The 40,927-nt window shown below is 37.7% G+C and carries 34 protein-coding genes and 2 riboswitches; of the genes, 3 read left to right on the top strand and 31 right to left on the bottom strand.

The genetic code is table 11. The features are described from left to right. Window positions 1–406: 406 nt before the first annotated feature. From GGQ92_RS14415 to GGQ92_RS14390, 6 genes are all read right to left on the bottom strand, one after another. Window positions 407–829 carry a hypothetical protein gene (locus tag GGQ92_RS14415; protein WP_184250498.1) on the bottom strand — a complete coding sequence of 141 codons (423 nt, stop codon included), beginning with the start codon at window positions 827–829 and terminating at the stop codon, window positions 407–409. After that, entirely contained in the window at window positions 829–1,035 is a 207-nt protein-coding gene (locus tag GGQ92_RS14410; RefSeq protein WP_184250495.1) for a helix-turn-helix transcriptional regulator, read from the bottom strand. Before GGQ92_RS14410 ends, GGQ92_RS14415 begins: the two co-directional genes overlap by 1 nt. Before the next feature lie 578 nt (window positions 1,036–1,613). Beyond that, entirely contained in the window at window positions 1,614–1,841 is a 228-nt protein-coding gene (locus tag GGQ92_RS14405; protein WP_184250492.1) for a hypothetical protein, read from the bottom strand. Next, window positions 1,828–2,307 carry a PIN domain-containing protein gene (locus GGQ92_RS14400; protein ID WP_221437338.1) on the bottom strand — a complete coding sequence of 160 codons (480 nt, stop codon included), beginning with the start codon at window positions 2,305–2,307 and terminating at the stop codon, window positions 1,828–1,830. Before GGQ92_RS14400 ends, GGQ92_RS14405 begins: the two co-directional genes overlap by 14 nt. A 483-nt stretch (window positions 2,308–2,790) precedes the next feature. Continuing rightward, entirely contained in the window at window positions 2,791–4,164 is a 1,374-nt protein-coding gene (gene rlmD, locus GGQ92_RS14395) for a 23S rRNA (uracil(1939)-C(5))-methyltransferase RlmD (RefSeq protein ID WP_184250489.1), read from the bottom strand. 151 nt (window positions 4,165–4,315) lie between these two features. Then, on the bottom strand, window positions 4,316–5,233 hold the full coding sequence (locus GGQ92_RS14390) for a diacylglycerol kinase (RefSeq protein ID WP_184250504.1): 918 nt from the start codon (window positions 5,231–5,233) through the stop codon (window positions 4,316–4,318). Between the two features lie 170 nt (window positions 5,234–5,403). On the opposite strand from GGQ92_RS14390, the gene GGQ92_RS14385 reads away from it, so the two are divergent. Then, a complete protein-coding gene (locus GGQ92_RS14385; protein ID WP_184250501.1) occupies window positions 5,404–6,570 on the top strand; it encodes an FtsW/RodA/SpoVE family cell cycle protein in 1,167 nt (388 codons plus the stop codon). A gap of 279 nt (window positions 6,571–6,849) precedes the next feature. On the opposite strand, the gene gatB is transcribed toward GGQ92_RS14385, so the two are convergent. The 23 genes from gatB to GGQ92_RS14270 all read right to left on the bottom strand — a co-directional run bounded on the left by gatB (window position 6,850) and on the right by GGQ92_RS14270 (window position 33,749). Further along, window positions 6,850–8,283: an Asp-tRNA(Asn)/Glu-tRNA(Gln) amidotransferase subunit GatB gene (gene gatB, locus GGQ92_RS14380; RefSeq protein WP_184250486.1), complete on the bottom strand. Its 1,434-nt coding sequence runs from the start codon at window positions 8,281–8,283 to the stop codon at window positions 6,850–6,852. Further along, the gene (gene gatA / locus GGQ92_RS14375; protein WP_184250483.1) at window positions 8,280–9,752 is read right to left on the bottom strand and encodes an Asp-tRNA(Asn)/Glu-tRNA(Gln) amidotransferase subunit GatA; all 1,473 of its coding nucleotides are present in this window, start codon (window positions 9,750–9,752) and stop codon (window positions 8,280–8,282) included. The genes gatB and gatA overlap by 4 nt, the downstream gene beginning before the upstream one ends. Before the next feature lie 13 nt (window positions 9,753–9,765). Next, window positions 9,766–10,056 (bottom strand): Asp-tRNA(Asn)/Glu-tRNA(Gln) amidotransferase subunit GatC, encoded by a 291-nt coding sequence (gatC, locus tag GGQ92_RS14370; protein WP_184250480.1) that lies wholly within the window; start codon window positions 10,054–10,056, stop codon window positions 9,766–9,768. Between the two features lie 197 nt (window positions 10,057–10,253). Continuing rightward, window positions 10,254–11,414: a CamS family sex pheromone protein gene (locus GGQ92_RS14365; protein ID WP_184250477.1), complete on the bottom strand. Its 1,161-nt coding sequence runs from the start codon at window positions 11,412–11,414 to the stop codon at window positions 10,254–10,256. Beyond that, entirely contained in the window at window positions 11,414–13,426 is a 2,013-nt protein-coding gene (ligA, locus tag GGQ92_RS14360) for an NAD-dependent DNA ligase LigA (protein ID WP_184250474.1), read from the bottom strand. Before ligA ends, GGQ92_RS14365 begins: the two co-directional genes overlap by 1 nt. Window positions 13,427–13,441: 15 nt before the next feature. Continuing rightward, a complete protein-coding gene (pcrA, locus tag GGQ92_RS14355; RefSeq protein ID WP_184250471.1) occupies window positions 13,442–15,682 on the bottom strand; it encodes a DNA helicase PcrA in 2,241 nt (746 codons plus the stop codon). A 42-nt stretch (window positions 15,683–15,724) separates the two neighbouring features. Beyond that, entirely contained in the window at window positions 15,725–16,408 is a 684-nt protein-coding gene (pcrB, locus tag GGQ92_RS14350) for a heptaprenylglyceryl phosphate synthase (RefSeq protein ID WP_184250467.1), read from the bottom strand. 997 nt (window positions 16,409–17,405) lie between these two features. Beyond that, complete coding sequence (locus GGQ92_RS14345) at window positions 17,406–18,398, bottom strand: Gfo/Idh/MocA family oxidoreductase (RefSeq protein WP_184250464.1); 993 nt, start codon at window positions 18,396–18,398, stop codon at window positions 17,406–17,408. Between the two features lie 17 nt (window positions 18,399–18,415). Then, on the bottom strand, window positions 18,416–18,724 hold the full coding sequence (locus GGQ92_RS14340) for a YerC/YecD family TrpR-related protein (RefSeq protein ID WP_184250461.1): 309 nt from the start codon (window positions 18,722–18,724) through the stop codon (window positions 18,416–18,418). A gap of 17 nt (window positions 18,725–18,741) precedes the next feature. Then, complete coding sequence (locus tag GGQ92_RS14335; protein ID WP_184250458.1) at window positions 18,742–19,779, bottom strand: DUF3048 domain-containing protein; 1,038 nt, start codon at window positions 19,777–19,779, stop codon at window positions 18,742–18,744. 130 nt (window positions 19,780–19,909) lie between these two features. Continuing rightward, on the bottom strand, window positions 19,910–21,652 hold the full coding sequence (locus GGQ92_RS14330; protein WP_184250455.1) for an adenine deaminase C-terminal domain-containing protein: 1,743 nt from the start codon (window positions 21,650–21,652) through the stop codon (window positions 19,910–19,912). Window positions 21,653–21,999: 347 nt separating this feature from the next. Next, window positions 22,000–23,277, bottom strand: a complete 1,278-nt coding sequence (gene purD, locus GGQ92_RS14325; protein WP_184250452.1) for a phosphoribosylamine--glycine ligase — start codon at window positions 23,275–23,277, stop codon at window positions 22,000–22,002. Between the two features lie 42 nt (window positions 23,278–23,319). Continuing rightward, entirely contained in the window at window positions 23,320–24,855 is a 1,536-nt protein-coding gene (gene purH / locus GGQ92_RS14320; RefSeq protein ID WP_184250449.1) for a bifunctional phosphoribosylaminoimidazolecarboxamide formyltransferase/IMP cyclohydrolase, read from the bottom strand. 2 nt (window positions 24,856–24,857) lie between these two features. Next, window positions 24,858–25,430: a phosphoribosylglycinamide formyltransferase gene (gene purN, locus GGQ92_RS14315; protein WP_184250446.1), complete on the bottom strand. Its 573-nt coding sequence runs from the start codon at window positions 25,428–25,430 to the stop codon at window positions 24,858–24,860. Beyond that, entirely contained in the window at window positions 25,423–26,451 is a 1,029-nt protein-coding gene (gene purM, locus GGQ92_RS14310; protein WP_184250444.1) for a phosphoribosylformylglycinamidine cyclo-ligase, read from the bottom strand. The genes purN and purM overlap by 8 nt, the downstream gene beginning before the upstream one ends. A gap of 46 nt (window positions 26,452–26,497) precedes the next feature. Then, window positions 26,498–27,910 (bottom strand): amidophosphoribosyltransferase, encoded by a 1,413-nt coding sequence (purF, locus tag GGQ92_RS14305; protein ID WP_184250441.1) that lies wholly within the window; start codon window positions 27,908–27,910, stop codon window positions 26,498–26,500. After that, the gene (gene purL / locus GGQ92_RS14300) at window positions 27,895–30,114 is read right to left on the bottom strand and encodes a phosphoribosylformylglycinamidine synthase subunit PurL (RefSeq protein ID WP_184250438.1); all 2,220 of its coding nucleotides are present in this window, start codon (window positions 30,112–30,114) and stop codon (window positions 27,895–27,897) included. Before purL ends, purF begins: the two co-directional genes overlap by 16 nt. After that, on the bottom strand, window positions 30,098–30,781 hold the full coding sequence (gene purQ / locus GGQ92_RS14295; RefSeq protein WP_184250434.1) for a phosphoribosylformylglycinamidine synthase subunit PurQ: 684 nt from the start codon (window positions 30,779–30,781) through the stop codon (window positions 30,098–30,100). Before purQ ends, purL begins: the two co-directional genes overlap by 17 nt. Then, window positions 30,778–31,029 (bottom strand): phosphoribosylformylglycinamidine synthase subunit PurS, encoded by a 252-nt coding sequence (gene purS / locus GGQ92_RS14290; protein ID WP_184250431.1) that lies wholly within the window; start codon window positions 31,027–31,029, stop codon window positions 30,778–30,780. Before purS ends, purQ begins: the two co-directional genes overlap by 4 nt. Window positions 31,030–31,084: 55 nt before the next feature. Continuing rightward, on the bottom strand, window positions 31,085–32,215 hold the full coding sequence (gene purK / locus GGQ92_RS14285) for a 5-(carboxyamino)imidazole ribonucleotide synthase (RefSeq protein WP_184250428.1): 1,131 nt from the start codon (window positions 32,213–32,215) through the stop codon (window positions 31,085–31,087). Further along, window positions 32,202–32,693, bottom strand: coding sequence for a 5-(carboxyamino)imidazole ribonucleotide mutase (gene purE, locus GGQ92_RS14280; RefSeq protein WP_184250425.1), 492 nt, complete (start codon window positions 32,691–32,693; stop codon window positions 32,202–32,204). The genes purK and purE overlap by 14 nt, the downstream gene beginning before the upstream one ends. 134 nt (window positions 32,694–32,827) lie before the next feature. Further along, window positions 32,828–32,925, bottom strand: a riboswitch (purine riboswitch). A gap of 73 nt (window positions 32,926–32,998) precedes the next feature. Beyond that, window positions 32,999–33,208 carry an NETI motif-containing protein gene (locus GGQ92_RS14275; RefSeq protein ID WP_184250421.1) on the bottom strand — a complete coding sequence of 70 codons (210 nt, stop codon included), beginning with the start codon at window positions 33,206–33,208 and terminating at the stop codon, window positions 32,999–33,001. Then, window positions 33,168–33,749 carry a DUF2179 domain-containing protein gene (locus GGQ92_RS14270; protein WP_184250418.1) on the bottom strand — a complete coding sequence of 194 codons (582 nt, stop codon included), beginning with the start codon at window positions 33,747–33,749 and terminating at the stop codon, window positions 33,168–33,170. The genes GGQ92_RS14275 and GGQ92_RS14270 overlap by 41 nt, the downstream gene beginning before the upstream one ends. Window positions 33,750–33,879: 130 nt before the next feature. Between GGQ92_RS14270 and GGQ92_RS14265 the strand changes: the two genes are divergently transcribed. After that, window positions 33,880–34,317, top strand: coding sequence for an Hsp20/alpha crystallin family protein (locus GGQ92_RS14265; protein ID WP_184250415.1), 438 nt, complete (start codon window positions 33,880–33,882; stop codon window positions 34,315–34,317). 100 nt (window positions 34,318–34,417) lie between these two features. Here GGQ92_RS14265 and GGQ92_RS14260 read toward each other — a convergent pair whose 3' ends face one another. After that, window positions 34,418–35,716, bottom strand: coding sequence for an NCS2 family permease (locus GGQ92_RS14260; protein ID WP_184250412.1), 1,299 nt, complete (start codon window positions 35,714–35,716; stop codon window positions 34,418–34,420). Window positions 35,717–35,824: 108 nt separating this feature from the next. Continuing rightward, window positions 35,825–35,926, bottom strand: a riboswitch (purine riboswitch). A 352-nt stretch (window positions 35,927–36,278) separates the two neighbouring features. On the opposite strand from GGQ92_RS14260, the gene GGQ92_RS14255 reads away from it, so the two are divergent. Further along, on the top strand, window positions 36,279–38,357 hold the full coding sequence (locus GGQ92_RS14255; protein ID WP_184250409.1) for an ATP-binding protein: 2,079 nt from the start codon (window positions 36,279–36,281) through the stop codon (window positions 38,355–38,357). A gap of 261 nt (window positions 38,358–38,618) precedes the next feature. Here the strand turns inward: GGQ92_RS14255 and GGQ92_RS14250 are convergent, their stop codons facing one another. Then, on the bottom strand, window positions 38,619–40,241 hold the full coding sequence (locus GGQ92_RS14250; protein WP_184250406.1) for an RICIN domain-containing protein: 1,623 nt from the start codon (window positions 40,239–40,241) through the stop codon (window positions 38,619–38,621). Between the last annotated feature and the right edge of the window lie 686 nt (window positions 40,242–40,927).

Below are 40,927 nucleotides of genomic sequence, written 5' to 3'. Positions count from 1 at the left end.
TTAATATATTTTTCTTCATACTATAAAGATACCACAGTCATAAAGACTGTGGTAGAGCAAAAAACGACCCAGATTTTTATACTTTCTTATCTTTTTAAAAAAGTCATAAATGAATTTATCTATTATTTTCATCACCTACAAATATAAAATAAATATTAAAATACTTCTTCATGAAATTATGTTAATCTATCGTATATAATCGCCATAATAGCCTCTCCAGACAATTTTTTTGCTCCATTATTGTTATTTGATTATTAATTCAAAGAAATCATTTAGGCGAATCCAATCTATTCCTTGTCCTTCTCGATAAATTCGCAAATCTTTAATCCCTAAAATTAATGGATCAAGTTAAAACTACTTATATTCTTTTCGGCAAGAATACTATGGGGACATTTACTTATTCACTCTAGTTTTCATTTTGCCGTTTTGTTCGTAAATAGTAAATATAAACGATTGGTATAAGTCCACAAACTAACAATATTCCACCTATAATTACCCCGTTAACGATAGTAAATCCTTCGCTTAATGATGTTAAGATGCCTATAACACTTGATATTAGGAACACTATGAAGAACGATATAAGAAATCCTTTTTTGGGTGATTTTTCGCCGCTTTCATAGTCAACACTAACATTCATTGATAGATAAGCAGAAACGATTATTGATACCATAAATAGTATCCATAATGGATTTTCTCTCATTCCATCAAATCCTTTTGTAACTATGTCATATCCCAATATCCCTAAAATACCTGCTGTTTGAATGATATAGGCGATACGAATGTTTTTTAGATTTCTCAAGATTAATCGCTCATCTTTTATTTTTTCCATCACTGACCACTCTCCTTTTCTATCCAAAAAACTTCATCCAAAGATTTGTTAACAGCATAGCAAATTTCCAAACACAATTTTAAAGTGGGATTATATTTTCCTTTTTCAATTAAACTAATTGTTTGTCTAGTGACACCAATTTTTTCAGCCAATTGTTGCTGAGTTAAGCTAACTTGAACTCGAGCTATTTTAACTTTATTTTTCAAATGTTGTAATCCCTCCTTATAATTATTGTAACATATAAATTGCATTATTCAATATATATGTTACATTTCAGGCAGAGGTTCTCTTAGGTTTAACTTGCCTGCTTTAATAGTTACTCTTACCAACTCTATTTATTATTGTACAACCATAATAAACTCCTGCAAAATCACCCACCTCTACCCCGCATTCCACCGTTGCCGTAAAATAAAGTTTTGCTACGGAACCCCATTTCGAAGAATTTTCGGTTCGAAATTAGCTGTTTTCCGGGCCACTTTCGACTGTATTTTCACCTTTTTTTGGGTGTTGTAATAAAGTTTTGCCAAAAATAATTGGAAGGGAATTTGTAGGAACATGGAACTGGCAAGGATTTGGACATGAAAATACCATGAAATCGCAAATATTTATTTTAACGAAATCAGGGTCGGACTAGCAAATGTTTATTTTGACTAACAGATTATTTTTTATCTAGATACTCATGTGCGGCGATAATAAACCTTTTCCCTTATCACTTTTCCCTTTTCCCCAAAAAAGGAAACCCTTATTCTGAAAGGATTTCCCTTTTTCATTTCTTATTCTCTAATCAGCTATTTTTATCTTCCCAATAAGTCTCTGCGCTCTCATAAATTTCCTCTACTGATTTATCCTTGAATACTTCTTTCTCCAAATTTAAGTAATCTTCTTTTCCCAACTCCTCTGAATAGCGTATAAATCGCAAGAATCCAGAATAACCAAGCTCTTTTATTAATGCTTTAGAACCTTTTTCTATTATCTCCTTGTCTGTGTAATTAACTTTTTCATTCGATAACATTGATGTCCATCTCCTTTCTAAGGAAATCCACAGGATTATAAATTCTAATGTTTTCAATAATATTCTTTAATTTGTTCTTGTTGCTCTCAATTGTTTTTATAAATTTATCATCACAGGTTATAAAATAATCGCATTTATTATAAACAGCCACAGCAAGATGTAATGAATCTTTATTCTTTGCATTTGAGTTCTCAGCTATATTTTCTGCAATTGTTTTAATTTTACTATTAGGTTCAATAGCCTCATTACACAGGTTTGAAACTGATTTTATGTGAAGTCTCCTTTCAGCAAATGGGTTCATACTATTCTCATACTCTAATATAAAGGACCAAACAAGCCTATATTTGCCCTTCTCAATTAGTTCAAATAATATATCTATTGCCAAAGATTCAAAACGGATCCTTATTTGTGATTGATCATCGAATATTCTATTGTAAATATTCATATCAAAATATAATTTCATCATTAAAATCCTACCTTCTTATAGCAGGAAAGAAAAGCATCTCCTTTGTCAACGCTATCCATTTCTTTATAAATTTCATTATATCACAATCATCAGTAAACTTTAGTAGCAAAAGGGCACGGAGAGATACTTTTTTATTTTAATGGATAAGTGTTTATATAAGGAATACAATTCTGTGCAGCGATAATAAACATTTTCCCTTTCCCACCCCACGAACCCGCATTGTACCGTCCTGTAATTAATAAAGTCATTCCTTGGTCTCGCTTTTTTTCAAACTTAAATTCTGTTATATCTCGGATATTTGGAAAAAGATTATTAATGATGAAAATAAACATGTTCTGAAAAGAAACGGGAAACCCTCATGTTCAAAGGATTCCCCGCTTTTTCTATCTTTTTTTGCACGTATTTACCCAAACTTTATTCTCCAAAAATCACGATTTTAGAAAGACTTATTCATACGGAACGACTATATTAGCTCTATACAAATCAAATTTCCAGCACCGCTACTGTCTCAATATGCATCGTCTGCGGGAACATATCTACTGGCTGAGCTTCTTTTGTTTTGTATCCACCTTCTTCTAGGATTTTTAAATCTCTAGCTAATGTAGATGGGTTACAAGAAACATATACAATTCGTTTCGGCTTCATATCTAACATTGCCTGTAATAAATCTTCGTCACAGCCTTTACGAGGTGGATCCACAACAATTACATCTGGTTTGATACCTTGCGCTTGCCACCACGGCATTACTTTCTCAGCTTGACCTACAAAAAATTCTACATTATCCATGTTATTTAATCTCGCATTATCTTTCGCATCGGATATTGCCTCTGGAACAATTTCTACTCCATAAACTTTCTTCGCTTTTTGCGCCAAAAACAGTGAAATCGTTCCAATTCCACAGTAAGCATCAATCACTGTTTCATTTCCAGACAAATCTGCGTATTCTAATGCTTTTTTATATAGTTTTTCCGTTTGGAGTGGATTGATCTGATAAAAGGATTTTGCTGAAATGGAGAATCGAATTCCATCAATTTCGTCATAAATATACTCTTCACCATAAAGCACTTTCGTTTTCTTACCTAATATGACATTTGTTTTATCTGGATTGACGTTTTGAATAATAGACGTGATTTCTGGATGCTTTTCTTTTAGTACGCTTACTAACTTACTAAGCTGTGGTACTTTTTCTTTCCGTGTGACCAATACAACCATAATTTGCTTTGTTACTTTCCCTGAACGAACCATGATATGACGTAATATTCCCCGATGATTCGTTTCATCGTATGCAGAAATATCGAGGCTGTTCGCTATCTCTCTTACGACATCAATCATTTCATCATTTGCTTCTTCCGTAATAATACAACGTTCCATATCCTCTATGATGTCATGGCTTCTCATTCGATAAAAACCGGTAATTAGTTCACCGTTCTTTGAACCTACAGGGATTTGAACTTTATTTCGATATCTCCACGGATCCTCCATACCTATTGTTGGATGGATTGGTATGCCTTCGATATGGCCAATTTTCTTTAGTGCACTCTTTACTTGGTTTCGTTTCATCTCTAATTGCATCTCATAGTCCATATGCTGGATTTGACAACCACCGCATTTGAAAAACACATTACACGGTGGGTCGACACGATGTTCACTTTTCTTTGTAACCTCGATAAGTTTTCCAAATCCATATTTTTTATTAGCTTTAATAACTTTGACTTTTGCTGTTTCTCCTGGTAATGCATATGGCACAAACAGTGGGTATCCATTTATCTTTCCAACCCCTGCGCCATCATGTGATATATCTTCGAATGTTAGTTCAATGTCTTGGTTCTTTTTTACTGGAGGCGCACTTTTTGTCATATGATCAACTTCCTTTTTCTGTTCATAATATCGTTCTGCACATGCTGTCAAAATTTTATCATAGTATGATTAAAATAGAAAATGCTTGTCTAATAAAATCATTTCCTGGGAAATAATGAATAAAAAACGACTCCCTATTTCAGGAATCGTTTTATTCAGGAATACTATCTTGTTTTTCGATAAAATCTTTTGTTACAAAGAATTCTATGTGTCGATATAAATTTTCAAACTCACCCGGGAGCAAACCACCATATTCTCCATCCAAGTTCAGTTGTAGTTTCTCCTCTGAAGTCACTTTTATCCGATTAGCTTTTGTGTAAAATATATGTTTATCTTCTAAATGTGCTCCCTTAGTAGCTAAGGAGGCAATTCTAATAAAGTCAGCAAGGTTGGTCTTTCGTAAAACGAGTAAATCAAAATAACCATCATCCATCTTTGCATCTGGTGCGAGCTTTTCAAAACCACCGACTGAATTCGTATTTGAAACTAGAAATAACATAATTTCATCTTCGAATGTTTTACCATCGTATTCAATCTTTACACTTGTTGGTTTTAAGGATGGTAACATTTCAATTCCCTTTAAATAGTATGCTAGCTGGCCAAGCATTGTTTTCAGTTTGCTAGGAACTTCATATGTAAGCTCGGTTAACTTTCCAGCTCCAGCAATATTGACAAAATAGTTACCATTTATCCTTCCGATATCAAGTGGCCGGATATTTTCTTCTAAAATAACTTCGACTGCCTTTTGAATATCTCTCGGAATACATAAAGCACGTGCAAAGTCATTCGTTGTACCAACAGGGATAATTCCTAATTTAGGACGATATTCTTTCTCGGCAATGCCATGAATGATTTCATTTATCGTTCCATCCCCACCTGCGGCAATGACAAGTTCATATTTTCGTTCTACTGCAATTTCTGCTGCTTCTGTTGCATCGCCTTCTCCAGTTGTAGCATGAGTAGAAGTTTCATAACCTGCATTCTCTAATTTTTTTAATACTTTCGGAAGTTCCTTTTGGAATACTTCTCTGCCAGATGTTGGATTATAAATTATCCGTGCACGTTTCACCATTTTCATTACTCCTTTTGCATACCCTTCTTCCATCATAAATCTTTTGGGATTTTTTGCAACAAATTTGATGGAAAGCGCTTCCTTAGTCTGGGATACTTTAGTAAATGCTATGATGTTTTCTCCAAATAACATATGATAGATATAAGTTATTATTGATAGTGTAGGTGATTTCCTTGAAATTGGATAAACTAGATTTATTTCTTATCTTAATTATTGGTACTTTAGGTATTATTAGTTGCTTTACCTTATACACGTTACACGATTATCTTCCAGTCTACGTACAGAATAGTTATTTAAAACAAATCATTTGGTTCGTAATTGGTGGGTTTGCAATAATTGCCGCCATGTTTTTTGACATGGATTTTTATCGAAAACTATCATGGCCATTATATATATTGGGTGTTCTCTCACTAATAGGTTTGTTCTTTCTCCCTTGGGGATGGGAAAACAAGGGTGCTCTTAGATGGTACATGTTGCCTATAGGTGGTGTCACCATTCAACCCTCTGAATTTATGAAAATATTTCTCGTTCTTGCACTCGCACATATAACAGCCAGTCATAATGAAAGATGGACGCACAAAAATGTAAAATACGATCTTGTTTTGTTAGGGAAAATAGTTGGTTTATCTATTATACCATTCGTATTGATTGTGATTCAGCCAGATTTAGGGTCTGCATTAGTAATTGCATCTATTGCTCTCTTTACACTAATCGTTTCTGGGATTAGATGGCGGACCTTATTCACACTATTTGGTGGGGGATTACTGTTCGTGGGGACCATTGTTCTATTATATTTTTCGAATCCCGATCGCTTTATATCTTTTTTAAGGAATACGATGTTTAAGCATGTAGCTGATAGAATCCAAGCTTGGCATCAACCTGAGTTATATCAAGATAGTTCGGCTATGCAAGGTATTAAATCTACACAAGCCATTGGTTCTGGTCAAATGTCAGGTAAAGGAATAATGAATTATGAGGTTTACATTCCGGAAAGACATACAGATATGATTTTTACGGCGATAGGAGAACAATTTGGTTTTATAGGATCTAGCATTGTTATCATCTTGTATTTTCTACTCTTATACAGAATGATTTCCATTGCCATTCAGACAAAAAATCCTTTTGGTAGCTATATATGTGTTGGTTTTGTTGGTATGTTTACATATCAAATTTTTCAAAACATTGGTATGTCCGTTCAATTGTTACCTCTAACAGGTATTCCTTTACCGTTTATGAGTTACGGTGGTACGTCATTACTCATTTACATGGTTGCGATTGGTATTGTATTGAATGCTCAAGCTAGGGAGAAAACGTATATGTTTGATACGGACTAGGTAATGGTTTTATAGTCTGTGGAGTGGGTGCTATGAACCGTGAGTTGCTTCTATGGACTGTCATGTGCGTGCTATGGACCGTGAGTTGCTTCTATGGACTGTCGTGTGGGTGCTATGGACCGTGAGTTGTTTCTATGGACTGTCGCGTGCGTGCTATGGACCGTGAGTTGTTTCTATGGACTGTCGCGTGCGTGCTATGGACCGTGAACTGCTCCTATAGACTGTGAATATTGAAATTATAAGTAAAACGGCTGTCACTAGAGGACAGCCGTTTTTGTATTAGCGTTTGTTGATTTCTTCTAAGAGAATCTTGTTTACCATTGGTGGGTTCGCTTGTCCTTTTGTTGCTTTCATCGTTTGACCAACTAGGAAGCCAATTGCACGATCCTTACCATTTTTGTAATCAACAATCGATTGCTCGTTTTCATCTAGGATTTTCGTAATGATCTCACGAAGCTGGCCTTCGTCTGAGATTTGTACGAGTCCTTTTTCTTTAACGATTTTTTCAGGGTCTCCACCGTTTTCTACTAATTCAGCAAATACTTTCTTCGCCATTTTAGAAGAAATCGTACCATCATCGATAAGTTGAATCATCTTAGACAGACCTTCAGGAGTCATCTTTAAATCGCTAATTTCTAGAAGATGTTTATTCAAGTAAGCAGATACTTCTCCCATTAACCAGTTCGATGCTTTCTTTACATCTGCACCAGTCTTGATTGTTGCTTCAAAGAAGTCTGCCATCTCTTTCGTGCTTGTTAGAACTCCAGCGTCATAAGTCGGTAAGTCCAACTCACGAACATAACGCTCACGACGAGCATCTGGAAGTTCTGGGATTTCAGCGCGAATACGTTCTTTCCATTCGTCATCAATGTACAATGGTACAAGATCCGGCTCTGGGAAGTAACGATAATCGTCTGCTCCTTCTTTAACACGCATTAAGATTGTTTCTTTTGTTTGCTCATCATAACGACGTGTTTCTTGAAGAATTTCTCCACCGTTTAATAAAACTTCACGCTGACGAATTTCCTCAAATTCTAGACCTTTTTGAACAAAGGAGAAGGAGTTTAAGTTTTTCAATTCCGTTTTTGTTCCGAATTCTTCCTGACCTACTGGACGAAGAGAAATGTTTGCGTCACAACGTAACGATCCTTCTTCCATCTTACAGTCAGAAACACCTGTATATTGGATAATATTTTTTAGTTTTTCAAGATAAGCATATGCTTCTTCTGGTGAACGAATATCCGGCTCCGATACAATCTCAATTAAAGGAGTACCAGCACGGTTAATGTCTACTAAAGAGTAACCATCTTCTGTATGGATTAGTTTACCCGCATCCTCTTCTAAGTGTAGACGTGTAATACCGATTTTCTTCTTTTCACCGTTTACTTCAATTTCGATCCAGCCGTGCTCACCGATTGGTTTATCAAATTGAGAAATCTGATAAGCTTTCGGGTTATCTGGATAGAAATAGTTCTTTCTATCAAATTTTGTGTCTGTAGCAATTTCACAGTTCAGTGCCATTGCAGCTTTCATTGCAAAGTTAACTGCTTCTTCGTTTAGAACAGGTAATACACCTGGATATGCTAAATCAATTGGGTTCACATTTGTGTTCGGCTCAGAACCGAAGGCGTTAGGACTAGAACTAAAAATCTTGGAGTTCGTTTTCAACTCTACGTGAACCTCTAATCCGATTACTGTTTCAAAATTAGTCATTCGCTCGCACCTCCTAATGCAGGACGTTTCTTATGATGATCTGTTGCTTGCTCAAATGCATAAGCTGTGCGATAAATTGTCGCTTCATCAAAGTGTTTACCAATAATTTGAAGACCAATTGGAAGTCCTGCTTCTGTTAATCCACAAGGGATCGAGATTGCTGGTACTCCAGCTAGGTTAATAGGAATCGTTAAAATATCTTGTGCATACATTGTTAATGGGTCGTCCACATTTTCACCAATCTTAAATGCGACAGTTGGTGTAGTTGGCCCAATAATAACATCATAATCTTCGAATACTTTTTCAAAGTCGTTTTTAATTAACGTACGTACTTTTTGTGCTTTTTTGTAATACGCATCATAGTATCCCGAACTTAAAGCAAAAGTTCCGAGCATAATACGACGTTTTACTTCTTCCCCAAATGCTTCCGCACGTGACTCTTTATACACATCAATCATGTCGACTCTTTTATCTGTACGATGTCCATAACGAATACCATCGAAACGTGCTAAGTTCGCACTTGCTTCTGAGGAAGAAAGTAAATAGTAAGCAGCCAAAGCATATTTAGAATGTGGAAGTGAAACTTCTTCCCATGTTGCGCCAAGCTCTTCATATTTCTTCAATGCAGCCATTACAGCTTCTTTTACTTCTGGATTAACACCTTCATCTAGATATTCTTTCGGAACACCGATACGAAGGCCTTTTACTCCCTGTTGCATTGCTTCACTATAATTAGGAACATCTGCATTAACAGATGTAGCATCTAATTTGTCAGCTCCTACAATTGCTTGAAGTAAATGTGCATTATCTTCTACCGTACGTGTAATTGGTCCAATTTGATCTAAAGAAGACGCAAATGCAATTAGGCCAAAACGAGATACAAGACCATATGTTGGTTTCAAACCTACAACTCCACTAAAAGCAGCTGGCTGTCGAATGGAACCACCAGTATCGGATCCTAAGGAGAAAAATACTTCGCCTGCTGCAACACTTGCTGCAGATCCACCACTAGAACCTCCTGGAACATAATCTAAATTCCACGGGTTACGTGTTTTGCCATAGAAGGATGTTTCTGTGGAAGAACCCATTGCAAATTCGTCCATGTTAAGTTTTCCAACAGTAATGGTATTTACTTCATTTAATTTTTGAATAACTGTTGCATCGTAAAGTGGGTCATTAAAGTTATCTAACATGCGGCTTGCACTTGTTGTACGTAGTCCTTTTGTTACGATGTTATCTTTAATCCCTATTGGCATTCCGTATAAAATTGAGGTCTCATCGTTTAGTTTTTCATCTAATTCTTTTGCTTGTTTTCTTGCTTCTTCCTCATTTAATGTAACGAACGCCTTTACTTTATCGTCCACTTCATTAATTCGTTTGAAAGAAGCATCTACTAAATCGGTCACAGTAACTTCTTTTTTATGTAGCATTTGTTGCAATTCTTTTAATGTATAATCGAACAATGACAAATTGATAACCTCCTTATTCCAATATTGCTGGTACACGGAACTGACCATCTTGAACGTCTGGTGCGTTCTTTAATGCTTCTTCCTGTGTAATCCATTTTTTTGGTTCATCTTTACGCAGCACGTTCTTTATATCTAATACGTGTGTAGTTGGTTCTACGTTATCTGTGTCTAACTCATTTAACAACTCTGCGTAATCAATGATATCGCCTAGCTGTTTCGCTAATGTTTCTACTTCTTCTTCTGTTAAAGCAAGACGAGCTAAATCTGCTACGTGTCTTACTTGTTCTTTTGAAATGTCTGCCATTTCATTCACCTCCAACATCTAGTACATTCTAATTATCGGAATCCATAACGTTTATTTTACCACTAATTAGGCATTTCACAAACAAATTTGTATAGAAAACTTGGTACAGCAATACGTAATAGAGGTTAAGAAAAGATGCTCTAACCTTGATTGGCTCTCTCATTTTAACAAGAGAGCCATTTACTAGTGTCCCTATCTTAACGATAGATATGAACAAACCCTTCATCCTCACCAGCTTCTCGGAATATCAGTGCCTCTTGCTTCGTTCCAGAGCCGGAGGTGATTTTCACTTCCATGTCGTAATGGTTTTGGAATCCAGACAAAATTAATCCATATGCATACTGAGTAAAGCCTACTAATTCTGCTTTACCATAAAAGGAGACTGGTATCTCTATCGTTAGTTTTCTTAATTCTCCATCCTGGTAAAAGCCTTTCCCGATTACACTGACATAGTTAGGGAAATAGGTGGAAATATCCGCTTCGAAATCTACGATATTTGCAGATATATCTGGATACGTTGATTCAGCATAACTAGAAGGGAATAAGACATATTCCTCTTCAATCGTTTCCCACTTATCTACTGAAGCTTTATCACCAGCAATCATTGTTTTCGCGACAAAGTTTCCAGGAACTAAGGAATTTTGTGGTGCTTCCCGATAAATAGCAATAAGGATAGGGACATTTTCCAGACCCTCTATTTGACGCACACGCTGTATGACCTCTGCCACAATCGATTCAGCCTCATTCATCATTTCTTCGTGTGATATATCCTCATAATAGTATGGTCCACCAATTTCTGTCTGGAATCGATATACCGACTTCATAGCAATTCCAAGAGAAATGCCTGCCAACTCAACAGCTTCCTCATCTCTCTTTGTTAGATAATTTTGTTCTAGAATATGAGATAGATATTTAGGATTCTTTTTCTCCTCTTCTTCTACCGATCCCTCATCCCCTATCTCTGGATTCAATCCTTTAGAATCCTCTTCGGTGGAATCACTTCTTTCTAACCAATCAAATAGTACATTCCTCGTAATATATTGTCCTTCTTGGAAAAAGTGATTACTAGGATCGAAGGCTGACTTGGAATGCCTTTGTAACCCTTCTTCTAACTCATCGATATCTAAACGATTACTAATTTGATTTGTAATGACTCCTCGCGCCTGACTCAAATTGGAATCAATTAACACCCGGTAATTATCCTCTTCCAAACTGTGATGAGGGATAATCGCTGTTTCTGGCGCAACTTCTTCTAATGAATGATCAATTACCTGATCTTCTTCGTCTGTAAATTGCGGAGAACAGGCAGAGAGAACGAGTAACAATATAACAAGAAAGGCTATGATTCTTTTCTTCATTACTCTGCCTCCCCTAAAGCTTGTTGCAATTGCTCTTCATTCCATATTTCTATTCCTAAACTCTCTGCCTTATCAAGCTTGGACCCTGCTTCTTCACCAGCAATTAATAAGTCGGTTTTTTTGCTTACACTTCCCGTTACTTTTCCACCAAATTGCTCGATTTTTTCCTTAGCTTCTTGTCGTGTGAAGATCGATAGTTTTCCAGTCAATACAACCGTTTTACCAGTAAAAGCACTATTTTCTACTATTTCGTCTGTAGTCAAACCTTCGTATGTCATATTCAGTCCAAGTTCTCGTAGCTCCTCTAATAATTGCGTAACTTGTTCGTCCTCAAAATAGCGAACGACGGAATCTGCCATTTTTTCACCAATTTCATCGACAGCAACTAACTCTTCATAGGAAGCCTGCTGTAGCTTTTCCATTGTGCCAAAACTTTTTCCTAATGTGTCCGCTGCTTTGGATCCAATATACCGAATCCCTAATCCGAATAGAAGACGTTCGAGGGAATTACTCTTCGATGCTTCTATTGCCGTTAATAAGTTTTGAACAGATTTTTCACCCATACGTTCTAACTTGAGAAGTTCTTCCTTTTCTAATCGATAGAGATCTGCGATGGTGTGAATATAATCTTCGCGGAATAATTGCTCAATTACTTTTTCCCCAAGTCCGTCTATATTCATCGCTCCCCTAGAAACAAAGTGAATCAATCCTTCCTTTAATTGAGCTGGACAATTTGGGTTAATACAACGAAGAGCTACTTCTCCTTCTAAACGGACAAGTTCATCACCACAAGATGGACATTCGGTCGGCATATAAAAGGCTTCTTCATTTCCTGTACGGCTGTCCGCTACTACTCGGACAACTTCAGGTATGATGTCACCTGCTTTTTTTATAACAACCGTATCACCGAGTCGAATATCTTTCTCACGAATAAAGTCTTCATTGTGAAGAGAAGCACGCTGTACCGTTGTTCCTGCAACTTTGACTGGGTCTAACAAAGCTGTCGGCGTCACAACACCCGTTCTTCCGATACTTAGTTCAATATCATATAGCCTTGTCACTGCTTCTTCAGCGGGGAATTTGTAGGCAATTGCCCATCGAGGACTTTTAGCCGTAAATCCTAACTCTTCTTGTGCAGCTAAATTGTCTACTTTGATGACAATGCCGTCAATATCATAAGATAAGCCTGCTCGTTTTTCCGTCCACTCTTCTATATAAGCAATAACTTGATCGATTCCTTTACATTTTCGCCATTCTGGGTTGATTTTAAAGCCTAATTCTAATAAGTATGTTAATCGCTCACTATGCGATGTTAACGTTCCAGATTGCCATTCACCTACTGCATACAAAAAGATATCTAAATGACGACTTGCTGCTATCTTTGGATCAAGCTGGCGTAGTGAACCAGCTGCAGCATTTCTTGGATTGGCAAACAGCTCTTCGCCACGTTCTTCTTTCTTTTGATTTAAGTTGATGAAGGCATGCTGTGGCATAAACGCTTCTCCACGTACTTCAATTGATGAGTTATCTTTAATACGCAAAGGAATGCTTTTAATGGTTCTTAAATTATGTGTAATATCCTCACCTGTTGTTCCGTCCCCACGTGTAGCACCTTGGGTAAATAACCCATCCTGATAGCGTAGGGATACAGCTAAGCCGTCGATTTTCAATTCGCACACATACGTTACTTCGTCTACGTTTAACCCGTCTCGGACTCTACGGTCGAAATTACGTAAGTCCTCTTCATTGAACGCGTTACCTAGACTTAACATTGGAACACGATGAGCTACCTTTTGAAATCCTTCTAAAGGCTCTCCTCCAACACGTTGAGTCGGAGAATCCGCTGTAAGGAGGTGTGGATATTGCTCTTCTAACTCCCTTAGCTCTTGCAAACGTGCATCGTACTCTGCATCTGGTACAGTTGGTTGATCTAATACGTAATATTCATGTCCATATTTGTCTAATAACTCTCTAAGTTCTTGAACTCGTTGAATTGCTTCTTGTTCCTGCATTCGTAGACACCTCCTTTATTCTTTGGTGATAGGGGCAAATTTCGCCAATAGACGTTTAATACCAACTGGTGCTGGAAAAGCAATATCTAGCTCCATCGAATCGCCGTTACCATCCACTTTTACTACAGTCCCGACTCCCCATTTTTTATGGTTTGCCTTATCACCTGGTTTCCAGCCTTCTTTTTCACCACCTGTTGTACCTGTCGTTAACCTTGTTGCTTTACGTTTCGGTTGTTCCGTAAAAGAATTATTACTCCAATTATTTTGTTGTATCGTACGATTTTGAGGAATTCCAAACATCGTTCCACTTTCTTCTTTTCCTTCAAGTAACTCCTCTGGTATTTCTTCAATGAACCGACTAATCGGATTGAAGTTCGTACGTCCGTATAGTGTTCGCATTTTTGCATGTGTTAAATGGAGTACTTGTTCTGCTCTTGTAATACCTACATAAGCAAGTCTGCGTTCTTCTTCCATCTCGTCATCATCCATTAATGAACGACTATGTGGAAAGACATTTTCCTCCATTCCAATCAAGAAAACTACTGGAAATTCTAGACCTTTCGCTGAGTGTAATGTCATCATCGTAACTTTATCATTATCGTCGACATCTTCATCAACGCGATCAATATCTGAGATTAAAGCTAACTCTGTTAAAAAGTTAACGAGTGTTTTATCTTCTGTCGATTGTTCGAAGTTTTTTGTAACCGTCATAAATTCTTCTAAGTTTTCTAGTCTCGTTTGCGCTTCGATACTTCGCTCATTTTGCAGCATTTGTTCATAGCCTGTTTTATCGAGAACCTCTTCTACCATTTCTGTTGCAGACAAAAATTCTTGCTGCTGTTCCCAGTTTTTAATCATTTGACCGAACTGAACGAGCGCCTTTGTTGCTTTTGCGCTTAGTCCAACAAAATCGGCCTCCTGGACTGCAGTATATAAAGATATATCGTTCATTGCTGCGTATGCCTGAAGTTTATCGATGGAGGTTTTCCCTATGCCACGCTTTGGCTCATTCACTACTCGCACGAAGCTAATATCATCATTAGGATTTACAATCAATCGTAAATAGGCGAGCATATCTTTGATTTCTTTTCGTTCATAGAATTTCGTTCCGCCAACCATTTGATAAGGAATATTAGCCTTCATAAAAGTTTCTTCAATTGCTCGTGATTGGGCATTGGTACGATACAATATCGCCACATCACTATATTGATATTTGTTATCCTGTATTAGTTGCTCAATTTGTTGCGCAACGTATAAACCTTCTTCTCGCTCTGTTTCCGCTTGGTAGTAATTAATTTTGTTGCCGTCAGAATTCTCAGTCCAAAGCTTTTTCGGCTTACGACTAGTATTGCGCTCAATCACGAAGTTAGCCGCTTTTAAAATAGATTTCGTAGAACGATAATTTTGTTCCAATAAAACTACTTTTGAATTAGGATAGTCTTTTTCAAAGGATAAGATGTTTTTAATATCCGCTCCACGCCATGCATAAATCGATTGATCAGAATCCCCAACTACACATAAATTTTTAAATCGTGTAGCTAGTAGTTTTACTAAGATATATTGAGCATGGTTTGTATCCTGATATTCGTCCACGTGAATGTATTGAAAACGGCGCTGGTAATATTCCAACACCTCTGGAACACGTCTGAACAAATGGATCGTTTGCATGATTAAATCATCAAAGTCTAGTGCTTGATTTTTCATTAATAGTCTTTGATATTCCTTATATACTTCTCCAATTTGTCGTGTGAAGAAGTCTCCAACGTTTTCATTGTATTGATCTGGGGTAACAAGTTCATTTTTCGCACTGCTTATGGCACCTAAAAATGCTCGTGGTTCAAATTTCTTTGTATCCATATTGCGGTCTTTCATAATATTTTTGATTAAAGTTAACTGGTCGCCGCCATCTAATATCGTAAAGTTGCGACTGTAGCCAATTCGATCAATATCTCGTCTGAGGATTCGAACACACATCGAGTGAAAGGTAGAAACCCACATATTATTTCCATCTGCACCGACTAATTTCTCAATCCTATTTTTCATTTCGCGCGCCGCTTTATTCGTAAAGGTTATCGCTAATATATTTCTTGGCGCTACTTCCTTCTCATCAATTAAATAGGCGATACGATGAGTAAGTACACGCGTTTTTCCACTACCTGCTCCCGCCATAATGAGCAAAGGACCTTCTGTATGTCTAACAGCTTCCTGTTGTTGTTTATTTAACCCATTCAGTAAATCGTGCTTAATCGGACTCACGATTCCACCACCTTTTCCTATAACAATTTCGTGTAAAGGGATCTATTTTTTTACAGCTTGTACTGTTTTTAATGCTTCTTTTGGATTGTCGTATAGTGCGTTTCCGACTACAATAATGTCGGCGTATTCAGCCATTTTTTCCGCCTGTTCTTTGTTCGTAATGCCGCCACCATATATAAGTTTCGTTTGGTTAAGAGACTGACTGACTCTTCTTACAAGTTGTTCATCACCATATGTTCCACTATATTCTAAATAAAAAAACGGAAGATGTAGTAAATTTTCCGCTAACTGTGCATAAGCAATTACTTCGTCTTGTGTTGGTAATTTGCAGTCTGTCCATTGGAAAACTTTGGACTCTTCATTCATAATGCAGTACCCCTCTGCAAATACCTCCTGCCAATTAATCATATTACCATATTCCATAATTGCCTCATGCTGGATATCCATTGACCACTTTTTTTCCTTACTGTTAAGTACCATCGGAACAAAATAATAATCAAATCCAGGAGTAATAGATTCCATATTCGAGATTTCTAAAATGACTGGGACAGTGTATTTTCGAACAGCGCTTAATAAATGAAGTACGCCGTCTAATGTTATATTATCGGTTCCACCGACTAAAATGGCGTCTGTACCGGATTCACAGACAGCGCCAATGATCTCATCTGATAACTCTTTTGCAGGGTCTAACTTAAATATGTGTTTCCAATTATCGATATTATACAAAGTCTTCTTCCTCCATTAATGACCTGACATTATACATCTACATATTATAGCAAAAATTACTCCTAATATTGAGTGAAGTGTAGGGAATTTTTAAAAGTGTTTCTAGCGAAGGCGTGGAAGTAGTTTTTTGCGTGGAGAAGAGGGGGATTTTTATTATCAGACCGTATGTTGCGGATTTTAAAAAATGGAGAGGTGTTCGAAGTTAGTACAATATCGGATATGTGCGTTTAACATTAGATTCACACCTGTCAATATCGGATATGTGCGTTTAACATGAGATTGACACTTGGCAATATCGGATATGTGCGTTTAACATTAGATTGACACTTGTCAATATCGGATATGTGCGTTTAACATTAGATTGACACTTGTCAATATCGGATAACTACTTCTGAACACTATTTTTATGAGTGTTGTTGTGTGTTAGGCGTCTCTTTTAGGGAGAAAAGATTCTTCTCACGTGTCGAAAAGATTCTATCCGGAGTCAGGTTGGCTCTATCACGAGTCAATTCAGTCTATCACGAGTCAGAGATGCTCTATCGTCCGTCGTTTTGTTCTATCTACCGTCGCGAGTGCTCTATCGACCGTCAATTCGTTCTATCTACCGTCGTGAGTGCTCTATCGACCGTCGTTTCGTTCTATCTACCGTCGTGGGTGCTCTATCGACCGTCGTTTCGTTCTATCTACCGTCGTGGGTGCTCTATCGACCGTCATTTCGTTCTATCTACCGTCGTGGGTGCTCTATCGACCGTCGTTTCGTTCTATCTACCGTCGTGGGTGCTCTATCGACTGTCGTTTCGTTCTATCTGGAGTCAGTGCTGCTCTATCGGGAGTGAGGAAGTTCTAACTGGGGTCGAGGGTGCTCTATCTGGAGTGAAGAGGTTCTATCTGGAGTCGAGGGGGGAATCTATCAAGAGTGAGAAGATCCTATCTGGAGTCGAGGGGAATCTTTCTCGAGTCTCTTCATTTTAACTAGTTAGAAAAAGCCAAAATGACGTTACTCATTTTGGCTCTTATCTGCTGGGAAGACTAGGCCGATTTGTTTGCGGCTTTCATCTAATAATTTCATTGTTTGGAGTGATGTATCCCAGCTGTTCGTTTCATTTTCTAATTTCCCAGCTTTCCATGTTTCGATAAATGCTTTTGCTTCATAGTACATAGATTCTTTTCGCTGATCTGATTCGATTATCTCTTCTGTTCCATCATGGTACACAATCTTGAGGTCTTCCATATCCGAAATTTTACCGATAACGATTGACCCTTTTTCACCTTGTATCTCAGACGGAATCAAAGAATTGGTAACTTTCGAAAACATCGTGACACCAATCAAATCTTTATATGTAGCTGTTACAGTTCCCTCTCCATCAACACCTGAATCGAGCATCCAAGCATTCGCCTGTACCGTCTCCGGTTTTCCAAATAAAGCAATCATCGGATAGAGACAATATACACCAATATCCATTAATGAACCGTTTGATAATTCAGGTTTAAATGCATTGAGGACGATCCCCTCTTTGTATTTATCATACCGAGAAGAATACTGGCAGAAGTTTGCCACATAACGACGAACAGGTCCAATTTTCTCCAAGTTTTCTTTAACCTTTGCAAAATTTGGCACTAACGTAGTTTTCATTGCTTCCATAAGAAGAACATTATTCTCCTTAGCTGTCTGTATCATTTTTTCCACTTCTTTTACATTCGATGCAAAAGGCTTCTCGACTAAGACATGCTTTCCACCTTCCATACAAGTAACGGCATGTTCTGCATGAAAAGCTGTAGGGGATGCGATATAAACTGCATCCACTTTATCACTTTTTGCTAAATCATTTATAGATGTATAGATAGTATCGACATGATACTTCTTAGCAAATTCCCTTGCTCTTTCTTCCGTTCGAGAGTAAACAGCAGTAAGTTGAAAGTCATCAATCAAGTGTGCTGCTTCTAAAAAACGATCTGTAATCCAGTTGGTTCCTATTACTGCAAAACGCACGTGTCCTCACCTCTCTGCTATTTGTCCGTTTCCTCTTTATCGTTAAGCCTGTCCAACACTATTCGATAGCCTTCATTTCCATAATCTAAACAACGCTTTACTCGTGAAATTGTCGTGGTTGAAGCTTTTGTCTCGCTTGCAATAGCGTTATATGTTCTTCCTTCGTCTAACATTTTAGCGACTTGGAGTCGTTGAGTAAGAGATTGAATTTCTGTAATCGTTGCTATATCATCAAAAAAACGATAGCATTCTTCTCTATTTTTCAGTGATAAAATCGCATCAAACAGTTCATCTAATTGATCACCGCGCAATTTATCAATTTGCATGGAGGTGTCTCTCCTTTTTATTCTGATATCTCAGAAATGCTGACACCGGAAATTCCAGGACTTGTTGGAATGACGTTAACCCATGTTTTACCTGGGATAAACGGTACCGGTTTACCATCTTTTGTAGGGATAATTCTACCATCAATTTGTTCCCATTGCACGTTTTGCACTTTACCACGCTGAAGAAGTAAAGCTTCCCCTCCAGAGGTTAAATCTATTTCTCTTCTACCTGCATTATCGATGACTTGATGATTTGTTTCGAGAATTAGCACATTTGCTAATTCAATTGGTGTACTGTCAGTGTATTCAACTGTTTGAGCTCCATCGCTAAATCTATGGTATGCATCCTTGTTCGCATCATACTCATATCTAACTTGATAGTTACTATAAGGTAATGTTACATCTACAGCTGATTCTCCTGTTACTTCTTCATCAGCAAATAGAAGCGGCTCATGAACTGCTTCTAGTTCATAGTTTTTCTCTTCCGCGCGCGTAGCAATCCCATCAAAGATAGCATAAGAGTTATGCGGAGCTACACGATCCGATGAGCGTTCGAACAATACTTTATCATTATCGTAGTACATACCATTTAAGCCATCTGTTTCACCTGATTGAATCATATCTTCTATAAAATTAGCAGCACCATGGTAGACATAGAGTGCGTCATAATTATTTGCTAAATTGAAATAATAAGGTCGCGCACTACGGACAGGTCCTACTTTTTCTGGTATATCACTATGAAAAATTGCTAGGAATCTTGTAATATTACCTTCTGCTAGAATTTCAAATACGATATCAGCTTGGGATAAACCGGTTTGTGGTCTAGCCTTTGGATGATTGTTTACCATTACAGAAATAGCACGATTCGTTGGTTCATCAGCTGTTTCCAATCCAGTGTACGGATAAACAAACATCTCGGGTTCAACTACTGGTTCCTCTGCTATTGGGTCTGTATCGACTTTTTGTTTTGGTGTGGATTCCTCTTCTTCTTTAGAACAAGCTATTAATAGTATACAAAGTATTAGTGCTAAAAATATTTTCCATTGTGCTTTCATTTCGATTCCCCCGAATCTAAGTATTGTGTTGATCCAAATGCTAAATTTTTGCAATGCTTGTATTTAATAAAGTAAAGAAAGGCATGCTTTATACATGCCTTTACTACATTTCTATTCTATTATATCAAAATTAATGACGCATAATAGACGGAAATAATATTTCTCTCTTTTTAACATCTATTATTCCTAGTGGTGTTATTCTAATATATGGTAGATTCATTGATGATAGGAATAAGAGGGTGAACAATGGTTCCTTATGTTCGTATCCATGTTCAAGTAATATTTTCTTCAGTTTTTTATCAAATGGAATTAAATCTCCAACAGGACCATCGTACATCATACCACCAATATGCAAAGGTATCTCAAAGATTATTTCACCTTCATGCGCAAGAACAATTCCACCGCCAATTTCCTTCATACGGTTAAAGGCCAATAATACATCTGACTTACTATTCCCTATTACAATGATGTCTCCTGTTAAGGAATAGGAGCTCGCTAGGCCTCCAAGCGTTTTTGTAAAACCTTTTATAATTGTATTTATTCTCCATTCTCCCTCTCTATCTACAAGCATAATAAATGCTTCGTCCTGGGAGATAATCTTTTCAGCAGTCGGATCAATTTTAATTGGATAAGGCTTCATAATCACGTCATTTTCCATTTTGAGACCGACTGGCATAGAAAATTGTAAGTCTGCATCAGATAAATCCCATTTAAGATTAAGCTTCTCAATGTCATATTTACTCCAGTCTACCTTCTGATTTTGATCGATTACTTGACCATCACGTTTTAAGAATTTTCCTTTTGCGATCACCGAAACCGGGGTCGCATTTTCTATAGAGTCGAGAATGTTAATATGTGCCGTTCTTCCAACCGCTATACTTCCTAATCGTTCTTCCATATGAAATTGTTCTGCAGCATTATACGTTGCCATCATATACGCTTCAATTGGGGATACTCCATTATCAATCGCAATTTGTACGCAGCGATTAATAAGTCCTTCTTCCATAAAAGATGGGGTTGCTCCATCCGTCGTCATCGTCAAATTATCATAAGAGGTTAGCTCGTAATTCTGTAACTCTTTGAAAATATGCCCCAAATCTTCCCGGATAGAGGAATTCCTCAAGCCGACACGGTATCCCATTGTCAAACGGTGATATACTTCTTCCCCAGATAATGCTTCATGATCAGAACTAGCACCTAATAATTTTAATTTTACGAGCGTTTTTTCAGAAGCACCCGGAAAATGTCCTTCCACAGGCTTACGCATTCTTTTAGCTTCTTGCATCCAATATAAAATTCGGTCATCATCTTTTAAAACCTGTGGCCATGCGGTTAATTCACCACCTTGAATAACCGCTTCATGTTGTAACCATGCTTGAACTTGTTCATCATTAAATATTTCAGCCTCTTCATGTATATAAGACTGACTATCAAATCGAGCCCACCAAAACATCGAAACAGGTAATTCCATAAAATCGTCCAGTAAAGAGAACGCTTTCTTTTGGTTCGTCAAATAAAGCCATTGTAAGTTGTCATTTACTAATGTCGTTGTACCCGTCTGACCTGCGAACATAGCTAGGTCATAAGGATTATATAATTGAAATGGATGCGCATGAGGTTCGATATACCCAGGAACTAAGTATTTTCCACTACAATCAACTACTTCAACACCATCTAGATTATGTGGAACTTCTTTACCCATGTACACGATTCGATCCATATATATCCAAATATTAGCTTCCATCCATTTTTTTAAATATACATTTAAATAGAGGGCATTGATAAGTACAAGCGTTGGCTGCTCCTTACCGTCGATGACCTCTATTTGCTTTCTTATTTCGCGGTTTCTCCATCTGTACAGGTGATCATTCATCGCAAGTCTCCTCTTCCTACAGTCATTATACTAATTGTAACATCGATTGTTAGCGTTTGCATTGTATGATTTTTACAAATTTTTGAATATTTTTTAGGCAGATTTACATAAAAAAGGTGACATATTTATTCAAGTGAAGCGAATTTGTAATGTTATGGATAATAAATAAGACTAGAGAATTAGATGTTTTTCCACAAAGGTGAATGTGAATATCGAGTGTTGAGCATACTGAATCGAATGTTAAATGAGAATATCGAATATTGAACACGTTGAATCCAATATTGTTTTTTAGCGTGGTGAGCTTTACCCTTGAGTGGCATGGAAGCATAAAATAAAAAAACCAGCAATTAAATGCTGGCAATAGTCGGTTTAATCATTGTTTTCCCTATATCTTTTCTATAAAAGAAATCATCTGTTTTATCAAATTTTTGTAAGTATTCCTCAATTTTTTGATAGGCCTTCTCTGGTGTATCTTGTGTTGTACCAACTAGAAGTACACGACCTCCTGTGGAGACAAAGCCACCATCATCCAGAAGCTCAGTTCCTGCATGGACAACATAAACATCCGAGCTACCTGCCAAATCTGGAAGTCTCACATTTTTCTCATAGATACCTGGATAACCTTTGGAAGCAACGACAGTTCCAATTGTAAACCCTTCTTTCCACTTTAACTGTGGATCTTTACCATTTGTTACATCTTCTATAACTTGTATCAGATCATTCTCTAATTGTGGTAAGACGACTTGAGTTTCAGGATCTCCAAATCGAGCATTAAACTCGATTACCTTTGGACCTTCTTTTGTAACAATTAATCCCCCGTAAAGGACTCCGGTATATGGGCGACCTTCGTTTACCATTCCTTTAGCTACAGGCTTTAAGATGTTTTCAATTGTGAATTGTACATGATCCGGATTTAAATCTGGGACTGGCGAGTAGGAACCCATGCCACCTGTATTCGGTCCCTGGTCTCCATCATATGCACGCTTATGATCTCTTGCCGGAATCATAGGATAGACATTTTCTCCATCAACAAAAGCAAAAAGCGAGAATTCTTTACCATCCAAAAATTCTTCAACGACAACTCGGTTTCCTGACTCACCGAATTGGTTGTGAAGCAACATATTTTCTACTGCTTCAATTGCTTCCGCCTCTGTCATAGCGACTACAACACCTTTTCCAGCAGCCAAACCATCTGCCTTTACTACAATCGGAGCGCCTTCTCTTTTTATATACTTAATTGCTTCGTTTACGTCGGTAAACGTTTGGTACTTCGCTGTTGGGATGTTGTATTGCTTCATAAATGCTTTTGCAAAATCCTTACTTCCTTCAATGATTGCCGCTTCCTTTGATGGGCCGAAAATTCTTAGATTATTACTTCGGAATGCATTGACAATCCCTTTGGATAAAGGTATTTCCGGACCAACAATCGTCCAGTCAATTTTTGTTTCTACCGCAAATTGGACAAGCTCTTCGATGGCGTCGTCTTGGATAGGAATACAGGTTGCCTCCGCAGCAATTCCACCGTTTCCTGGTGCAACATAGATGTTCGTAACCTTATCACTTTTCTTTAATTTCTTTACAATCATATGTTCACGGCCACCGCTACCGATTACTAATATCTTCATCAGGTACCTCCTTTAGTTATCCACCTATTTCACTCCAACAAATCAATGCTTAAAATGACGCATTCCTGTTAAAACCATTGCAATTCCATGTTTGTTGCACGCATCGATTGAATCTTGGTCTCGTTTTGAACCACCTGGTTGAATAATTGCTTTAATACCTGCTTGTGCAGCAGCTTCAACCGTATCTGGCATTGGGAAAAATGCGTCAGATGCCATAACTGCTCCTTGCGCTTTTTCTCCTGCTTGCTCAAATGCAATCCGTGCTGCTCCAACACGATTCATTTGACCAGCTCCAACACCTAATGTTTGGTCCTCTTTTGCTACGACAATTGCATTGGATTTCACGTGCTTCACTACTTTCCATGCGAAAAGGAGTTCTTTTAGTTCCGCGTCAGTAGGTTTTCGGTCTGTAACAACTTCTACTTCGTCGGCTGTTATGGTGCCATTATCACGATCTTGTACGAGTAAGCCACCAATAACACTCACTACTTTTTTCGAATCTTTTTCGTTTACCGTCATCGGTGTTTCTAATAATCGAATATTTTTCTTAACCGTTAAGATTTCTAAAGCTTCCGTTGTAAATCCTGGTGCAATTACGATTTCTAAGAAAATGTCTTTTAATATATTTGCCGTATTAGCATCTACTTCACGATTTAATGCAACAATTCCACCAAAAATGGATACTGGGTCCGCATCGTATGCTTTTTGGAAAGCAGCTTCTAATGTTTCACCAATTCCAACACCACATGGATTCATATGTTTAACAGCAACAGCTGCTGGTTGGTCAGCAAATTCAAGAACGATTTCTAATGCTGCGTTTGCATCTTGGATGTTGTTATAAGATAATTCTTTTCCATGAAGCTGTTTCGCATTCGCGATAGACGCACCTTGCACATTCCCTTCTTTATAGAAAGCAGCTTGTTGATGCGGGTTTTCACCATATCTTAGTGATTGTACTTTCTCGAACGTAGATGTATATGTCTCAGGATCTTTTTCTTCGGTTATTTCAACAAAGTAATTGGCTATCATTGCGTCATAATTTGCTGTATGACGATAAACTTTTGCTGCTAATTGTTTACGTAGCTCTAATGATGGCTGATCTTTTTTCATTGCCGCCAATACTTCATCGTAATCTTCTGGATCCACTACAACCGTTACGTCACGGAAGTTCTTCGCAGCAGCTCGCAACATCGTTGGACCACCAATATCAATATTTTCAATCGCATCTTCTTCGGTAACGTTCGGTTTCGCAATCGTTTCTTTGAACGGGTATAAGTTTACAACTACTACATCAATTGGGTGAATATCTCTTGCCTCGAGTTCCTGTACATGGGAATCCAAGTCACGGCGAGCTAGCAGACCTGCATGAATAAAAGGGTGAAGAGTTTTCACTCTACCGTCGAGAATTTCATCAAAACCTGTAACCTCTGAAACTTGCATCGCAGGAATACCAGCGTCCTTGATCGCTTTTAATGTTCCACCTGTAGAGATGAGTTCATATCCAAGCTGATGAAGGCCTTCTGCAAATGGAATTAAATTATTTTTATCTGATACGCTTAATAGTGCTCGTTTCTTCAAGCTCATTCCCCTTTCTGAATCAGTTGTTGAATCGTTGCTGGATAAAGCTGATGTTCAATCTTTTGAATCGCTTTCTGAAGTTCTTCTAATGACATATTCTCTTCTAGCTTCACTGCCTCCTGAGCAATGATTGTTCCTGTGTCCATTCCTTCATCAACATAGTGGATGGTTACTCCAGTAATCTTTACTCCTGCCTGATATGATTGACCGATAGCATCTAAGCCTGGAAAAGAAGGGAGTAAGGATGGATGAATATTTACGATGCGACCTTGATACGGTTGAAGGAGGGTTTCTCCAATCAATCGCATATAACCAGCTAAAATAACCCAATCAATTTGATGCTTCTCGAGAGCATTGACAATATCCTGTTCGAAGGCAACCTTTGATGCGTACTCTTTCCTGTCAACTATGAATACACTGGTTCCATAATTCCTAGCCTTTTGGATAACCGCGGCATCCGGCTGATCACATACTAACAACCGTACATCCGCTTTAAGTTTCCCTTGCTGGATTGCCTTCATAATGGCATCATAATTGGAGCCTGTTCCTGATGCGAATACTGCTATTTTATTCATCGGAGAACGTCACTCCTGGTTGATCGGTTACTTTACCAATTACGTATGCTTCTTCCCCACAGTCTTCTAGAAGTTGAATAGCCATTGCTGCTTCATGTTCTTCGACAATCACAACCATTCCAATCCCCATGTTAAATACATGGAACATCTCTTTATCCTCAAGCTTTGCGGTTTGCTTCAAGAATGAGAAGATTGGAGGGAGTTCCCAACTAGTTGGGTCAACCACGATACCTAACGTTTCCGGTACTGCTCTTGGTAGATTCTCATAGAAACCTCCACCAGTTATATGGCTAATACCTTTCACCGTTAGATCTGTCTTTAGTTGTTGGATTGCTTTTACGTATATTTTCGTTGGAGTGAGTAAGGCTTCACCTAAAGTGGTACCTAACATGTCTATTTCATCCGAATAATCTAGGCCGTAATCTTCCACGATTTTTCGAACTAATGAAAAGCCATTAGAATGTACACCACTAGAGGCGACCCCAATTAATATATCACCTGCTTCTACCTTTTCACCAGTAATCAACTGTTTCTTGTCTGCAATTCCAACTGTAAAACCTGCTAAGTCATATTCTCCATCACCATACATACCAGGCATTTCTGCTGTTTCTCCACCTATTAAAGCAGCATTTGCTTCTTGACACCCTTGTGCGATTCCTTTAACGATTTGCTCTATTTTCTCTGGTTCATTTTTTCCACAAGCGATATAATCAAGGAAAAATAAAGGATCTGCTCCTTGTGCGACAATGTCATTTACACACATTGCCACTAAGTCGATTCCGACCGTATCATGCTTATCTAAAGCAAAGGCGAGCTTTAGCTTTGTCCCCACACCATCTGTACCTGAAACAAGAACGGGTTCTCCATAAGAAAAACGACTAATATCGAATAGGCCACCGAATGAGCCAAGCCCCCCGATTACTTCTGGGCGGTTCGTTTTAGCGATATGTTTCTTCATTAATTCCACTGCTTGGTAACCTGCGTGGACGTCTACTCCCGCGTCTTTATATATATCACTCATGATTTGTCTCCTTTACTTAACAATGCTAAGTTTTCCTCTTAGATTACTAGGCTTTATATGCTGGTAGTACTGTATCCGGATAAATTTCTGTCGGATAATTTCCTGTAAAACACGCATTACAGATTCCATGTTGCTCCATATCTCGATCAGCAACAATTGATCTTTCTAATGCTTCGTTGGAAAGAAAAGCTAAGCTATCTGCTCCTATAATTTCTCTAATTTCTTCGACTGTATGATTAGCTGCTATTAGTTCACCTTTATTCGATGTATCGATTCCGTAAAAACACGGGTTATTCATTGGAGGTGAAGCAATTCTAACATGAACTTCTTTTGCTCCAGCTTCTTTTAATAAACGGACGATTCGCTTACTAGTCGTTCCTCTTACGATGGAATCATCAACCATCACAACTCGTTTACCATCCACAAGTCCACGTACAGCCGAGAGTTTCATCTTCACACCTTGTTCTCGTAGCTCTTGAGAAGGTTGGATAAACGTACGACCAACATAGCGATTTTTAATCAAGCCTAGTTCATAAGGAATCCCCGATTCTTCGGAAAAACCAATTGCTGCTGAGATGCTTGAGTCTGGCACACCTGTTACAACATCCGCCACGACTGGTACTTCTTTCGCAAGCTCTTTCCCCATGATTTTACGACTAGCATGAACGTTTACTCCATTCAAATCACTATCCGGACGGGAGAAATAAACATACTCCATCGCACACAATTTTCTCCTCATTGGAGTTGAAAACGTTTGTGTTTGTAATCCTTCATCGCTGATCGTAATTAATTCACCTGGCTGGACTTCGCGTTCATACGTGGCACCAATTAAATCAAATGCACATGTTTCGGAGGCAATTACGTAAGCTTCTCCAAGACGTCCAATAGATAAAGGACGTATTCCTCTTGGGTCTAAGGCGATGAAAAGCTGGTCTTCCGTTAATAATGAAAAGGCATAAGACCCTTTGATCATTTGCAAGGCAGCAGTAATTGCCTCAGACATTTCGAGATGACCACTTCGTTTAATAAGGTGAGCTAAGAGCTCCGTATCAGAGGTTGTTTGTAAGATACTGCCTTGTGCTTCTAGCTGATTTTTAAGTGCATGTGCGTTCACTAAATTTCCGTTATGTGCAATTGCCATACTTGTTTTAGAGGAGCGGAAGACGAGCGGCTGGACATTCTCAAATCCACTGCCGCCTTCTGCTCCATATAACACGTGACCAATAGCCGATTGGCCGGGTAATTTAGAAAATTCTCCTTCTGACAACACATCGTTAAGTAAGCCTAACCCTTTATGGACGTGAAGGGTTTCTCCATCTGTTGTAACAATACCAGCACCTTCTTGCCCTCTATGCTGTAAAGCGTGAAGACCGTAATACGTCATTTCTGCTGCTTTCTCATGTCCCCAAATAGCAAAAATACCACATTCTTCGTTAATGCCTTTTATTTCAGCAAGCACGGGATAGCTCCTTTCCAAAGCTGCTCAAGTTCACGCACACTTTCTTCCAAGATTGTCTTTCCTTCTTGTGTTATTTGAATGTTTTCTGTGTTCGTTACTTTTCCAAGTGGCATTGCATATTTACAAATCGATTCAAAAGCTGCTTTGTTCTGCTCTTTAATCGAAACGATAAAACGAGATTGAGATTCACTAAATAAGGCAGATGTAATATCACCTGTAACCTCAATGCTTGCTCCCAACTTTTTCTTACTGAATAAGCTTTCTACTACTGCTACTGCCATTCCACCTTCTGAAATGTCATGTGCAGATTGAATAAGTCCTGTTTGGATTGCTTCTAGTAATTGCTTTTGGCGTTCTACTTCTACTTCTAAATCAATACTCGGCGCTTTACCGAAGTACTTACCTTCCAATACATTCTGAAGTTCACTTCCACCGAATTCAGCTTTTGTTTCACCGATGATATAAATCAAATCACCGTCAGCTTGGAAGTGTGATGGTGTAATATCGTCTAATGATTCATGGATACCTACCATCCCAATGATTGGCGTAGGATAAATCGATTCGTCATTTGTTTCATTATAAAGCGATACATTTCCACTAATAACCGGAGTATCAAGCGCCAAACAAGCTTCACTAATACCATCTATACTTTTCTCCATTTGCCAGAAGTTCTCTGGTTTATCTGGATTTCCAAAGTTAAGACCATCTGTTATTGCTAAAGGCTTTGCACCTGTTGCAACAATGTTTCTAGCTGCCTCTGCAACGGCGATTTTTCCGCCTGTTTCTGGATCAAGGTAGATATATCTAGAGTTACAATCAATTGTCATTGCAATCGATTTGTTATAATCACGAATGCGCACTACTGCAGCGTCTGATCCTGGTGAAAATACGGTATTCCCTTGCACCATAGAATCATATTGGTCATATACATATTCTTTACTAGCAATTGTCGGCTGTTGTAAAAGCTTTGCCAATGTCTCTGAGTAGTTTGTAACTTTTGGTTGATAATCTGGCATGCTTTGAAACTCTTCATAATAAGCAGGAACTTTTGAATCTTTATAAAAAATTGGTGCGTCTTCTGCTAAATTATCAACTGGAATATCCGCTACCACTTCTCCTTGATGATAGAGACGGAACTGCTTATCATCTGTTACTGTACCAACTGCTACTGCATCTAAATCGTATTTTTTAAAGATATCGATAATCTCTTGTTCTTGGCCTTTCTTAACACAGAGAAGCATTCTCTCTTGTGATTCCGAAAGCATCATTTCATAAGCTGTCATATTTGCTTCTCGCTGTGGAATTAAATCAAGGTTCATTTCTAACCCCATACCAGCTTTACTAGCCATTTCACTTGCTGAGGATGTTAGACCAGCCGCACCCATATCTTGAATCCCTACTAAGGCGTCCGATTGAATAACTTCCAGACAAGCTTCAATTAATAACTTTTCCATAAATGGATCGCCAACTTGAACGCTAGAGCGATTGTTTTCTGTTTCTTCCGTTAAATCAGTCGATGCAAATGTCGCTCCATGAATTCCATCGCGGCCTGTTTTCGAACCTACATACATAATCGTATTTCCTAGGCCAGCTGCAATCCCTTTTTGAATGTCTTTAACATCAATTAAACCAACGCACATCGCATTCACAAGCGGATTACCTTCGTAGCTATCGTCAAACTGAACTTCGCCACCAACAGTAGGGACACCAACACAGTTTCCGTAACCAGCGATTCCATGTACGACTTCTTCAAATAAATATTTCACACGGTCGTTTGTTAAATTACCAAAACGGAGAGAGTTTAGGGATGCAATCGGACGAGCTCCCATTGAGAATACATCGCGAATAATACCTCCCACACCTGTTGCAGCTCCTTGATATGGTTCTACAGCAGATGGGTGGTTGTGACTCTCTACCTTAAAGACGACACCTTGGCCATCCCCAATATCTACAACACCTGCACCTTCACCCGGCCCTTGGACTACTTGTGGACCTTCTGTCGGGAACTTTTTCAATAACGGTCTAGACGTTTTATAGCTACAATGCTCCGACCACATTACAGAGAAAATACCTGTTTCCGTAAAGTTCGGTAGACGTCCCATGATGTTTTTGATCATTTCAAACTCTTTATCTGTTAAACCCATTTCACGGTATACTTTATCTTTTTCGATTTGTTCCGGTGTTAATTCAGGCGCCTGCAACATAACTTTCCCTCCAGTTTTTAACGATAGATTGGAATAGTTTCAATCCGTCACTACTTCCAAGAATTGCTTCCGCAGCTCTTTCAGGGTGTGGCATCATACCGAGTACGTTTCCTTTTTCATTTACAATCCCTGCAATATTCGCCAGGGAGCCGTTTGGATTGTTTTGGTACGTAAATACGATTTGATTATTTGCTTTTAGCTTTGCTAATGTTTCTTCATCACAATAATAATTACCTTCTGCATGTGCAATTGGCATCGAGACAACTTCACCTTTTTCATATTCTGATGTAAAAATTGTTTCGTTGTTTTCTACAATTAAGTTTTCAAAATGACACATGAACTTTAGGTTCTTATTTTGTAGCATCGCACCTGGTAGAAGTTGTGATTCTAGTAAAATTTGAAATCCGTTACATACTCCTAAAATAGGTACTCCTCTTTCCGCCAGCTTCTTAAGTTGACTAACTACATCTGAAGTAGATGCAATTGCGCCACAGCGTAAATAGTCACCATAAGAGAATCCACCTGGAATCAGAACCGCATCATAGTTTTCTAGATTTGCTTCTGTATACCAGACAAGCTCCGCTTCTTCACCAAGTACATCTTTGGCAGCATAATACATATCTCGATCACAGTTCGATCCTGGAAATACTACAACGGCAAATTTCACTGTGTCACTACCTCCTCAATTGTGTACGAGTAGTTTTCAACAACTGGATTCGCTAATAGTTTGTTACACATGTCTTCTACTTGTTTTTCTGCATTGTCTTCCTCTGCAAGCTTGATTTCGATATATTTACCAACTCGAACGTCCTCTACACTTGGAAACCCCAAAGAATGTAACGAACCTTGAACCGCTTTTCCTTGTGGATCCAAAACGCCTTCTTTTAAAGTTATGTGAATTTTCGCAATTTTCATGATATATCCCCCTAATAATTAATAGTAATAGCGCATATATTTAGTTTTCAGTCACTCAGTCTTGAATGAGTGACTGTTCTTTCAATGTTTCATAGATAGACGTTGCATTGTCTCCAATAAACGTTACATGGCCCATTTTACGAAGAGGCTTGTTGTCCTTCTTTCCATAAATGTGAATGTGGCCGGTTGGAAATTCATTAATACGCGAAAAAAATGGTTCAACATCTTTTCCTAATAGGTTTACCATTACAGCTCCTTTATGAGCATGAACTGGTAAAAGTGGTAGATTACAAATAGCTCGGATATGTTGCTCAAATTGAGAGACGTCACACGCTTCAATCGTATAATGTCCTGAGTTGTGCGGCCTTGGTGCTAATTCATTAATTAGTATGTTGTCTTCTGTTACAAACATTTCGATTGCAAAAGTACCTACGACATTTAATTCTTCTGCAATTGCTTTAGCTGCCTCTTTTGCCTTGTTTGCTATCTGCTCTGAAACTCGACCAGGTGCGATACTCGCATGGAGTATATGGTCTCGATGGATGTTTTCACTTACCGGAAAAAATTCTATGTTACCATCTACGGAACGAGTGAACACGACAGATATTTCTTTATCAAAGGTAACCCACTTTTCTATGATTAAGCGTCCTGCTTTCTCTAGCATTTCTTCCGCTTCTGCAAGATCTAATTCACTGGTTAACTTCACTTGTCCTTTGCCGTCGTATCCTCCTCGACATGTCTTTGCTACAGATGGATAACCTATTTTATTGGCTTGATCTTTTAATTCTTGTGGTGTCTTAACGATAGAGTATGGTGCAACTGGCTGGTTTGCTTTACGCATTGTTTCTTTCTCTAATTCTCGATCTTGAGTTACTCGTAAAGAGTTTGCACCTTGAGGTAGTAGTCCTTGTTCTTCTAATAGCTGTGCTGCTTGTAAATCAACATTTTCAAATTCATATGTAACGACATCTGCTTTGCTTGCTAGCTCTTTGATTGCTTCAAGGTCATCATAGGCTGCTACAATTTGCTCATCTGCCACTTGTGCAGTTGGACAATCTGGTGTAGGGTCTAATACGATAATTCGGTAGCCCATATACTTCGCAGAGATTGCCATCATTCTACCAAGCTGACCACCACCTATAATTCCTATGACTCGATTAAAGAGTAGTTGTTTATTGTTCGGCAAGTTGGTCCCTCATCTCTTTTACTTTCTCTTTCATTCCTTGTTGGTACACTTCAAGCTGCTTCGCTACATCATCATCATGAGTTCCAATAATTTGTGCTGCTAAAATTCCTGCGTTCTTTGCGCCTGCTGTTCCAATCGCAACCGTCGCAACAGGAACACCACCAGGCATCTGTACAATTGATAGCAAGGAATCAAGTCCATTTAAGCTCTTCGTTTGAACAGGTACCCCGATGACAGGTAGCGTGGTTTTCGATGCGACCATTCCCGGTAGATGCGCTGCTCCACCTGCACCTGCAATGATAACTTTAATTCCTCTTGCTTTTGCTTTTTCTGCATATGTGAACATATCCTCTGGAGTACGATGTGCAGAAATTACTTCCTTCTCATAGGGAAGTCCTAATTCATCCAATACTTCACATGAATGCTTCATCGTTTCCCAATCGGAAATGCTTCCCATAATAACACTAATCTGTGCCATTTTATCCCTCCGTTTTTCACACGGTTATAATTAAGTTGTGCAACTATATAAGAAAAGCCTATCCCGCTCTCTTAAAAGAGAAGCAGAATAGGCACATAGTGTAAACATTATGCACAAAGCACGCCCTATATAAGGGTGCTAGCTACTTCTCTCATAGTCCGTTATTTACGGTAACGGGTAGAAACAGTGGGCCATATTCCCAAAATATATGAGATGTATTTATCCTGATTAAATTATGACCTTATCATACCAAGCTTCTATTCGACTTGTCAATAAAAAATCGAACATTAAATTATTAAAATAATTTAATGTTCGGATTCTAGAGCTACAGCTTCAAATATAACGGTTTTATCTACCGGAATAACGCTATTCCCTTCTTCACGAAAGATTGGCTTCTCAATTCTACGTGTTGGTGTATAACCTTCTTTCTTCATTCTATTGAGGCATTCTTCTATTGTTTCATTTTCTCCGACTTCAAACTTCTTCTTCTTTTGCTTCTTCTGCTTCTTGGACACTTTTCTTAATTCTCCCTCTTCGAATTTGTTTTACCCAAAATCCACCATGTATTTGCTTCGGTTCATACGTTATAATAAATGCCTTTGGATCAATGGATTTGATAGCTTCATATAAATTGAGCTCATATTTTCTTGGTGAAAGGATTTGCATCGCTAATCGATCACCATCCATTCCATATGCTTGCCAGCTCGTTACCCCATATCCTTTTTCACGAAGTTTTTTTGTAAACTGTAAGTCGGGATCCGAGGAAACTACGTTAACCGTAATGTACCCAAGCGCTAACTTTTCTTCAATTTTAGAGCCAACTATTACTCCAATGCCATATCCTAAACCATATGCTATTAAATTTTGAATTTGACCTAAATTATCAAGAACAATACCTAGACCGACTGTATAAATGACAATCTCGAACGTGCCAATTGTTCCCGCAATATAACGCCTTCCTTTTAACGTGAGGATAACACGTAAAGTAGACAAGGAAACATAGACAATATTAATAACTAATATAATAACAACGACGATAAACGCATTTTCTAACATAACTACTTCACCTCCGGGCATTAACCATACACTAGAATGTCACATATACTATCAACATGAGGACATAGTGCAAACATTTTAACATATTCATCGTGGTAGCACATTATAAAAAAGACTGGAGAGAGGAAACATGGATCCATTTAAAGAGATGAATCAATGGAAGGATAATCTCCATCACTTTTTTGGTGGGGATTTCTGGAATGAATTTGAGCATCTAGTAGAACCGAGAATCCCTGCCGTAACCATTTACGAAGTCAATGATAAAATACTTGTCTATGTTACATTGCCCGGTATTAACAATCGTAAACACGTAAACATCTCAATAGATTCATACTCACTACACGTGAAGGGGAGATTTCCAAAATTAAAAACACAAGGCGAGCTTCACATTAATGAAATACCAAGAGGTGAATTCTCACGGAAAATCGATCTCCCTGTTGCTGTTCAACGTGAGAAAGCAACCGCACAGTTGCGAGATGGTCTCATGGTCATTCATTTATACAAAAATAAAAAGAAATCCAAACCAGCCAAAAATATCCCTGTGGAAATCGTAGAGGATGAATCATAATGCTACTAGTATCGTTTACATTCCTTCTGTTTTGATACCTAAAATGCTTTACAAACAAAAAACTTCGGCACAAATGGCCGAAGTTTTTAGTAATATTTTATTATTGTACAAACCCTAAGAATAGAATGAAGATAACGAATAATCCCCACATAATCGGATTAACTTCTTTTGCTTTCCCTTTAGCTACCATCATAATTGGATAGAAAATAAAACCTACTGCAATACCAGTCGCAATACTATAGCCTAACGGCATGATAATAACCGTTAAAAACGCTGGAACCGCATATTCGAATTTATCCCAAGGAATATCTTTCAAAGCAGATACCATCATTATTCCAACAATAATCAGCGCCGGAGCAGTAACTTCATTCGTAATTACTGAAAGCAATGGAGAGAAAAAGATAGCTAGTACAAACAGTAATCCTGTAACAACGGATGTAAACCCAGAACGTCCACCCGCAGCTACACCGGTTGCAGATTCCACAAACGCAGTAGTTGTCGATGTACCTAGCGTCGCCCCTACAACCGTTGCAGAAGAATCAGCTAATAACGCTTTACCAGCGCGTGGTAACTTATTATCTTTTATTAAACCTGCTTTTGTTGTTACAGCCACTAATGTTCCAGCTGTGTCAAAGAAGTCAACAAACAAGAATGTAATAATAACGATGAGCATTTCAATCGTGAAAATTTCATTTAAATGCTGGAATGCTACGCCAAATGTAGGAGATAAATCAGGAACACTTGATACAATTTGACGTGGCATATCAATTAATCCAAAAATAACTCCTGCAACTGCTGTAATAATCATTCCATAAAATACACCACCACGGACGCCTACACCAATAAGTATGACAGTAACTACTACACCGAAGATTGCTAGTAATGTTGTTCCACTTGTAATATCACCTAAAGCTACTAATGTTGCTGGGTCCGCGACAATAATTTTTGCATTTTGAAAACCAACAAATGCGATGAAAAGACCAATCCCCGCGCCTACTGCCAGTTTCAAAACAGGTGGAATTGCATTAATTACTTTTTCACGAAGACCTGATAAAGATAATATTAAGAATATAATACCTGAAACTAACACACCCGCTAGGGCCGTTTCCCAAGGAATTCCATAGCCAATAACAACCGTATAAGCGAAGAAAGCATTTAATCCCATTCCTGGAGCTAGTGCTACCGGATATTTTGCAAGGAACGCCATAATCAATGTACCAACAGCTGCGGATAGTGCGGTAGCTACATAGACAGCATCTCGATCCATGCCTGTTCCATCTGCTAATATGTTAGGGTTGACGAACAGAATATAAGCCATAGCCAAGAAAGTAGTAATACCGGCCATTGTTTCCGTACGATAATTAGTACCTAATTTGTCAAACTCGAAATACTTTTTCAATGTTGTTCCTCCTCGTTTGTCGTATAAACGAAAAAAAGCACCCTAGGTTAACAACCAAGAGTGCCCAACAGCTGGATTTCCGATATGACCCCTATATAAAATATAAAGGCGCCCATCTATCCATGCCGTAGTCGAAGTATTTACGGTACTTCGGTAGAGACTCTTGGGCCATATTCCCAACATTATACGACGGAAAATTAAATTATAATAAGTTCAAAACCTATAATACTAGGCATTTCTGCATATGTCAATACAAAATCCGAATATTATTGATAAAAACACTTTCATTGTTCGTTTATTGCAATATTTGACAATATTTTTATTAAGACTCTTTGTCAAAAGGAGTTATACAAAACTATGAAAACATTTTTATTGTAAATTCCGCCTGTGGCTGGCTATCATCTGGCTGAATAGTGTAAAAGAACTAAACTTCAGAAATATGAATTCCACTACTTTTGTTGCATTGAACTTGGTTAAAATATAAGTCATTATATACATAATTAGAAAAAAACGGATTAGAATGAAATATATTTATCTATTAGATGGAAAGGATGTGATAAATGTGGCAGCTTTTATAAACGACTTATTAAATAAAGCCGAACTTCAAAGCTTTATTGGTCGCGAAGATGAGCTTCAGCTTATGCAAAATCAACTTGACCGAGATAGAACAGACTGGAATTTATTACACTTTCACGGGATTAGCGGCATCGGAAAAACAGCTCTGCTTAAAAGGTTTATGAACATTTCATCAACAGCTAATACCATCTACATAAATACGGATAAGGAACTTCAATCACCACAACAATTTTTAGATATCATCGTAAACAAGCTGCATAATCATCCTTATTACAATAAAGGACGGAAGATAGGTACAGAACAATCTACCACGACTTCCAACATCGTTAACAGTTTAAATACGATTGCTACTACAGAACCTCCACTTATATTGCTATTTGACTCATTCGAATTGTGGGAACCCATCACAGATTGGCTATTCCATTCATTTATCCCGAGACTATCTGCTAATGTACGTCTAATCTCAGCTGGGCGCGAATCCCTCAGAAGCATACAGACACGCTCTCCATCATGGAGTTTATTAGTTCAACATGTCCACCTAAAACCGTTAAGTAAGAATCTCGTCCACGACTACCTTAAAAACAACGGAATTGACGATTTAATACTCCGAAATACTATTGTTAAACTATCTGACGGTATCCCATTTTCTATGAATTTGTGTTACAAGATGGCATTAGAAAATGGAGAACGTTTAGAAACAGCTAATCTTAAACAAATCGTTAGGATTCTTTGTCAAAACGTCTTAGAAGAATTAGACATCACAATAAATCAGCGTTCACTTTTAGAAGCAGCTTCTGTCGTTAGACAATTTGACAAGGAATTGTTGATGAATATTACTGGCCAGTCACTTAGTTATGAAGAGTTTGATCAATTTTGTGATATCCCGATTATTATGAAAGCGAAAGATGGTTGGAGCTTGGTAGATGGAATTCGGAATTGGTTTCAAACTGACTTTAAAGAACACTCTCCAGAATTATTCAACAGTTATAAGAAAAGAGCGTTAGAAGTTCTTTATAGAAGGTGGACTGCCGCTAATCCACTTCAACGGAGAAGTCTTTTTCTTGAAAATGTATTCACCGCTAAAAATGAGCTTTTACAAGAATTCTATTTTTTAAACGATGAGACAGTTTATGATATTAGAACTGCTGAACAAAAAGACATTGCACCCATTATGGAGATATGGAGGAACCGACATTTGAACTCGCTCCAATCCGTTAATGATGGAACAGAACAAGAGAAGCTCATTCAAGAGGTTTGGGAGCTTGAGCCATCGGCAATTAAAGCTTTTTGGGAAAATGATTGTATCGTAGGCTTTACCGCTATTGTTTCTCTTACAACCGAAGCTAGAAAAATTTTTCTCAAAAATGACCTTTATAGAAATTATCTCTTAAACACGAAAACAGAGGAAAATGAACGTCTGTTTTGGATTGGTGCAACCGCAAAAAATAATGATTATCAAGCTTTGAATGCAATCTATCGTTACTTTTTCGAGCATCTTATGGATAATTTTCTATGCACTGTCATGTTTCCAACTGACTATGACGTTTCCGGATTGTTATCGTTAGGATTAAAAGAATTACCTTGGGCAGCATCTGTTACACCTTCCGGGAAAAAGTTTCGTATGCTTCAAGTCGACCTTAGAAAAGTTTCTCTATTAAAATTATTAACAACATCAAAATTATTAACGACGTCTTATCCAATCAAGACTAAAAAGAACATTTCAGTCCAAGAAGTGACTCAACTATTGAAGAAATTGCTCCCCTCCTATCATGAGCTTGAATCTATGCCAGAATTACTTAAAGAAGCGAACGAAGTTATGGATATTGAAATGAAAGATAATGAGGCCTATGGGGACACCATTCGACATTTCATTAAAGAAGCGATGAATGGAATTGAGATTAAGACGGAAAAAGACCGATTGATGATGCGTTCCATCGAATTGTCTTATATCGAACAGATTGGCACCAACGAATTAGTCGCAGAACGACTCCATCTATCCATTAGCACTTATTATCGTTATGTTAATAGAGGTATTGAAAAATTGGCATTGCAATTAATAACATAGTTAAATCAGATAATAGTGCGAATCTTTGTGATGAATTGGACTCTTAAGATGGAGCTTAAATCACAACTCTGATAAGACGTTACCAAATACTTCAACGAATTTATTTAACCTCATTATTATTGTGGGAGTTCACTATTGATTGGTTTAACATTCATTATATATAAAGGGAGACCGCGCAAAGATTGATACTGCGCGGTCTATTTCTACTCATCTGCGGTAGAAGGCCTTTTATTACTAGCAATAAAACTCAGTTAGAACACGTTATCGAATCTCTATTATATTCCATTGTTGATTAAAGCCATGAAGTAAATCCCATTGAACGATATTTCCTCCGTTATTCAACGAACGTTCATATACTTCTAATGATTTTTGACTGAATCGATTAACCAATGTGTAGTAACCATCACTATTTCGTTCAATTTGCCATTGCTGATTAGTGCCACCTAGATGTTCCCATTGAACGATATTTGCACCATTGCTTGAGTTCCAATCAAATACTTCCATCGCTTGATTACTATTTTGATTAACGATCTCATAATAGCCATCATTATTTCTAATAATAAACCAACGCTGTGTCGGGTGGAAGTTTCGCTCCCACTGTTGGACATTTGCTCCTAGCTCTCCACTTGCATTCTCTACTTCTGCTAATTTGCCACTGCCTCGATTAACAATTTCATAGACTTTACTACTATCAAATTGAATTGGATTAACAAGACGCGTATTATTTGTGTTCGTGTTACCACTTCCACCTTCGATACTTACTGCCACCCCTGAAGTATCAATTATATTATCTCTTATAGTGTTTTGATTGGAATCCCCTGTAACCCTAATTCCGATATTGTTAAAACTAGCGAACGTTTCTATTTTATTGTTTCGGATTTGATTATTGCTTCCTGGCGCTATTCTAATAACGGATTCAGGATTCAACGATGGATCTAATTGTTGTATTACATTACTCTCAAAAGTATTATTGTTCGATTGAATTAGAATACCGTGTATTCTTGAGTTAATCACAGTATTGTTTCGAATCGTATTATTAGTAGCTCCCGTTAAAACAAAGATACCCCGAGGATAATTTTCAATTGTATTAAATTCGACGATATTATTCGCTCCACCGTTTGGAATTCGAATACCACCATAACTATCAGATTGTTGGCTTGTATTGATAACTTGATTGTGAGTGACTAGTGTGTGTGTCGCACGGGACAGATTAATACCACTACCTCCGGTTGAATTAGTAATTATGTTCCCTCGAATTGTATTGTCATGAACATCACCAACCGGATGACTTTCACTCCCAAATGCCATTGCATGTCCTGTTGTTCGATCAATATGATTGTTTTCGATAGTAGAATTCTTTAATCGTCGTAGTAATAAACCAATCGTAACATCTCTTACTTCGATGTTTTCTATAAATAGATCACTGACGTCTGCATCAATATTCATTCCACCTATTTGACCTAAACCACGATTAGCTCGATTCGTTCTATCACCATCAATCGTTAAATAGGAAACGGTTACATTTAAGCGATTAGAACCTGAACGTATAATTGGATTTCCAACCACGTAATTATTTCGTGATCCTGATTTCTTTAATACGGTTTGTCCCTTTCCATCCCCAACAATATTAACGCCTTGGTGAAAACGAATTGCCTCATCAATTGAGTAAGTTCCAGCAGGAATATAAACAGTTCCCTCAACCCCACGATCATAAAAATGACGCATTGCTGCATGTAGTGCCTCTGTCTGCGATGCATCAACACCTGGTGTCATACCAAAATCTCTTGCATTTACTGTTTCCTGTGCATTAACCTCGCTACCTTCTCCTAAATAGATAAAAACAAGTAACAAAAAAGCAAAACAATAACCAACAACTTTTCTCATTACATAGTTCCTCCTTTAATTTTAAAAATATGGTTGAAATATATAAAAAGAATTAACTCTTGCACCTCTATATAATTTATACTTTTTAATAGATTCAGAGTTAATTCGTATAACTAGTTTTAAAATTTTTCGGAGTATGAATATCTATATAATAAACCAATTTTCTAGTAAAGAAAGGTATATTTGGAGAAAAGGTTACAAAGTAGTAGGAGTTATCTGTTTTAATTGAATATATTAATAAACTAAATAGGACTATTATAGTGTTTGTTTGATAGAAACTATCATGCTATATAATGCAATTAAAAAAAGCTAGAACCCTTGATAATAAAAGGTTCTAGCTTTAATTTTTCTATTCCCACTCTACTTTCATGGCGCTAGATATAGAGCAATATCATTGATTTTAAAGGGTTTTAAAGAAGTATCAATCCATATAAATTAATATAAAAAATTAAAATAATGCAATTTTAATGCAATAAATGCAAATCGCAATTTAGAGTTATCACTAAAATATTTGATGTCTAAAACAAGAGACGTTTCATATTGAAGCTTCTTTTTTCATTGGGAAATTTGAATAGATCCTTATTTATAGTGGTATGTGTAAAATAGTTCTCAAAGGATAATTTCTAAAATTATCCATATAAATGGAAAAATAAAAGGAGACCCTCTATACTAGATAATAGGCTAAC

The organism is Gracilibacillus halotolerans (genome assembly GCF_014206945.1).
Taxonomy (GTDB): Bacteria; Bacillota; Bacilli; order Bacillales; family Amphibacillaceae; genus Gracilibacillus; species Gracilibacillus halotolerans.
Note: the sequence above shows the minus strand (reverse complement) of the source record. Positions and strands in the feature narration are given on the sequence as shown.

What these genes read in the sequence shown, in the direction of transcription:
- GGQ92_RS14415 (WP_184250498.1), bottom strand. Translation starts at nt 829, where the DNA reads ATGGAAAAAATAAAAGATGAGCGATTAATCTTGAGAAATCTAAAAAAC.
- GGQ92_RS14405 (WP_184250492.1), bottom strand. Translation starts at nt 1,841, where the DNA reads ATGTTATCGAATGAAAAAGTTAATTACACAGACAAGGAGATAATAGAA.
- GGQ92_RS14400 (WP_221437338.1), bottom strand. Translation starts at nt 2,307, where the DNA reads ATGATGAAATTATATTTTGATATGAATATTTACAATAGAATATTCGAT.
- rlmD (WP_184250489.1), bottom strand. Translation starts at nt 4,164, where the DNA reads ATGACAAAAAGTGCGCCTCCAGTAAAAAAGAACCAAGACATTGAACTA.
- gatB (WP_184250486.1), bottom strand. Translation starts at nt 8,283, where the DNA reads ATGACTAATTTTGAAACAGTAATCGGATTAGAGGTTCACGTAGAGTTG.
- gatC (WP_184250480.1), bottom strand. Translation starts at nt 10,056, where the DNA reads ATGGCAGACATTTCAAAAGAACAAGTAAGACACGTAGCAGATTTAGCT.
- GGQ92_RS14365 (WP_184250477.1), bottom strand. Translation starts at nt 11,414, where the DNA reads ATGAAGAAAAGAATCATAGCCTTTCTTGTTATATTGTTACTCGTTCTC.
- ligA (WP_184250474.1), bottom strand. Translation starts at nt 13,426, where the DNA reads ATGCAGGAACAAGAAGCAATTCAACGAGTTCAAGAACTTAGAGAGTTA.
- GGQ92_RS14340 (WP_184250461.1), bottom strand. Translation starts at nt 18,724, where the DNA reads ATGCAAATTGATAAATTGCGCGGTGATCAATTAGATGAACTGTTTGAT.
- GGQ92_RS14335 (WP_184250458.1), bottom strand. Translation starts at nt 19,779, where the DNA reads ATGAAAGCACAATGGAAAATATTTTTAGCACTAATACTTTGTATACTA.
- GGQ92_RS14330 (WP_184250455.1), bottom strand. Translation starts at nt 21,652, where the DNA reads ATGAATGATCACCTGTACAGATGGAGAAACCGCGAAATAAGAAAGCAA.
- purD (WP_184250452.1), bottom strand. Translation starts at nt 23,277, where the DNA reads ATGAAGATATTAGTAATCGGTAGCGGTGGCCGTGAACATATGATTGTA.
- purN (WP_184250446.1), bottom strand. Translation starts at nt 25,430, where the DNA reads ATGAATAAAATAGCAGTATTCGCATCAGGAACAGGCTCCAATTATGAT.
- purM (WP_184250444.1), bottom strand. Translation starts at nt 26,451, where the DNA reads ATGAGTGATATATATAAAGACGCGGGAGTAGACGTCCACGCAGGTTAC.
- purL (WP_184250438.1), bottom strand. Translation starts at nt 30,114, where the DNA reads ATGTTGCAGGCGCCTGAATTAACACCGGAACAAATCGAAAAAGATAAA.
- purS (WP_184250431.1), bottom strand. Translation starts at nt 31,029, where the DNA reads ATGAAAATTGCGAAAATTCACATAACTTTAAAAGAAGGCGTTTTGGAT.
- purE (WP_184250425.1), bottom strand. Translation starts at nt 32,693, where the DNA reads ATGGCACAGATTAGTGTTATTATGGGAAGCATTTCCGATTGGGAAACG.
- GGQ92_RS14270 (WP_184250418.1), bottom strand. Translation starts at nt 33,749, where the DNA reads ATGTTAGAAAATGCGTTTATCGTCGTTGTTATTATATTAGTTATTAAT.
- GGQ92_RS14265 (WP_184250415.1), top strand. Translation starts at nt 33,880, where the DNA reads ATGGATCCATTTAAAGAGATGAATCAATGGAAGGATAATCTCCATCAC.
- GGQ92_RS14250 (WP_184250406.1), bottom strand. Translation starts at nt 40,241, where the DNA reads ATGAGAAAAGTTGTTGGTTATTGTTTTGCTTTTTTGTTACTTGTTTTT.